Origin of the sequence: Shewanella sp. AS16, from assembly GCF_021412365.1 — a bacterium.
GTDB classification, from domain to species: Bacteria; Pseudomonadota; Gammaproteobacteria; order Enterobacterales; family Shewanellaceae; genus Shewanella; species Shewanella salipaludis.
The window spans coordinates 460,516-518,186 of sequence record NZ_JAKCLK010000003.1; the positions used below are offsets into that span (position 1 = coordinate 460,516).

Sequence of the window (57,671 nt, forward strand, 5' to 3'; positions counted from 1 at the left end):
CCTCGAGTCGACCTTCGTCGGCATGTTCTTCTTCGGCTGGGACAGGTTCACCAAGCGTCAGCATTTGGCGGTAACTTGGCTGGTGGCCTTCGGCTCCAACATGTCGGCCCTGTGGATCTTGATCGCCAACGGCTGGATGCAGAACCCTGTGGGATCTGTGTTCAACTATGAAACCATGCGGATGGAGATGACCAGTTTCGCCGAGGTGGTGTTCAACCCCGTCGCCCAGGTCAAGTTCGTCCACACTGTGGCATCGGGTTATGTCGCCGGCGCCATGTTCGTGCTGGCCATCAGCGCTTTCTACATACTCAAGAAACGTGACCTGCCGTTCGCCCGGCGCTCATTCGCGATCGCCGCCAGCTTCGGCATGGCCTCCATCCTCTCTGTGATAGTGCTGGGTGATGAGTCGGGTTATAAGATAGGCGAGGTGCAGCGGGTCAAGCTGGCGGCTATCGAAGCCGAGTGGCACACTGAGCCGGCCCCGGCGTCTTTCACCGCGGTGGGTTTCCCCAACCAAGACACGATGCACACGGATTATGCCATCAAGATCCCCTATGCCATGGGCATCATAGCCACCCGTTCCCTGGATGAGGAAGTCACGGGCCTGACAGATCTGATAGCAGATCATGAAGTGCGCATCCGCAACGGCATCCTGGCCTACAGCATGCTGGAGAAGCTGCGCGCTGGCGATGAGTCGCCCGAACTGAGACAGGCATTCGAGTGGGCCAAGGCGGATCTGGGTTATGGTTTGCTGCTCAAACGCTACACGGACAAGGTGGTGGATGCCAGCGAGGCGCAGATCAAGGCGGCCGCGCAGGACTCAATTCCCAAGGTGGCACCTATCTTCTGGAGCTTCCGGGCCATGGTGGGCAGCGGTATGATCATGCTGCTGGTGTTTGCGGCGGCCTTCTGGCAGAGCACCAGACATAAGATAGAAGAGAATAAGTGGGTGCTGAGGGCGGCACTCTACAGCCTGCCTCTGCCATGGGTGGCGATAGAGAGTGGCTGGTTTGTCGCCGAGTCCGGGCGTCAACCCTGGACCATCTCCGAAGTCCTGCCGACCTTCATGTCTGCGTCCAGCCTGACACCGGCCGATGTCTGGTTCAGCATCATCTCCATCACGGTGTTTTACAGTATTTTGTTGGTGATAGAGGTCTACTTGATGCTGAAGTTTGTCAGGCTCGGCCCCAGCAGCATGAAAACCGGGCGTTATCACTTCGAGACGCTTGAGGCCTAAACAGAGGATTTCGTTATGTTTGATTATGAACTATTGAGAATGATCTGGTGGGCCTTGATCGGCGTGCTGCTCATCGGATTTGCAGTGACAGATGGCTTCGACATGGGGGTAGGGGCCTTATTGCCCATCATAGGCAGGGACGACACAGAGCGGCGCATCATGATCAACAGCATAGCCCCCCATTGGGATGGCAATCAGGTGTGGTTGATCACCGCCGCAGGGGCGCTGTTTGCCGCCTGGCCCATGGTCTATGCCGTGTCTTTCTCGGGTTTCTATGTCGCCATGATGTTGGTGTTGTTTGCCTTGTTCCTGCGGCCCGTGGGATTCGACTACCGCTCCAAGATTGAAGATCCCAGATGGCGCAAGAGCTGGGACTGGGCCTTGTTCGTCGGTGGTCTGGTGCCTCCCTTCATCATAGGCGTCGCCTTCGGTAATCTGTTGCAGGGAGTGCCGTTCGATTTCGATGAGTTCCTGCGGGCGACTTACCATGGCGGTCTGTTGGGGCTGTTGAATCCCTTCGGCCTGCTGGCCGGTCTGGTCAGCGTCAGCATGGTGATGATGCAAGGCGCCAGTTGGTTACAGATGAAGACGGAAGGCGAGCTCAGGGTGAGGGCGGCGACAGCGGCCCAGGTCTGCGCCATCCTGTTACTGGTGTTATTTGGCCTGTCCGGTCTCTGGCTGATTAACGGCATCGACGGCTATGTGGTGACCTCTGTGATAGATCATCACGGTGCCTCCAACCCCGCCACCAAGACGGTCGCGGTCCAGGCCGGTGCCTGGCTGCTGAACTACGACAAGTACCCGCTGACCATGTTATTCCCGACATTCGGGCTCATCATGCCCTTGCTGGCATTTGCGGCGAGTCGTTTCAACCGCTCTGGCTTCGCCTTCCTGTTCAGTTCGCTGGCGATAGCGGCGGTGATCCTGACCTGTGGTGCGGCCATGTTCCCCTTCATCATGCCATCCTCACTGGCCCCTAACCTGAGCCTCACCCTGTGGGATGCGACGGCAAGCCAGATGACCCTGACTGTGATGAGCTGCGCGGCGGCGTTTTTCATTCCTCTGGTGTTGAGCTACACGGTATGGACATACTTTAAAATGTTCGGTCGCCTCAGTCGCCAGCATATCGAAGACAACAAGACCTCACTCTATTGATGGTGACCAGGAAATAAGGAAACTGATTTATGTGGTATTTCACTTGGATATTAGGGGTATTGCTGGCTTGCTCCTTCGGTATCATCAACGCCCTATGGCTGGAAAATACCGAGAATATGGACAGATCCGCCGAGGATGAGCGTTAACGCCGGCTTCCAACAAGAAAACCTCACCCTGTGAGGTTTTTTTATGCCTTGCGCTCTGTGTTGGCCGCGGCTGTCGGGCGTTTCCGCTCCGGCATTGTCAGTCCCTGGCCCCGGGTCTACTATTTAAGGAGATACAGCTCACATGGCGGCGCTCGCTGAGCGGCAGTTTGCTTGCTGGCGTGATGTGCTCTGCTAGTCTTGTGATTGAATATTATCCGTTCTGTGCCGAAGGAGGCTGACTATGTTAGGTGAAATTCATTCTTTAACCCACGAGTTCCCCGAGTATGTGGATGTCATCGCCGAGTTGAAACACAGAGACAGTGAGTTTGCCACCATGAGCAAAAGGTACAACGAGCTGGACAATAAGATCCGCGCGCTCGAGCTTACCAGTGTTCCCACCACGGATGCGCATTTCATGGAGTTGAAGATGGAGCGCTTGTCCCTCAAAGACAAACTGCATCACAGGCTGGTCAATCAAGGGGCCTGAGCAGGCACCCCATTTTTTATGGCATAAGGCTCGCTGGCTGCCGCTTTCGGCCCGGCGATGAGGCTGTTTCGTGTCTGTCATTCCCATGAGTGCCGGCTGGCGCTGTCCTTAGCCCAGGCCTTCATGCTTGGGTGTTGCCGCGTGCGGCTTTTCCTCTGCGGCTCAATATAAGAAGATTCAGTTCAACATCCATCAGCCACCTTGGTGTCCTGCGGCTGAGCCTAGTCTTTCCCCGACATTTCCCCTTTCCCCGCTGCAGCAGTTATTGGGCTCGGTTATTTTTGCAACAATATATATTGTATACAAAATAAAGTATATGTTATAAATGTTGCGGTTTTGTGATCTTGAAGCGCCGGGATGGATACGGCTGGCGGCACAGGAAAGACAAAATTGACCAATAACGACAACGGATCAAAGGGAGAGGAAAGGTGAAATTACACCCATTAGCCAAGATGACAGCGTTAGCCGGCGGCAGCATTATGTTGACCGCCGTACCCTCGATGGCACAAGCAGAGCAGCAAGATAAGGTCGAACGCATCGAGGTCACAGGTTCGCATATCAAACGAATAGACATGGAGGGGGCGAGCCCAATCACTACCATCACGGCCGCCGATCTGGAAAAGTCCGGTTTTGCGACCGTGGGCGATGCACTGCGCAGTTCCAATTTAAACGCGTTCGGCTCATGGGGCGGTGGCTCGAACAACAGCTGGGGCTCGCAGGCGACAGTGCAATTGAAAGGCGGTTCGGCATTCCACACCCTGACGCTGCTCGACGGCAAGCGCATGGCCAAGTCACCCGTGCTCGACGGCGGCGCGGCCAACATCAATACCATTCCCATGGCGGCGGTTGAGCGGATCGAGATCCTCACAGATGGGGCCTCGGCCATCTATGGCACAGATGCCATCGCCGGTGTCGTCAACATCATACTGAAGAAGGACTATGAAGGCATTCAGCTCGACGCCCGCATGGACAGGCCCACTGCCGAAGGCGGCGACTCATCCAATCTGTCTTTTACCGGCGGTCTGGATTCGGATAAGGGGCATCTGGTATTGACCCTGGAGCATTATGAATCCCAAAAGATAAAGCAGAGTGATCGCTGGTATACCCGGCCCTTCCTGTTGGAGGGCGGCGATGCCAATGACTACCAGGACTGGGTGAATATCAGCCCGACGGGACGGGTGCTCACCCAGGGCGATGCCGGCGGCTGGGTGTACTCGGCCCCGTTTTCGAATGCCGACAAGAGCTGCGCCGATGTCTATGGCGAGCAGTTCCTCGGGGTATTGAATGACAGCGACTATCCGGGTGACACCCTGTGCGCCTACGACTACAGCAGGGCGGCGGCCATTTCTGTCGGCCAGAAGCGCAACAATACCCTGATACATTACACCTATGAGTTGAGCGATGACATAGAGCTGACGGCGCGGGCTTTCTGGGCCGCGAACGAGACCATGGACGTGTCGGCACCTGTGCCCGCAGCGATCAGCATTCCCAATGGCTTGCCTGCCTATACCACGGCCGAAGGCCTGGATTTGGTCGAACTCGTTGCCGATCCGGATGCAGGCATGAATTTCCGCTTCGATACCGCGGGCAATCGCGTTGCCGAGCACCATGACAACATCTTCGACTACCTGCTGGCCCTGAATGGGACAACGGATTACCTGTCCTGGGATTTTTCGGTCAATTACAACCAATACGGCAACTTTACCTGGGGAACCGGCTATCAGCTGAAAGGTGCGACCACAGATCTCATCGGCAGCTGGGATAGCGACAGCAATAGCTTCGTGGGTTGGGATCCCAGGGATCCCCATTCACCCATGCCGCAAGGGGCGACGGCAAACTATGACAAGCGCATGAACGCGACGTATCTGGACGTCAGCGGTGGTGCCTCATTCGATCTGTTCGAGCTGCCCGGGGGGATTTCCGGCATGTACCTTGGCGCCGCCTATCGTGAAGAATCTTTGGATTCCAAGGTGACGGCTCTGGCCGAGGCGGGGCAGATCATCGGCGGCAACGGCGGCAGCGGCGGCGAGGGCGAACGCGATGTGAAGGCCGTCTATTTCGAGCTGGTGTTGCCTCTGCTGGACAAGTTGGAGCTGAATCTGGCGGGACGCTACGATGATTACTCGGATTTTGGCGGCACCTTTAATCCCCAGGTGTCGGTCAAATACAATGTGCTCGACCCCTTGCTGCTGAGGGCATCCTGGGGCAACGGCTTCAGGGCGCCGACCCTGTCGGATCTGTATCAGGGCACCTCTGAAGGTTTCGGCTACATTACCAATTACCTGAATTGTTACGCCGAAGGCGAAGACATAGATACCTGTGGCCGCCGTGACTATGCGCCTACCCGCACCGGCGGCAATGAAGCGCTGCAGCCGGAAGAGTCTGAGTCATACAACTTTGGCCTGGTGTGGGATATCACGGATCAGATCAACATCTCAGTCGATTATTGGTCGCTGGAGACCTCAAACCTCATAGAGACCCTGGACCCGGACGAAATAGTCAAGACGCAGGCCAAGCTCTGGCAGGCGGCAGACGCCCTGGGTGTGGCCCGTCCCGAGGTGGGATCTGTCTATGCCGGCGCCTCGCTCGAACAGAGAGGCAACGGCCGGATAGACAATGTCGTCAGTCGCAAGGTCAATGTGGGCTTGAGCGAGCGCGAAGGCATGGACGTGAGCATGCATGCGAGCTGGGATACTCAAGTGGGGGAGTTGAAGGCCGGCCTGAGCTGGTCCCACTATTTCAAGTACAAGAGCACCCATGTCAATTCCGGGGTGCGTATTCTGGGTGACAACATCGCCGGGCGCGAGGGCTCTCCGGACGACAGGGCTAATGTTTCGCTGGATTACCTGGTGGGCAATCATTCGCTGAGCTACTTCGGCAACTATATCAGCGCGCAAACGAGCTGGGATAGGATCGAAGGCAGCTGGGATCCGGATGCAGGTCAGACGGAGGACGAGGGGCGGTTATTTGAAATCGACTCCGTCTTCTACCATAACCTGACCTATACCTACAGCTTGCCATGGAACGACAGCCTGTCCATCGGCGTCACTAACCTGACGGACGAAGAGCCATCGTTCAAATACGACGGCACTTTCGATAGCGACTTGTATGACATACGGGGGCGCACCTACTGGGCTTCATTCCGCCAAGCATTCTGAGTCTTGCAGCAACACAGTGAAAAAGGGCGCTCTCCGAGCGCCCTTTTTTATTGATGTCAACAGGCCTCTTGTGCCTGCCGTGCCCTCTCGGGGGTTCGCTTCATCAACAATAAATACATGGTAGGGACCCAGAGCAGCGACAGCAGTGTGGTCAGCAGGGTGCCGCCGGCAATGGCGATGGCGAAGGGAGGCCAGAAGCCGCCGCCGGCGATGATCAGCGGGATGAAGCCACCGACTGTGGTGATGGTGGTCGAGCTGATGTGGCGGCCACAGGAAGACACTGTCCTGACTATGGCCTCCGGCTCCCCGAGCCTGGCCGCCGGCAGATCTTCCAACTCGGCCAAGATCACTATCGCGGCGTTGATCGCCAGCCCCATCAACCCCAGCAATCCTATGATCACTGTGAAGCCGAAGGGATAGCCGAAGACATAGACGGCCAGCAGCCCGAGTCCGGCCGATTGCAGCGCACTGAGGAGGATAATGCCCGTCAGCCTGAAGGAGTTGAAGGACAAGACCACGGTCGCCAACAGCAGGGTGACGACCAGCACCAGGCTCGACAACAGGTTGCCGACCGCCTCATTGCGCTTGGCACTCTCACCGCCGATTTCCAGGTGATAGCCGGGCGGCAAATGCAGCTGCGCCAGCTGCGGCTCTATGGCTTGCAGCACCTGCGCCGGCAACACGCCACTGGCGATATAGGCTTCGACCGTGTTGACCCTCTGGCCGTTGCGCCGGGGAATGGCACCGCGGCTGACCTGGGTTTCACTGTGTGACAGGGCGGCCAGGGGGATGCCTGAGCCCGTCGCCGACACCAGGTTGATTTCCGCCAGGCGGGTGGCCTGCTCCCTGGTGCTGTCACCGAGCCGGACCCTGACCGGCAGAGACTCTGTCTGTTCCAGCAGGCTGCCGCCGAGTATGCCTGTGGTCGACATCTGGATCTGATCCGCTATGTCTTTGAGGCTCAGGCCGCTCATCAGGCTGGCGTCTTCATTGACCTGCAGCCAGACCTTGGGGGCGCCGGCACTCAGGGTGGTGCGGCTGTGGATCACCTGGGGTATGGTGGCGAGCATCCGCCTGACCTCGTCCCCCAGGCCGCGCAGTACGTCCAGATTGGGGCCGAAGATCCTCAGCTCGACCGGGGCGTTGAAGGGTGGGCCCTGTTCCAGCTTGCGTACCAGGATCTGTGCCTCGGGGTAGGCCAGGTCCAGCGCCTGTTGCAGCTCAGGGATCAGGCGGTTGGCCGTGTGGAAGTCGCTGACCTTCACCATGGCCTGGGCATAGTTGGTCGCCCCCTGTTGCCGCTGGAGCAGGTTGTAATAGAAGGAAGGGACATTGCCGCCTATGAGCCAATCGACCTGGGTAATGCCCCGGGCTTGGCGCAGCCGCTGGTCCAGGGCGGCAACCAAGGTGCGGGTATGCTCTATGCTCACATGGGGGGCGAGATGGACTTCGACCTGGAACATGTCCCTGTCCGATGGCGGGAAAAATTGCTCCGTCATCTTGCCGGCGGCGAAGAAGCCCAGCACAGGCAGGGCGCCTATGCCGATAGCCGTCAGCAATGGCCGTTTGAGTGCGCCGCCCAGTAGGGTCTGATAATAACGGCTGAGGCGAGGCAAACTTATGCCGTCGCGGATCCAGCCGGCGCTATGGCCTTCGAGGCTGAACCTGCCGGCCAAGCCGGCGATCAGCGTATGGGAGATGACATAGGAGCCCAGCAAGGCGAAGATCACCGAGATGGCGATGCCGCCGACAAACTCGCCGGCGGCGCCCGGCATCAGCACTATGGGCGCGAAGGCCAGCATAGTGGTGATGGTCGAGCCTGCCAGTGGCAACCAGAGGTGGTGCAATGTCTGCGACACAGCCGCCAAACGGCTGGCCCCCTGTTGGCGGCGCTGGGCGATGGCGTCGACTATGACGATGGCGTTATCCACCATGATCCCCAGGGCGACCACCAGACCCGTGACCGACATCTGGTGTATCGGCAGGCCGACATACCTCATGCAGGCCAAGGTAAACAGGGCGGTCAGCGGCAGCGACAGGGCGACTATGACGGCATTTCTCAGCCCCAGGGTCAGCATCAGCACCAGCAGGATGATCACAAACCCCTGCAACAGGTTGACCAGCAGGCCGCCGAGGCGCTCCGAGGTGTAACTCTCCTGCTCGAACAGCCATTTGACCTCTATGTTGGCCGGCAGGCTATGCTCAAACTCGGCGACGGCCTGGGCGACCTGTTCCTGCCACAGATCCACCCTGGAGGTGTTGAGCATGCGGGCGGCGACCATTATGCCTTGCTGGCTGTCGATCAGCGCTATGCTGTCCGCCGGGGTCTTGGCCTGGCGCGAGATGTCGGCGACATCCCCCAGGCGCAGGATCCTGCCATCGGCATCGACTCTGAGCGGCACCTGACGGATGCGACTCAGAGAGTCGAGTTCCCCCGAGACTTCCACCAGGGCCCTGAAATCGGCATTGTTGATTTCCCCGGCGGAAATCTTGGTATCCGCGTGGCTGAGGATGCCGGCTATGGCCCCGGGGGTCAGCTTCAACTGGCTGATTTTATTGCCATCGAGCCGAACCTGGATCTCCTCCGTCGGGGCGCCATGGAGTTTGACGAAATCGGTACCCGGCAGGAGTCGCAGGCGGCTCTGCAGCTCCTTGGCATACCTGTGCAACACATGGGGTTGCAGCTGGGAGTCGCCGCGCCAAGCCAGGCCCAGGATGGCGGTGTTGGCGTAGCCTACCTGGTCGTCGAGCCGGGCGTTGCTGGCCCCCTCGGGTAACTGCGGCTTGGCATCGTTGATGAGATCCCTGGCCCTGGACCAGACGGGATCTGTCTGGGTGACATTATCTTTCAGTTCCAGCTGGATAACCGAGATCCCGGGTCTGGAGGTCGACTGCACCAGCTTCAACTCTTCCAGACGCCTGAGCTGGTTTTCCAGCACTTCTGTGACCAGGGCTTCGACCCGTTCCGCCGAAGCGCCAGGGTAGGGGGTGATGACAGAGGCGAAGCGATTGGTGATGTGGGGATCTTCGGTTCTCGGCAGGCTGGAGATGGCACCGAACCCCGCCACTATCAGCAGGGCGATGAACAGGCTGACGAGGCGGCCATTTTCGACGAAGGCTTTAATCATGGCTTACCTCGACGTCATTTCTGTGTTTAGCGCGAGATCTGTCCCGGCGGCCACGGGTTTGACCCTTTGGCCTATGACCAACTTATGCAGCCCCTGGCTGACATAGGCTTCGTCATCGGCGATGGCGCCGCGAATGAAGGCGCGATCGCCCGAGGTGTAGAGTATGTCGACATCGCGGCGCTCGAGCAGGTAATCGCCTTCAGCCGCCTTGAGCACATAGAGGTTCCACAGGCCGCGCATGCCGTCGGTCAGGGCCGCCAGCGGCACCCAGTAGCCGGGCTGGGCTATGGTTTGCTGATAATGCAGATAGGCAAGCTCACCATTGATCACCGCAGCGCCGAGCGGCAACTTGACTCTCAGCTGCACCGTGCGGCTGACGGGGTCGACTTCGGCGCTGATGCCGGCGATGCTGGCATCGAACTCCTGTTCGGCGACCGTCAGTTCGATTGCCTGGCCCTGGGTCAGTGTCTGGGCAACGGCAACGGGAACCCCTATGTAGGCCTGGGGAGCGGTTTCACCTATCAGGGTGAATACCGGGCTGCCGAGTGCGACCACTTCGCTCGGATTATGATGCCGCTTGCTGATCTTGCCATCGAAGGGGGCGAGCAGGGCAGATTTGTCCAGTTTGAGCCGGTTGACCTGCAAGGAGGCGAGCAGGCGTTGCTTACCTGCCTGCAGTCCGTTGAGTTGACGCTGGTTTTCATCCAGTGTCTGCGCCGAGACATAGCCTTGCTGTTTCAGTTGCAGGTTACGCTTCAGGGTGGTCTGCGCCAGATCCAGATCCGCCTGATTCTGCGCCAGACTGGCCTTGAGTTCCTGTTGCTCGGCCAGCAACAGGCGGGTGTCCAGGGTCGCCAGCACTTGCCCTGCCTTGACACTGTCGCCGCTGTCTACCGCCAGCTCATCGAGCTTGCCTGCCAGCTCGAAGCCTATGGCCGTGGTATTGCCCGAGCGTATGGTGCCTGTGTAGGTCTGGCTGTGTTGGTAGTATGCCACCCGGGTCAGGGTTTGAGTGCTGACCACAGGGAGCCTCGCCTGCGCCTGCGGTCTTGCCTCATCCTGGCAGGCAGCCAGCAGCCAAGTCGCCGCAACGGCCAAGGTCAATGGAAGCAGTATGCTATGTCTTGTGATCGCCATGCTGGTATTCCCCGGTTAGCGAAAGGTTGATTTTTGGTTAAACTGGACTGTCTAGTCTAGTTGTGGAGAACTGGACTGTCTAGTCCATTTTGTGCTTTAATGAGCTAAATTTTGATTCTATGATTCGGGTGGATTGAGCAGATTGAGCAGTGTAACCAACCCCAGCGCGACCCTGAGTCGCAGCGAACAGAAGCGCAGCCAGGTATTGGATGCGGCCATCGATCTCTTCTGTTGTCAGGGATTTTTTAACACCAGCATGGATGAAGTGGCCAGGCAGGCCGGGGTGTCGAAACAGACTGTCTATGCCCACTTTGGCAGCAAGGATGAGCTGTTCGTGGCCGCTATCGAGTCCAAGTGTGTGGCCCATCAGCTGACGGGCGATATTCTGACCGATGCCGCCGAGCCCGAGTCGGCGTTGATGCGCTTTGCCACCCAGTTCAGTGAGCTCATCATCAGTCCTGGGGCGATGGCGGTGTTCAAAACCTGCGTCGCCCAGGCCGACAGTCATCCCGAGTTGTCGCGGCTCTTCTATGATGCCGGTCCCAATCATGTGTTGCGGTTGCTGGCGGACTATTTGGCTCGGGTCGAAACCCATGGGCGCTACCATTTCGGCAATACCCGCCATTGCGCCGTGCGTTTATGTCTGATGACCTTCGGGGAGTTAAGGCTCAGGCTGGAGTTGGGATTGGAACATCAGGAACTGCTCGGCAGCCGGGAGCAGTATGTGCAGGAATGTGTGCAGATGTTCCTGAAGGCCTACAAGCTGCCGGAAACTAACTGAAGCAACACCCGGGCATGGCCCGGGTGCTTATGCTGAGAGCGCTTGGGTGGATAGGGCTTGGGTAGATAGTGACAGGGTGGAGAGTGCTTGGGCGGATAGCCTTTGGCTTGATTAGCCGCCCAGCATGGCCTGCTTGAGGCTCTTTTGTGCCGGCTCGTCGCCCAGCCATATCTTCAGCAGGGCGCGTCGAAAGGCGTCGCCTGCTATCGTCGCCTGCGGCGCGCCATTCTTGTAAGCCGTCACCCCCAGCTGCTTATCGGCCGCCAGGGTGAACTGATCGCCTTCCTTGATTTCATCACCGAACAGCGCCATGAAACTGGCTATCTGGGGCGCTATCTCGCCGGTGTCTTCGTGCGTCGCCTTGTCGAAGCCCTCTATGATGGCATCCTGCATCTTCTGCGAGCTTATCATCCCCGAGGTGATATTCAGGCGGATCACCGCCAGCGGGGACTCCAGTACCTGTTCTGTCTCCGTCTCGGCCCGGGGCAGATACAGGCTGCCGACATAGAGATCGATAAAGAACTTGCTGCGCACCCCGGCGCCGTTGAGCTGCAGCCTTTGCGCTCCCAAGTCCAGGGTGTCGGCCACCTCGACATCGGCAATGTTTTTTGCCATCACGCCCGTGGGCAGCAACAGCATAAGGGATAGACTCAAACCGCGGATAAGTTGACGCGAAGTGCTCATGTATGACTCCAGAGATACTCTGCCTGTTAGAGGGGAAAAGGCAGAGAAAAATAGTGAAAAAAGGCAAAACGGCCGGTGGGAATTAGCCCCGCAGCCCCAGCTTGTACTGGCCCGATTGCTCGAACATCACAGCTTGTTTATGTTTGGGGGAGATCAGCAGTGGACCGTCGTCGAAAAACAGGAAGCATTTCCAGTTACGCACGAACACATCCCAGCGGGTCTCGATGATCTGATATTTTTCATAGCAAAAATACACGGGCGCATCGTCCGGCCAGGGGATGAAGGCGGCCAGGGGCTCGGGCAGGCCGGCATCCTCGCTGTCCCAGGCACTCTGCCAATGCTCAGTCTGCTGCCAGGCGTCGACCTTGGCGGCCCAGTCGCCCTTGGTGAATTGTTCGGCGCGGCTGCTCTTGTTGCTGATCCACTGATTCCACACCCCCATGGCACTCTTTTCATCCAGCGGACGAATGGCGCACTTATCCTGGTCTGTGACAGGCAAATCCTTATGATTGAAAATCCACTTACGACGATATAGATCTAGGGGGATATAGGTATGGGTCAAGCTGCTCTCCTGAGTCGATGTCGGTACTGATGTATTTGGGCCTATAGCCTTAATGCCCGGCATTATACATGGCAACAATGCACTCAGGGAAATTCCTCCCGGACGGGACGCGAATTTTGCATCGGCACCAAGTGAGGGCGCTGCTGGAGCCGTAGGCGGTTGAGGCGCCGCTTTACCTGCATGTGGCCGCTTTACCTACATGTGCTGATGCTGATGCTGATGCCGTTGACAGGGCAGCGCAAGCGCAGTGTTCAGATGGAGGGGCGCGAGACAGATTATCGAGCGTCGCAGTCTAGCCAGTTGGAGCGTGATGCGCGGCGGCGACTCTTATTTCAAGATACAAACCACAAGTAAGCGACTGGGTCATAGCCATCTGTCGATAGGCAGAGATCCAAGCAAGAGCTTGTATCACCGCCAGCACCTATGCGCAGAGTCGAAGGTAGGTTGTTGGGGAGATTGAACAGCTCTCTGTGTAGGAAAAAAGAGAGCTGCTAAGTAAATTTCCGGTATAGGAACAAGCTGCGATGAACTAACGTCGCCTATATGGAGAGCAAGGCATATTGCAACCGCAACGAGTGATAGTCCCCCCGTATTTCTGACTGACTTTTGCTGATTTCTTCTCATATTCCTCAGCCTCGTGCAAGTAACGAAGCCCTTCTTTTCTGAAGACGTGCCCGATTAAGAAACCTATTAAAATAATCCCTAAAAACATGTAGTAGGTTGGGGTAGACATGTTTGCTAATGCTTCGTAAAGGGATATTTTCGATGTCCCATCTTCGAATACATCCTTCACAATTATTGAGGCTGGAGCGACAGTGAAGAGCAACATCAAGCCCTTGAATATTGCTACGCCGATATCGATTAGTGATCTGCCAAAGGCCTCCTTGGCTTTTGGGTTGTAGTTGTTTGGTTTCATAAGTATTCCTTTATTATCTAGGTGCTAATATTTAACCTGTAAAAGAACTGTAGCTACCATTTTTGGCTGAGTGTGCAAAATGGAATTAGGCCGAATCAAAAAACAAGAAGATTATTACTGAAGTCTAGGATTCAGTTCCTTGAAAGTTGACTAGGGAGATAAAGCAGCTCTCGGTGGATGAAAGGCGAGAGCTGTTTGATGGGGAGTACACTGAATCTTAATTGGTTACGGCTATTTAATTTAGCGCCTAAGTCCGCGAATAGCGATACATGTTCTTTACATTTTGAGCAAGAAAGCTCCCCCTAGAAGGCGAACCTCGCATTGATTCAAAGATATGTTGGGGAACATCAAAATAGTTATAAATACCTGTTGTTTTAAATTCAACGATCAGAATAGAAGACTCATCATCATAACCTACCCTAACTATTGTCGAGGATTCAGGACTTTCAAACCAATCGATCATCTATTTTCTCCATTGTTTCTTCTCGAGTAGCCACATTAGCTACTATTTCGTGTTCATAACGTGGCGATTGCTTACGCCATTGTTTTACCAAGATAGAGTAATCTGACACACTTACTTCCTGCGCCCACCCCCCGGGCCCTTCGAATAGTAGAATTCCCTGATCATTGACTTGCCTCACAACTACCTTGGGATCTACGCTATCAGGGCGTTGATCAATGGGTGGTGGTGAAATCAAAGCTCGGATTGGAAGACTTACAGCCTCTCCAACTACGATGGCCTCCCCAGTGCGCAGAACAGGTAACATCTCGAACAACCCTTTCAGGTTATCGGCTGCAGCACTTGCAATATGACCACGATCACTGTCATTTGTTAGCCGAAGCGCAAACAGTGTCCCGCATTGTGACAGAATCGTGGTGTCGATTTCTGCAGGACGCTGACTAACCAACATCATACCTACCCCGTATTTCCTCCCTTCCTTCGCAATACGCTTTACAACAGTGGAAGCGGAGCCATCATTTTCACGCGAGAGGTAGGCATGGGCCTCTTCCAGAACAATCAGAAGCGGTCGCTCTCGCCCACCTTCGGGCAAATTTCTAGCCCAAAATATTGCGTCATATAACACCCTAAGCATTGCGCCGATCAGGTCACTTAAAATGTTTGATGGAATGCCTGAAAGGTCGAGGATGGAAACTGGTTTATCTGACCCAATCCAGTCGCACAGTAGCTCATCGACATCTTTAACAACACCGCCATCAAGCGTCGGCGACCAATCACCTGGCCTAAACAAAAAAGCTAGCCTAGGATCGCGTAACTTTGAAGCCAGCGATGCAAGCTGGGCTCGTATGCCAATTGTTCCTGCACCCAGTTGCACACGCTCCTCAGCTGGGCCTGTAGTTTTGACTGTTCGGTACAGGGGAGGGCGTACAGTCATGGCATCGCCCGGCTCCTGTGGCTGACCGGCATTGTCTAGAACATATGCATGCTCTACCTCCCCAGCCGCTGCACCCGGTCTGGGAATGAGCGTGTGATGTTCCTTTCGATGAAGATCGAACCACAATTTATGGATACAGAAAGGAATCGGAGAGTCGGCGGTAACATCGTCGACCGTTACACCTGCACGAGGGTGATTCACTAGCGCTTCGCGCTTCAGAGTGACAATCGCGTCAGCAACTGCAGTGGCCTGGGCATCATTTAGGCGCCCAAATGCAAACGGCACGAACTCATCGAAGCTTAATGCCCAGAATGGGATGTTAAGTGGTTTCTGGCTCTGTACAGAATCGGCAGCTACACGAAAAACCGTTGAACGACTCGACAGTGCTTTAGCATATTCACCATGAATATCCAGCACGAGAATCCGTGCAGCAGGGTATCTCAAAGGATTAGAAAGAGCATTCAATAGTCCCGCAACAGTTGTGGACTTACCTGAGCCAGTTGTACCCACTACAGCACTATGTCTACTGACCAGGCGATTGATGTTCACTAATGCAGGTATTGCCTCTGCGCTAGCAAGATGCCCAATCGATACGTAGTCCTGTGGATCAACTGCCCCATATATTGCGGCCAAATCTGCTTGAGTCACGACATGAACACGATCATCAACGGTTGGATGTTGTGAAATTCCTCGTTCAAAACGGCCACCCCGTTGTCCTTCGCCAACCATCTGGACCTTTATCCAACGGTTTCCATAAGCACGTTTTTCATCTACCGAGTCTGGAGCTGCCCCGGCCCCTACTTGGGAAACGACACCGTATAGGTCAACAAAACCTAGAGGTATCCGCACAAAGCTGCCAACTTGGCCAATGCGATAACCCTCGCCAGCAACAAAGCCAAGGCCCGTCGCTGTATCGTCATTTAACTCAACCGTTACAGTAGAACCAAAAACATCTTGGACAACACCTATGAAGGTAGGATCACGCTTCATTGTAAGCACCAGAGTCTGAGTTTTGATTTAGCTGATGGGCAAGGAACTGACCTAGTTTTTTGAAGTCGCCCAACCCAAAATTACTTCGTACGACTTCGCCTTCGGTCACGCTGTCAACAGCCACCCCATGTAATGGATGGCTAGCCTGCGCAGCAGAATTCCAATCTCGATTCAGGGTTCCAAGAACTGCTCCATCCGCAGTTAAGATACTCAGGTTTGGCTGTCGCATGGCACAGTGAATAGCTTCAGGATATTGAGCCCTATCACCATAAAGCAGTCCAAAACACATCGCCGTCGGGTTACTACGTAAACCGTTCATGATCACTTCATTTAAATGCTGATCGGCAAACGAGTAACCGCAGCAAACCAGGACTGCCTGACCTCGCCCCAAAAAATCTCGTAGACGATCAAGCATTGCCAGATAAGGAAGGCGTCGGCTCTGGTCATATTTCAAATGTGACGGGTAGATCATCTGCCTATCCGCATCGTCACTTTTACTCTTTCGGACAACATCATGGTCAGGTGTACGCCACCAGTTTATTGATCCATGCACCTTCCAAAGTCGCGCCCAACGTGAAGGAAGCGTGTCTGACTCCATTGAAGGAAGATCAAAAAATGCCTCCCGAGCACCTACGAACCCATCGAAATATGGAACCTTGTGGGACTCTAAAGCTTGTTCCATCAACAGATCATAATTCGGCGTAAAAACCTCTACAGAATGCGCCCGGGAAATGCCGCTCACCCAAGCTGCAAGGTTGTGATATGGGGTTTCACCATCGGGAAGCGGCACACCTACAACATCTGCAGTGATTTGACAGATTCGCTTGTCTAGGGCCTGCAACTTGGGCTTGGTTAATCCATTGATTTCACCGTCTCTAACAACATCGAGTAGAGCTCTTAAATGACTAAGAATCTCTTCAATGTTGGGCGCTGCACCACCGAGTCGCGCCAGCAGTGATGCATAGTCAGCATTTAGCTCAATGTCCGTCGCGAGTGTCGTTGATACCAACGTTGTTAAACCTGCAATGTCGGGGATCAGTGGGGAAGAGTTGCCACCGCCATTGTCGACTCGGATAGACATCGGGCAGCCGGCCCCTAATAGAAATGCAATCCGCATTTTATTAGGCGCAAGGGCCTGCTGTAGAAGGGAAGACTGTCGATAAGGACAGTGGGTAAAGCCGGACATAAACGCTCATCCTTGATTATAGGATACCGATAATTCGAACTTTTTTTTCAGTAAAGTCCAAATGATATATACGGAAACTAACTACTACGCGACTCAATGTCTACTAAGTTTTTAATTCCTATTAAAAGTTTTATAACCGGGTCTGTTGGATGTGTAATGCAGTATTGGGACTCACTTCGTACAGCTAAGCGTCACTTAGTAGTTGAATCTATCTCATCTTACTGTAGTGAGAAAGCCAAACTCGCTTTCCGTACACTTATTGACAGAACTCCAAGTGAGAGCGGCTAGCGCTTTGCTGTCCCTGAGGCTGCATTGCTAGCGTCCAGTTGTGGACGCGGGTGGTGCTCTCCACGCCGAAAGAGACAATGCCCTTGAGTTGAGTTAGGGCAGCATCGCCGTAGCGGTTTGTCTTGATGGCCCCAGGTTAGTGTCGGCAAGTGGCGGGCTCTTGGCATAGTGCTTCTGCTGTAATGGCCCTGGGGATCTGTGTCGTCAACTTATCGAGTGTGACTTGTCTGCTTTCTGTTTGAGTATGGTTTGCAACAGCTTTAAGAAATCAGTCTTTTGAGCATTGGGCTATTCACCGAGAAGCGTGTCGGGTGTTTTGTTCTGTTTCTCGTCTGAAGGCCTGCGGGGCATGCTTGCCATTTTCCCTGTCGATAAACCCAAGAGAAAATGATGCGAGATCCTGGCTGTTGTCCATAGCTGGGTTAACTGGGCTGAATGGGGATTTTTGACATGTGATGAAAAATGCTCAAAAGGTCTGTGTTATGGCGGCACGTTCTATGGCGACACGCATTATAGCGGCACATTTTATCGCGGGACTTTCATGACGGTACTTTTATGATGGCGCTTTTATGACGGCACATGGGCGGCAAAGATGCCGGTACAGGAGCTTGGATTTTACTAACTGATTGAATTTACAGGGGGGGGAGAAAAAGCTGGTCTCTCCACAGGGACTCGAACCCCGATCGGCCGCTTAGGAGGCGGCTGCTCTATCCTGTTGAGCTATAGAGAGACGGGAGTGATTATACTGATTTCATCCCCAATTAAAAGCCTTATGATTTAGTTGCTTAAATCTTGAGCGCGATATCATTGATTTGTATGTTATCCGCTGCATTTTCACCCATTAGCAGGGCGGTGGCGCTCTCTTCCGTGACCTGTTCTATGGTGATGCTGGCGCGGCTCTTGCTGGCGATGGGGCGCATCTGCGCCAGCCGGTCGGGCAGGTTTTGCTGCAATACCAATTGAAACTTGTCGCCGACCTTCACCCCATGCTTGCGGCCCAGGTTGAGGACCAGCCTGCTGCCGTGTTTGGCTATCACCTGGCCGAGCAGGGGACGGCAGCCCAGGCTGTTATCCAGATCCCGGGTCGCTTGCTGCAGTACCTGGGTTATGCCATTGGCGTAAGCCGAGCGCCAGAAACGCTCGCTGTTTGGCGCCACAGTTTCCTGCAGCTCAAACTCCCAGGGGGCCGAATTACGGTATTGATTGTGCCAGATGGCTTCGCCGCTGATCCCGTGATACAGACTCAGCTCCATGCTGAATTGTCTCTGGGGATCGCTATGCCAGAGTCCCAGCAGATGGGACGCTTCGGGGTCTGTGGAGACATCGAGTATGTTGATCAGCAGCATGTATTGGCTGTCGCTGAGTTCGGCCAGCCAGCCGGGCAGACGATTGCCCGGGTTGTCGGCCAGAGCCCGTTTCATGTCCAGGCGTTCGTTGGCGTGTAAGTGACTGAAGCCGGTGCGTGAGTCCAGATCCAGGCCGGCCGCCAGCCGCCGGGATATGGCCTCACCCAAGCCGTCCAGTTGCCCATGCCTGAGTTGGGTCCTGTCGCTAATCTGCGCCTGGGGAATGAAAATGGCGGCCTTGAGATGGTCGCTCATGCATTGCTCGGCGCCGTCCTCGGTCAGGTCCAGGCGTAACTCGACCCTGATACTGTCGTTGCTTAGGTGTTCAGCGACAACTTCTATGCTGTTGGCCTGGGTGAGCCGGTTGAGGGTGAAGTTGTCTTCGACCAAATTGCCCTGGCTGACGGTTTGCACGCTGCTGAGATTGGCGCCTCTGCCCAAGGTGGCATAACTCATCGCCTGGTTGATGGCCTCTTCCCGCGCCTTGTCCACCTTGCCATCGAAGATCTTGGCCTCGCCGCTGACTTCGACCCACTGGGCCTGGAGGGGCAGGGCCAAGCCGAGCAGACTCAGAAGCAAGACTAACTTGGATTTTGCCGACTGACTCGAGAGTCGCATCTTTTGTCGTACTGTTTGTTGCATCCCGGTTTGTTGCTTCATAGCTGGCTGCATGAGTCATTGCCCTGTCTTTACGGCCTAAATTTGGGGTTGGCGCCTTGGCTACTGCGACTCTCTGCTGCAACTCAATCATAGAGTCACGTCAGTCACAGAGCAACGTCGGTCATAGCCTGGCGTCTGTCATAGATATGACGCCGCGGCGCACTTTCTGGTTCTTCACGCAAAATAAGCAATATCTATGCCTGTTTAAAAAATATTTTAGCCTGGGATGGGATAAAGTTTGTCGCCATGAGGCCGATAGAGAGCTATCGCAATGTATGTTGCTCCGTTTGCCGTCTGAGGCGCGTGAGCAACTTGATGCCCTGAGAGGCAAGAACTGAGGAAGGTACCTATGTATAAAATGGCTTTGTTGCCTCTGGTGTTGCTCATGGGTGGCTGCGCCGGGCATGACACCGCCATGGTTGCCACTCCAGGCTTGACCCAGGCCGCGCTTTTGCCGCCCCAGGGGGCGATCAATTACCTGGCCGAGCGGATAGTGAACGACTTGGTGTTGCATAATACCGGGCTGGGGCAAGATCAGCCCTTGTTGGTCACCACGCCTGTGATGGTGGATGATCTAATGCAAACCAACGCCCTGGCGCTGCAATTGCAGCAGGGATTCGTCGGCGCCTTGCAGCAGCGAGAGTTCAGTCTGGTCGATCAGAATGTGGCCCGGATGCTGAGCGTGACGCCCAAGGGGGACTTTATCCTCAGCCGCGACTGGCAGAAATTGCCTAAGGATCTGGCGGTCGAGCACCTGTTGGTGACCACCCTGAGCGCCGCCGTCAATGGCATGGTGATCAACAGCAGGATAGTGGAGCTCGGCAGCAGCAGGGTGTTGTCCAGCTCGCAGAGCTTCGTCAGCCAGGCCGAACTCCCGGACTATTTGCAGCCCGCCGAGCGTGTGGTCTCGCGCCAAGGGCTCTTGTACCTGAATGCCGCCGCGGCGCAGGGGATGGTGACTGTGACAGGAGAAGTACAATGAACAAGCTGGCCTTATTACTGGCTTTGTCCTTGGCCCAGGGACTGACGGCCTGCGCCGCACCTGACAGGTATGTGCAGTGGGAGACAGAGGCCCCCAAGAGTTTTCCCAAGCTGACCGCCATAGGTTATGCACCACTGGCGACCCAACCTGCGAAGGAGCAGTCGCAGCGGGTGTTGATGGCCATGCAGGCCTCCAAGATCGCCGCTTACCGTGAGTTGGCCGAGCAGGTCTATGGCCAGCAGCTGGCAGCCAACACCAGTGTCAGTGACTGGCTGGTTACGGATGACAACATCAAGGTGTCGGTATCCGGGCTCATTCGCGGTGCCAGGGTGGTGAAAAGCTACCCGGCCGGTGAGCATTATGTGACCGAACTCGAATTGGACTTTGCCCAGGTATGGGCCTTGTATCAACAGGGGCAGAGATCGCAGAGAGTCAAGCGAGTGACTTACTTCTAAGCTGGCTTCCAGGCAGCTAATGCAGACGGGCATAAAAAAACCACCTCGGGGTGGTTTTTTTATGCTGTGGTGCTCTTGTTGGCACAGCCGGCTCAGGCTTTCAGCTTGTTGCCTAAGCTGGAAATGGTTGAGGTTCGACCTTTATCGTTATAGGTGAGGCTGGTGGCGTTACGGCTGACTTGTAACGCTTGGGAAAAACGATTCAGGCTGGCAAGACTCAGCTCAATCAAGGCGGCATTCTGCTCATTGAGTTGCTGGCATTCGGCCAGCAAGTGTTTGGCCGAGGCAATTTTCTGGCTCAACTCGGGGACGCTGCCAAGCAGTGCCTTATCCGGATGGGCCGCGATACGTTGATCGTTCGTCGACAATTCGCCGAGGCAGTGGGATTTGCTGCTTGCCAGTGCCAGCAGGGTGTCGGCATCTTGTTCGGCCAACGCCGCTTTCTCCTTGAGGACTATGTCCTTAAGGCTTGTCAGTTGGGCAAATTGCAGTTCAACCAGTTCGAGCAGTTCAGTCATGGTTACTCTTTATTCAGTTCGCTCAGCTCGCTTTCAAACCCGGCGATATTAACGGCCAGCTTCTCGGGATCCACTTTATAGCGGCCCTCTATGATAGCCTGCTTAATTTCAGCCACTTTCTTGCTGTCGACTTCCGGCAGTGAGGCCATTTTAGTCTGCACTCCTTGCAGTTGTTGCGCCTGTGGGGTGATGACGACCGAGTCCCCCTTTGGGACTCCGCTATGCTTGGCCACCTGTGCCGTATCCGCACCTGTTGATTTGGCCTGGGTCGAACGCATCTGGGCGTTCGTTGCCGTGTTGAGTTTGTTAATATCCATTGCCATTTTTGGCTCCAGCAGCATGTATCAAGATTTCTTAACCTGGGTATCGGCGGTCGGGAATAAAACTTTAGCTTATTTTACATCCTAACTTCCACTTCGCCAATTCCGCTGACTCTGGCATCCAATTCCCTGTTCGAATGGCTGTTTTTGACCCTGATGGTGTCACCCAGATTGCCGTCCCTGAGTGCTTCGCCCAAGGTTTTGATTTCGAAGGCGTCGGAGCGGGCAAATATCGAGATGGCATCGCCCTTACAGACGAAACAGAGGTTATTCGCCAGTATGGGCGCCTCCATGGCGACCCTGTGTTTGACTCTGGTACCTACTATCTCGCTTGGCTGCGCAAATTGCTGCCCCCTGAGACTGGTTTGATCTATGTAGCGGATCTCGAGCTCATCGGCGGTTATCAGGTCACCGGCCGAGAGTATGCTTGTGGCCACCACCACAGGGAAGAGGATATCGACTCTGACCGAGACATAGACTTGCCAGGGGTAGTCCAGGTCGGGGCTGTTGCAGCCGATTTTTACGGTATTATTGCGGCTGATTTCCCTGTCGCTGGCCAACTCGACCGTCACTGCGCTGCTGCACCTTGGAGGCGCGAGACGACTGTCCAGATTCAGCGGGGTGATCTCGACTCTGGCGTTGTCCGGAGCGGTAATTTTTTTCGCTACTACGGCTTTAGTCTGCGCCATTATGGCCGATATAGTGGGAGTCACAGGCTCATCGGCTGCGAGAGCCGCCAATGGCATGAAGCAAGTGATTAACAACCAAAGTAAATTTACTTTCATAATGAAGATGCTAGCGTCGCACGCTAGAGTATACCTATACTTTCACCGGGCCCGAGCTGGATGTCGTTTATCTGCAGTCTGTCAGAAAATTGACTCAGTCTAAGGCGAATTTTATCTCTGGTGAGTAGTAAGCAATTTATATGCCTATACTCGTATGAGTGCTAGGATACTGCATAAACACAACAACAAGGCAGGGTTATGTCGAGCATTCTTGATTCAGTCAATAAACGTACCCAACTGGTTGGACAAAACCGTTTAGAGTTACTGCTTTTTAAGCTCAATGGACGGCAGCGTTTCGGCATTAACGTATTTAAAGTCAAAGAAGTATTGCAGTGCCCTAAGCTAACCAGCCTGCCAAGACTCAATAAGCACGTCTGCGGCGTGGCCAATATTCGTGGTACCACCATCTCGGTCATAGATCTCAGCGCCGCCACGGGTGGCCGTCCCATCGCCAGTACCGAAAATTGTTTCGTGATCATTTCCGAATACAACCGCAGCGTGCAGGGTTTCCTGGTGAGCTCGGTCGAGCGCATCATCAACATGAACTGGGATGCCATAATGCCACCGCCCAAGGGCGCGGGTCGTTATTCCTATTTGACGGCTGTGACCGAAATCGAGGGCGAATTGGTGGAGATCCTCGACGTGGAGAAAATCCTCGATGAAATCTCACCGGTCAAGACCCAGATCAGCCAGGAAGTGGACGAATCCCTCACCCTGGATAGAGGCCAGCACTACCATATCATGGTGATAGATGATTCGTCGGTGGCGCGCAAGCAGATCATACGTTCGCTGGAGTCCTTGAACCTGCAGATAGACACGGCCAAAGACGGCAAGGAAGCATTGGACAAGCTTAAAGCCGTCGCCACCGAGATGGATAATGTGGCCGATGAGATCCCCTTGATCATCTCGGACATTGAAATGCCTGAGATGGATGGCTATACCCTGACGGCGGAGATCCGTGACGATCCCAAACTCAAGCATATCAAGGTGGTGTTGCATACCTCCTTGAGCGGGGTCTTCAACCAGGCCATGGTGCAAAAGGTGGGTGCCAATGACTTTATTGCCAAGTTTAATCCCGACGAGTTGGCTGCCGCAGTCAATAAACATCTGAGTCTTTAACCTTTTTATACCCGGGCCTGTCCACTAGCCTGGCAACACAGATCCAAGGATGGTCGTTACTTTTTTACCCGTATGAACAGACACTGGCGTGAGTGGTGTTCATCGCAGTTAGGATATTAATGTGCCGAATAAATCACTCGCTGAAGCCGAATATAACCAGTTCAGGTTGTTTTTAGAGCAACATAGCGGCATCGTCTTGGGTGACAATAAGCAGTATCTGGTTCGCAGCCGTCTGGCGCCCCTGATGGGCAAGTATCAGTTACCCTCGCTTTCCGACGTGGTCAAGCAATCGATGAAACCCATAGAGCGTCAACTCAGGGCTGAAGTCATAGATGCCATGACCACCAACGAAACCTTATGGTTCAGGGACAGGTATCCATTCGAATTGCTGAGTTCGGCGCTGTTGCCCGAGTACAGCCGTTTGGGGCGGCCCTTGAAGATCTGGTCGGCCGCCTGCTCCTCCGGGCAGGAACCCTATTCCCTGGCCATGACTGTGCTCGAATATCAACAGCGCAGACCGGGAACCCTGCCTGCGGGCGCGAGCATTCAGGCGACGGATCTGTCACCTTCCATGCTGGAGCGTTGCAAGAATGCCGAATACGACAGCCTGGCATTGGCAAGGGGCCTGTCCGAGGAGCGCAAGCGCCAATTCTTCGATGCCACCCCGACGGGTACCATGAAGGTCAAGGATAACGTCAAGCGGCTGGTGAATTTCCGCGCCCACAACTTGCTCGAGAGTTATACCTTGCTGGGTAAGTTCGACATCATCTTTTGCCGCAATGTACTGATCTACTTCGCCCCGGAGGCAAAGGCAAAGATACTGCGGCAATTTGCTGCCGCCCTGAACCCCAGGGGGATCTTGTTCCTGGGGGCATCTGAGTCCATTGCCGGCCTGACCGATGAATTCGATATGGTGCGTTGCAACCCAGGCATCTATTACCAGAAAAAGACTTAAGCTATTCTTTTAAAAGAAAATCACCGAGATAATTCGGTGATTTTTCATTCTCTCCCGCAATATCTCTACTCGAACTTATTTGTTGGCACATGAATTGCTTTAATTCCGTCAGTGGAATTAGGAGGCAAATTTATGGCGATCAGTTTTGACAAAGCACTTGGCGTGCACCAATACACTCTGGGTGTCCGGGCCCAGCGGGCCGAAGTGCTGTCGAGCAACATAGCCAACGCCGATACTCCCCATTACAAGGCGCGTGATGTCAACTTCGCCTCGGCGATGCAAGCCGCCCAAAGCAAGCAGCATGGTCTGAGGACAGCTGTCACCAACGAAAAGCATTTCGATTTGGCCGCACTTTCTCAGCAAAATGTGCAGTATCGGGTGCCGGATCAGCCCGATACCGGCGACGGCAACACTGTCGATGTGCAACACGAGCAATCGGCTTTCATGCAAAATGCCTTGGAATACCAGATGTCTCTGGGCTTCCTCGACAGCAAGTTTTCCGGGCTGAGAAAGGCCATTAGGGGAGATTAATCATGAGTTTATTCAATATCTTCAATGTGGCAGGTTCGGGCATGTCGGCGCAATCTGTCAGGCTCAACGTGACGGCCAGTAACATTGCCAACGCCGACTCGGTATCGAGCAGCATAGACAAGACCTACCGCGCCAGACAGCCTATCTTCGAAGCCGAATTGGCCAAGGCCAGCAGTCAACAGCTGGACTCGCAAGGGGTCGCGGTCAGAGGCATAGTCGAGAGCGATAAGCCGCTGCTGAAAGAATATTCTCCCGATCATCCCATGGCCGATACCGATGGCTTTATCTACAAACCAAATGTCAATGTGATGGAAGAAATGGCCAACATGATTTCTGCCTCACGTTCGTATCAAATGAATGTCCAGGTGGCTGACGCGGCGAAATCCATGCTGCAGCAAACCCTGAGAATGGGTAAATAATATGAGTCTTTCCGGAGGTTTGCTATGAGCCTAGTCAATAACGTACTCAACACGTCCGCTCAGAATGTTCAGAGCAAGAGCGGTGTGAGCCCCAATTCCGCATCGAGCACAGGCTCGACGGGAAATCCTTTCCTGGACAGCATCAGCTTGCCGGAGGACTCGGGCGTGCCCGAGGCCAAGAGCCAACAGCTGACACAGGATGATTTCTTTTCCCTGTTGAGCCAACAGTTGTCGATGCAGGATCCTTTTAAGCCGGTCGACAACGACCAGATGATCGCCCAGATGGCCTCTTTCTCCACCGTCGACGGCATAGGCAAGCTGAACGATGAAATCGGCAACCTCAACAGTCTGACCACCTCGAGCCAGGCGCTGCAGGCATCCGGTTTGGTTGGCCGCAAGGTGTTGATCCCATCCGATGTGGGTTATAGCTCAAGCGAAGACCCCGGCATCAAGGGGGTGATAAGTACGCCCGAGCCTATGCAGGACATCAAAATAAGCGTCGAAGATGAGTCGGGTCAGTTGATCAAGACCTTCATAGTCGATGGCCGCGAAGGCGGCAACATAGACGTCAGCTGGGATGGATTGGATAAGAATGGCGTGCCGGTCAAGGAAGGCAACTATTCCCTCAAGGCCAGTGGCAGCGTCGATGGCAAGGCCCAGGATCTCGCCGTTTCGACCTACTCGCACGTTTCCAGTGTGTCATTGGGAACCGCCAGTACCGGTGCCATCCTCAATCTGAGAGGCATGGGTGGCATCAAGTTAGCCGATGTATTGGCCGTTTCAGAAACATAACTCGAATTTAATGAATAGGGCGCCCGGCGCCTAACCAAGCATTTAGTCAGAATTAGAGGTGAACTATGTCATTTAATATTGCACTGAGTGGTATCGCTGCGGCGCAGAAAGATCTCAATACCACGGCAAACAACATTGCCAACGTCAACACGGTCGGCTTCAAGGAGTCGCGGGCGGAATTTGCCGATGTCTATGCCAATTCGATCTTTTCCAACAGCAAAACCGCCGTCGGCGGGGGTGCCACCACGACTCAGGTGGCGCAGCAATTCCACCAGGGCAGCCTGCAGTTCACCAACAATGCGCTGGATATGGCCATCAGTGGCAATGGTTTCTTCGTTACCTCTTCTTCGGTCGGCACCCAGGATTATTCCTATACCCGTGCCGGTGCCTTCAAGCGTGACGCGGATAACTTCCTGGTGGACTCGGCCGGCAACTATCTGCAGACTTTTCCGGTCGACAAAGAGGGTAATTCCACCTCTGTGAGTCTGACCACCACCCAACCCGTGCAAATTCCCGATACCGCGGGCAGCCCGGTGAAAACTTCCAATGTTTCCATGACGGTCAACCTGAACTCGAGTGAGAAAACCTTGGATCCGGCCGACTTCGATCCGGGCAATGCCAAGACCTTCAACAACTCGACGGCCGTGACCGTCTATGACTCCCTCGGCGAGTCCCATGTGTTGACCACTTATTTTGTCCGTCCTCCCGGGGCCGCCAGCGGCGGCAATAGCAGCTGGGTCGCCTTCTATGCCATGGATGATAAGCCTGTCAATCTGGATGCCGGTGCGGTCGGAAGCTATGTCAAAGACACGGATACGGATACGGACGGGGACGGCATAATAGATCCAACGGGTACCGCCCAGACCACGGGTGGCTGGACCGGTGCCGTGGTGAGCTTCAACTCTGTCGGGGCTTACACAGGCAGCAACCCTGCGACCATCACCACGGAAGCGCTGGGGACAGGTGGCTCAAACGTGTTGAGCGCCGCCGCCGATGCAACCCAGCAGATCACCATTAATTTTGACAATCCGACCCAGTTCTCCGAGAAGTTCAACGCCACCGCATTGAGCCAGGACGGGGTGACGGTCGGCCGCCTGACCAATGTCGAGGTCGGCGCCGATGGTCTGGTAACTGCCAAGTACAGCAACGGCTCGACAGTGCCCTTGGCACGGGTCGCGTTGGTGCGCTTCTCCAACGAGCAGGGCTTGACCCAGGTGGGCAACACTTCCTGGAAGGCGACCCAGGCCTCGGGTGAGGCCTTGGCCGGCGAGGCCAATGGCGGCACTTTCGGCAGCATACGCTCGTCGGCATTGGAGCAGTCGAACGTCGACCTGACCACTGAGCTGGTGGATCTGATCTCGGCCCAGCGCAACTTCCAGGCCAACTCACGTACCCTGGAAATCAACAACACTCTGCAACAGACGATACTGCAGATCCGTTAATGCTTTCTATGCCATGAGAGTGTTGCCGCCTGCGGCAACACTCTGCCGCTTCCTTGCGGCAGATTTCCCCCGTCAGCCATTCCCCATGCTTTTTTCTTAGTTATCCACTCATTAGCTTGTCTACTTTTTGGCATGATGCTTGCTTTGTATTAGCCATGTAGGAAGTTTGACGGAGCAGCCAGTGGACAAATTACTTTATGTCGCCATGAGCGGGGCCAAGCAGAATATGAATGCGCTGGCCGTGCGTGGCAACAACCTAGCCAATGCCAATACTGATGGTTTCAAGTCGGACATGGCCCAGGCGCGTGCCATGCAAGCCTTCGGTGAAGGCATGCCGTCGCGGGTATTTGCCATGACTGAGTCGCCTTCGGCCAACTTCAGGGCCGGCCCCATCAAGACCACAGGCAGGGATCTGGACATAGCCGTCAAGGGCGATGGCTGGATAGCTGTGCAGGGAAAGGATGGCGCCGAAGCCTATACCCGCTCCGGCAGCCTGAGTTTCGATACGACCGGCTTGCTGCGTAACGACAGGGGCAACGCTGTGATGGGAGAAAATGGTCCCATAGTGCTGCCACTGCCGATCCAGAAGGTCGAAATTTCCCAGGATGGCATCATTTCGGTCAGGCCCCAGGGGGCGACGGCGGAAGTGATAGAAGAAGTCGGTCGCATCAAGCTCGTTAACCCGGGCAACCAGAATCTGATGCGCGGCGAGGACGGCTTATTCCGTTTGACCTCGGGTCAGGATGCGCCGGCGGATCCCCGGGTGGCGCTCGAGAGTGGGGCGGTCGAGGGCAGCAATGTCAACGCCGTCGAGGAAATGGTGTCCCTTATCGATTTACAGCGTCAGTTCGAGTTGCAGGTCAAGATGATGAAAACCGCAGAAGAGAATGATCGCGCTTCCTCTGCATTAATGCGCATTAGTTAGGAGATAGATTATGCATCCCGCCTTATGGATAAGTAAGACTGGCTTAGACGCTCAGCAGACCAATATCGCCGTGATTTCCAACAACGTCGCCAACGCCAGCACTGTGGGTTTCAAGAAGAGCCGTGCCGTGTTCGAAGACTTGCTCTATCAAACTGTGAACCAGGCCGGCGGCGTCAGCGCCTCCAATACCAAGCTGCCCAATGGCCTGAATATCGGCGCCGGTACCAAGGTGGTCGCCACCCAGAAGTCGTTTACCCAAGGCAACATGTTGACCACGGACAACTCGCTCGATCTGATGATCGAGGGACCGGGTTTCTTCGAGGTGCAGCTTCCCGATGGTACCGCGGCCTACACCCGCAACGGCCAGTTTACCCTGGACGAGAGTGGCCAGCTGGTGACCCCGGGTTCCGGCTACGTGGTGCAGCCGGCAATTACCATTCCCGACAATGCGACCAGCATTACCGTTTCCGCCGAAGGCGAAGTGTCGGTGAAAACCCCGGGTACCGCCGAGAACCAGGTGGTAGGTCAGCTGAGCATGACAGACTTCATCAATCCATCTGGCCTGGATCCCATGGGACAGAACATGTACCAGGAAACCGGCGCCAGCGGCACCCCCATTCAGGGCACGGCTTCGCTCGATGGCATGGGGGCCATACGCCAGGGCGCACTGGAGACCTCCAACGTCAATGTGACCGAAGAGCTGGTCAACCTGATCGAAGGTCAGCGGGTCTATGAGATGAACTCCAAGGTGATTTCTGCCGTGGATCAGATGCTGTCTTATGTTACCCAGAATCTGTAGGGGACGACCCATGGCTAGATACCTGCTGCTGCTTGCCGGTCTGTTGCTTACCGGCTGTAGCTCGACCCAGAACAAACCCATTGCCGACGATCCTTTCTATGCGCCTGTTTATCCTGAGGCGCCGCCAACCAAGATGGAGGTCACAGGCTCCATCTATCAGGAGAGCCAGGCATCCAGCTTGTATTCGGATATTCGCGCCCATAAGGTCGGCGACATCATCACTGTGGTGCTCAAAGAGGCGACCCAGGCGAGCAAGAGCGCCAACAACAAGATCAAGAAGGGCTCGGATCTGTCGGTGGAACCGCTCTTTGCCGGTGGCGGCAATGTCACCATCAAAGGGGTGCCGCTGGATCTGAGCTACCAAGATGCGATGAATACCAAGCGCGAGTCGGGGGCGGATCAGAGCAACAGTCTCGATGGCAGCATCTCGGCCAACGTGATGCAAGTGCTCAGCAACGGCAACCTGGTGATCCGAGGTGAGAAATGGATCAGCATCAACAATGGGGATGAGTTTATTCGGGTGACAGGCATAGTCAGATCCCAGGACATTCGCCCCGATAACACCATAGATTCTCCCCGGGTCGCCAATGCCCGCATCCAATACAGCGGCACAGGTACCTTTGCCGAAGCCCAAAAAGTGGGTTGGTTAGGTCAGTTTCTGCTGAGCGACTGGTGGCCCTTCTGAGGAGTTTGCCCATGAAAGCTAAATTCATACTCGCAGCCGGCTTATTGCTGCTGGCCCTGCCTGGCTACGCCGAGCGCATCAAGGACATAGCCAATGTCCAGGGGGTGCGCAGCAACCAATTGATAGGCTATGGCATGGTGGTCGGCCTGCCGGGCACGGGAGAGAAGACCCGCTATACGGAGCAGACCTTCACTACCATGCTGAAGAACTTCGGCGTCAATTTGCCGGACGGTTTTCGCCCCAAGATCAAGAACGTTGCCGTGGTGGCAGTTCATGCCGACATGCCGGCCTTCATCAAGCCGGGTCAAAGTCTTGACGTTACCGTCTCCAGCTTGGGTGAGGCCAAGAGCCTGCGTGGCGGCACCCTGTTGCAGACCTTCCTCAAGGGGGTCGACGGCAAGGTGTACGCCATAGCCCAGGGCAGCCTGGTGGTCAGTGGTTTCAGTGCCGAAGGCCTCGACGGCTCCAAGGTGATCCAAAATACCCCTACCGTTGGCAGGATCCCCAATGGCGCCATTGTCGAACGTCCGGTCGCCAGTTCCTTCTCCAGCGGGGATTACCTGACCTTCAACCTGCGCCGCTCCGATTTCTCCACCGCCGAGCGCATGGCGGATGCGATCAACGATCTGCTGGGCGATGGCATGGCCAGAGCCCTGGATGCCACTTCGGTCCAGGTCAGTGCCCCGAGGGATGTGTCCCAGCGGGTGTCTTTCCTGGCGACCCTGGAGAATATTCAGGTTGAACCGGCAGAAGAGTCGGCCAAGGTGATAGTCAATTCCCGTACCGGCACCATAGTGGTAGGCCAGAATGTACAGCTGCTGCCGGCGGCCGTGACCCATGGCGGTTTGACAGTGACCATAGCCGAGGCCTTGAATGTGTCTCAGCCCAATGCCCTGTCCCAGGGTGAGACTGTGGTGACCAGCAACAGCACCATAGGTGTCGAAGAAGATAAGCGCCGCATGTTCATGTTCAATCCGGGCACTACCCTGGATGAGCTGGTGCGGGCGGTCAATCTGGTCGGCGCGGCGCCTTCGGATGTGTTGGCGATCCTCGAAGCGTTAAAGATGGCAGGCGCTTTGCATGGTGAACTCATCATCATCTGAAAATTGTCGGGGAACCATGGAAAAGCTGTCAAATTCATCGCACTTTCTCGATCTGGGCGGCCTGGATTCGCTGCGCTCTCAGGCGCAGCAAGATCAGAAGGGCGCCTTGCAGAAAGTGGCCAAGCAATTCGAAGGCATTTTCGTGCAGATGTTGATGAAGAGCATGCGTGACGCCAATGCGGTGTTCGAGTCCGACAGCCCGATGAACAGCCAATACACCAAATTCTATGAACAGATGCGCGATCAACAGCTGTCGGTCGACTTGTCCGACAAGGGCGTGCTGGGTCTGGCGGACATGATGGTGCAGCAGTTGTCTCCTGAGGGGAGCAATGTCACCCCTGCCTCAGTGCTCAGAGGTGAGCTTGGGGCCAGTCCGGCGCGGCAGCAGCCTGACACGGCCGCCGCCATCCCTCCAGTTGCCACAGCGAAAACCACAGCTGAGCCTCAACCTGAACTGCTGTTTCCAAGCCGGCACCACAGGACAGAGGCGGGCCCACAAACGGCAGACGGCATATTGGCGCCCATCTTGAGTGGCAAGACCTTGCCGTCGGCAGCGGCACAAACCCAGGTGAATGCGACCTTCGACAGCCGGGATGAATTTGTCACCCGTCTCTATCCCCATGCAGAGAAAGCGGCCAAGGCCTTGGGCACCAGCCCTGAGTTGCTGTTGGCACAGTCTGCGCTGGAAACCGGCTGGGGGCAAAAGATGGTGCGCCGCAGCGACGGTGCCAGCAGCAATAACTTATTCAATATCAAGGCCGACAAAGGTTGGGACGGCGGTAAGACCAGCGTCAATACCCTGGAATTTGAACAGGGCATAGCCGTTAAACAGAAAGCAGATTTCAGAATGTACGACAACGTCGAGCAGAGCTTCAATGATTTCGTGTCTTTCATCAGCGAGGGTGACCGCTACCAGGAAGCCCGGCAAGTGGCCGCCGAACCCGCCAAGTTCATCAAGGCATTGCAGCAGGCAGGTTATGCGACAGATCCCCATTATGCCGACAAGGTACTCAAGGTGATGAAGTCCATCACTGCGCAGTTCAAGACCCTGATACCGGGAGAGACGCGATGATACAGGTCACCATATTTGTTCCCAGGAGCGCCAACTAATGTCTATCGATCTACTGAATATCGCCCGTACCGGTGTCATGGCATCCCAGTCCCAGCTGGGGCTGACGAGTAACAACATCACCAATGCCAATACCGCAGGCTATCACAGGCAGGTGGCGACCCAAGCGACCTTGGAGTCGCAGCAACTGGGAGGGCATTTTTATGGCGCAGGTACTTATGTTTCCGACGTGAAGCGCATCTATAACGACTACGCCGCCCGTGAGTTGCGCATCGGCCAGACGGGGCTGGGGGCTGCCGAAGCCAGCCACAGCAAACTGAGCGAGTTGGATCAGTTGTTTTCCGTCATTGGCAAGGCAGTGCCCCAGGGGCTGAACGATTTCTTCTCCAGCATCAATTCTCTGGCCGATCTGCCGGCGGATCTCGGGGTGCGTGGCGGTATGCTGGCCTCCGCCGGGCAGCTCGCCGACAGCCTGAATCAAATGCAGGCCCAGCTCGATGGCCAATTGACGCAGACCAATGATCAGATAGAAGGTATCACCAAGAGAGTCAATGAAATCAGCCAGGAGCTTGGCAACATCAACCGGGAGTTGATGAAGTCGAGCGGTCAGGATATGCAGCTGTTGGATCACCAGGATGCGCTCATCCAGGAGCTGAGCCAATACGCCGAAGTCAATGTCATCCCCTTGGACACAGGGGCCAAGACCATAATGCTGGGTGGCGCCATGACCTTGGTCTCGGGGGAACTCGCCATGACGGTGGGCACTAAGCAGGGGGATCCCGTACCGCGGGAGACCGAGCTCACAGGCACCATAGGCGACAAGAATGTGGCGATAGATCCCGGTAAGCTGGGTGGACAACTGCAGGCGTTGTTCGATTTTCGCGATCAAACCTTGGTGCCGGCCAGTCATGAAATGGGGCAACTGGCATTGGGCATCGCCGACGCCTTCAACAGCATGCAGGGCCAGGGCATGGATCTCAATGGCCAGGTTGGACAGAATATCTTTCGGGACATCAACGATCCTCTGATGTCCAGCGGCCGGGTCAGTGCCTATGCCACCACCCCGGCAACGGCGGCCAACCTGAGTGTCAATATCGATGACACAGGCGCCTTGACCGGCGGTGCCTACGACTTGAGCTTCGACGGTGCCAACTATCAATTGACCGATGTCGACAGCGGGGCAGTCACCAATTTGACGCTCAACGGCACTGTGCTCGAGGGCGGTGCCGGCTTCAGCATCAACCTAGACTCGGGCGTGGCTTCCCTGGCGGCGGGCAACAAGTTTGCCATACGCCCCACGGCCGGCGCGGCCGGTGGCATCGCAGTGGTGATGACAGATCCCAAGGGCATTGCCGCCGCCAGCCCCAAGATCAACGCAGATGCGGCTAACTCGGGCAATACCCAGGTTAAACTCGTCAGCATAGACAACCGCAATGCCGCCAATTTCCCGGTCACGGGCAACGAGCTGACCTTCACTCTGGATACGGTCGCCAATACCTTCACCACCCTGGCGGCCGATGGCAGCACTTCGGGGCCAACGGCCTACACGCCGCCCAACATCAGTGCCTTCGGTTTTACCTTCGAAGTGACCTCGGCGGGCGAAACTGGGCAGAGCTTCAGCTTCGATCTGTCTGCCGCCCAGGGGGATAACACCAATCTGGTGGCCATGGCCAAGCTGAGCGAAAGCAAGCTGATGAACGGCGGCGCCTCGACCCTGGCCGACGTGTTTCAGCAAACCAAGCTAGATGTGGGTAACCAGACCAAGGCGGCGGAAGTGAAGGTCGGCACCGCCAACGCCATCTATCAGCAAGCCTATGCCAGGGTCGAGAGCGAGTCCGGCGTCAACCTGGACGAAGAGGCGGCCAACTTGATGCGTTTTCAACAGGCCTATCAGGCATCCGCCAGGATCATGACCACGGCTTCCGAACTATTTGACACCTTGTTTAACTCGGTACGCTAGGAGATAAGGGATGCGCATTTCTACCGCACAGATGTTCAATCAAAATATCAGCGGCGTGCTGGAGAAACAGAGCGCCACCAATAAGCTGGTGGAGCAACTCTCGAGCGGCAAGAAGGTCGTTACCTCGGGTGACGATCCCGTGGCGGCGCTGGGGATAGATAACCTGAATCAGCAAAATGCCCTGGTCGATCAATTCGTCAAGAATTTAGATTATGCCAGCGGCCGCCTGAGTGTGACCGAGAGCAAGCTCGGCAGTGCCGAAAACCTGGCCATGTCGAGCCGGGATCTCATACTGAGGGCAGTGAACGGCAGCCTCAGTGATGCCGATCGGCAAACTCTTGCCGCTGAGATGCAGGGCAGTCTGGACGAGCTGCTGGCCATGGCCAATAGCAAGGACGAATCGGGCAATTATCTGTTTGCCGGTTTCAATACCGACACCCAGCCCTTTCAATTCGATGCCACGGGCAAGATAAGCTACAGCGGCGACAGCGGCGTGCGCAACACCATGGTGGCCTCCAATGTGGCCCTGGGGACCAATGTGGCCGGTGATGCGGCCTTCATGAACGCCCCTAACGCCATGGGTGACTACAGCGTCAATTATTTGGCCAGTCAACAGGGCGAGTTCAGCGTCAGCAGCGCCAAGATTGCCGATACAACAACTTATGTTGCTGACACATATACATTTAATTTCACAGACAATGGTGCGGGCGGGCTGGATCTTGAAGTGCTCGACTCCGCCAACAATCCTGTCGCCAACCTTGCCAATTACGATCCCAGTGCCCCTGTGAGCTTCAACGGCATAGAGGTCAAGCTGGAGGGAGCCCCAGTTGCCGGGGACAGTTTCAGCATGCAGCCACAGGCGCAAGTCAGCATTTTCGATACTTTGAACAGCGCCATAGCCCTGATAAAAGATCCCGGCAAGACAAATACGCCGGCAGGAAATTCAGAGTTGGCACAGTTGTTGAATAACTTTGACAGTGGTATGACACAGATCAGCGACGCAAGAAGTGAAGCCGGTATTAGCCTGAAGCGGGTCGAGAGTTACCAGAGTTCGCACAGTGATGAGAAGCTTGTCAATAACTCGGCACTGTCCCTGCTTGAAGACTTGGATTACGCCTCGGCGATCAGCGAGTTTGAGAAACAACAACAGGCGCTCAATGCCGTGTCGAGTGTGTTCAGTAAAGTCGGTTCGGTTTCATTGTTTGACTATATATGAGTCGCCTCCTGTAGTTGAAGGCAGGCGCCGGAACAGCAAGAACGACATTGGATGTCAGTGATAAAGACAGGTGTCCAGTGGGTTAGTGGCACTAATGAGTAAAGCAAGACGATATATTCATTTTAGCGATATGACTTAGCCAGGCTCTCAAGTCTTGGCATCAAACTAAGAAAGAGGAATTTAACATGGCTATTTCAGTAAATACTAACATCACCTCCATGAAGGCGCAGAAGAACCTTGGCGGTGCCAACAGCAACTTGCAAACTTCGATGGAGCGTCTGTCTTCGGGTCTGAGGATCAACAGCGCCAAGGATGATGCCGCCGGTCTGCAGATCTCCAACCGTATGACCAGTCAGATCAACGGCCTGGACGTGGCCATGCGCAACGCCAACGACGGTATCTCCATCGCCCAGACAGCCGAAGGCGCCATGGGTGAGTCCACCAACATACTGCAGCGTATGCGCGACCTGTCACTGCAATCGGCCAACGGTTCTAACTCGGTGGAAGACCGCGAGTCCATGAATAAAGAGCTGTCTGCTCTGCAGACCGAGCTGACCCGTATCGCAGATACCACTTCCTTCGGTGGCCAGAAATTGCTCGATGGCACCTATGGTACCCAAAAATTCCAGGTGGGTTCTAATGCCAATGAGACCATCTCTGTATCAATCGGTGACGTGTCGGCCAGTGCTATCGGTCAGAATCAGCTAACAGGTGCCGGCACTGTGTTTGGTGCCGCCGCCGCTGCAGGTTTGGCTTATGGTGTCGCTACAGGTGCGTCAGATATCGTGTTGAGTGGCCCCAGCGGTACTTCAGTTGCAACCGACGTCTCAGGTATGGATGCCAAAGCGGCTGCCGATGCACTGAATGCTTTGGGTACAGGCGTTACCGCCGAAGCCAAAGTATCGGTTGAACTGGGTGGTTTCACCGCTGCCGACACAGGTACTTTGGAAATTGGCACCAGTTCATACGATTTGAGCAAGTTTAACGGCAGCATGAAAGACCTGGCCAGCGCTATTGGCAAAGATGGTTATTCGGCGACTTATGACTCGGCCACTGACAAATTGACTGTTTCGGCAAATGATGTTGCCGGCGTGAAAGCCGTGGGGCCAGCCGGTGGTACCTTGACTATGGCCACAGTGACCAATGGTGTTGCCGGAGCTTCCGATGTTGTCGATGCCGGTGGTGTTGTAGTGAACTCGGAGCTGGCATTCTCATCGAGCGATGCCTTCACGGTAACAGGCACGACGGCTGCGATTACTACCACAGGTGGTGCATCTTCACTGGCTTCGGTAAGAGACATAGATATAGGTACGGCCGATGGCGCCCAGGATGCACTGGCGGTAATAGATTCAGCCATTGCCGGTATAGATTCACAGCGTGCCGATTTGGGTGCGGTACAGAACCGCATGAGCTTTACTATCAATAACCTGGGTAACGTTCAGAGCAACGTGGCCGACGCCCGCAGCCGTATCCAGGATGTGGATTTCGCCAAGGAAACTGCTGAAATGACCAAGCAACAGATACTGTCGCAGACCTCATCAGCCATGTTGGCCCAGGCCAACCAGTTGCCTCAGGTGGCACTGTCACTGCTGGGCTAAGCCGCATTTGGCTTGGTTGAGAGTCAATTGAGAGAGTAAGAGAGGCGCCAAGGTTATTGGCGCCTCTTTGCTATTGTTGGCGCTGTATCTAGCCCTGGTTTTATGTTTATTGGCCGTGATACTCAGCTGGATGCTGGCTGTCAGTTGGCCTGAAACTCCCCGGTTTTTTGCCGGCGAGTTCATGGAAAGCACATTTTTCAAACATTTTAAGAAAAAACATTAAAGTTAGAAAAAGTGCTGCCGTTAAAGTAACTGTAACCAATAAGACCCGCCTGGCTTAACTTAAGCAAACTGTTCAAAACAGATGACTTAAGCCAAGAAACAGGCAAGTTTTCAAGCCAGGTATAAAGAGGAAATCATCTATGGCTATTTCAGTAAACACTAACGTCACCTCCATGAATTCACAGAAGAACTTGGGCAGCGCCAACAATGGATTAAAGACGTCCATGGAGCGCCTGTCTTCGGGTCTGCGCATCAACAGCGCCAAAGATGATGCCGCCGGTCTGCAGATCTCCAACCGTATGACCAGTCAGATCAACGGTCTGGACGTGGCCATGCGCAACGCCAACGACGGTATCTCCATCGCCCAGACAGCCGAAGGCGCCATGGGTGAGTCCACCAACATCCTGCAGCGTATGCGCGACCTGTCACTGCAATCGGCCAACGGTTCAAACTCGGCAGAAGATCGTGAATCTATGCAGAAAGAGATCTCTTCGCTGCAAACCGAATTGACCCGTATCGCCGATACCACTTCTTTCGGTGGCCAGAAGTTGCTCGATGGCAGCTATGGTTCACAGAAATTCCAGGTGGGTTCCAATGCCAATGAGACCATCTCTGTATCAATCGGTGACGTGTCGGCCAGTGCTATCGGCCAGAATCAGCTAACAGGTGCCGGTACTGTGTTTGGTGCTGCCGCCGCTGCAGGTGTGGCTTATGGTGTCGCTACAGGTGCGTCAGATATCGTGTTGAGTGGCCCCAGCGGTACTTCAGTTGCAACCGACATCTCAGGTATGGATGCCAAAGCGGCTGCCGATGCACTGAATGCTTTGGGTACAGGCGTTACCGCCGAAGCCAAAGTATCGGTTGAACTGGGTGGTTTCACCGCTGCCGACACAGGTACCCTGGAAATTGGTACCAGTTCATACGATTTGAGCAAGTTTAACGGCAGCATGAAAGACCTGGCCAGCGCTATTGGCAAAGATGGTTATTCGGCGACTTATGACTCGGCCACTGACAAATTGACTGTTTCTGCAGATGATGTTGCCGGTATTAAAGCCGTGGGTCCAGCCGGTGGTACCTTGACTATGGCCACAGTGACCAATGGCGTTGCCGGAGCTTCCGATGTTGTCGATGCCGGTGGTGTTGTAGTGAACTCGGAGCTGGCATTCTCATCGAGCGATGCCTTCACGGTAACAGGCACGACGGCTGCGATTACTACCACAGGTGGTGCATCTTCACTGGCTTCGGTAAGAGACATAGATATAGGTACGGCCGATGGCGCCCAGGATGCACTGGCGGTAATAGATTCAGCCATTGCCGGTATAGATTCACAGCGTGCCGACTTGGGTGCGGTACAGAACCGTATGAACTTCACCATCAATAACCTGGGTAACGTCCAGAGCAACGTGGCCGACGCTCGCAGCCGTATTCAGGATGTGGATTTCGCCAAGGAAACAGCGCAGATGACCAAGCAACAGATCCTGTCGCAAACCTCATCAGCCATGTTGGCCCAAGCCAACCAGCTGCCTCAGGTCGCACTGTCACTGCTGTAACAGCCGCTAATGGGCATGGCTAGCTGTAATTGCCGTGTCCAATCGAATGACTGGAGTACAGCTTAGCTGATATCAGGGAAGGTTCGTTGCGGACCTTCCCTTGCTGCTTTAAGGTACCACGAGGTTTGAGTGGTTCAGGCCTGTCAGTTGGCCCCATATTTGCAGGCTGGTTTGCATGTTTGACCGGATAAACTGCAGCGGGAGTACCATTAGGGCGAACGGGTTCAGGTGAGCATGGATGAGTTGAAATGGAGTATGATGATGGACATTAACCCAGTAAATACATCTAAGGTTGCAAGCTTTACCACGGAGATGAAATCGGCCGTGGCGCCCCAGCCGGCAACAGATCCGGCAAGTAAATTGGAAGCGCGGGTAAATGCCGCCGATGAGACGGCCCAAAACAAAGATGCCGCAGAGGCAGAGCATACAGATCTCGAGCAGTTGCAGAAAATCGCCACGGATTTATCCGACATGATGTCTGTGATGCGCAAGGGCTTGGCGTTTGAGGTCGATGATACCCTGGATATTCCAGTGGTGAGCGTGATGGATATGGATTCGGGAGAGGTGATACGCCAGATCCCCAATGAAGAAGCATTGGAGTTGGCGCAAAAACTCTCGGATGTGGCCGGACTGTTGGTGAAGACAGAGGCTTGATACTCTCGCTAGCGATAGTCTTGGGTTAAGGTTTGTTTTAGATGAGTCAGAGGTGGATATGGGATTAACGGCACTAGGTGTAGGTTCTGGCATGGACATAGGTGGCATAGTCAGCGCCTTGGTGAATGCGGAAAAAGCCCCCAAAGAGGCACAGTTCAATGCCAGTGAAGGCAAGCTCAACACCCAGATTTCGGCCATAGGCGCGCTCAAGAGTGCCATGTCGGAGTTTATGGATAAGTTTAAGCCCCTGTCCGATGCCAAGACTTTCACAGGTTTCAAGAGCAAGCTTTCCAACAGCGACTTTCTCAAGGCAACTGTGGATTCCGAGGCCGTAGCCGGTAGCTACAAGCTGGTGGTCGAGCAGCTGGCCGAAAGCCAGAAGCAGGGGTCAGCGGCCGTCGCGGATGTGACTGCGCCCATCGGCAGCGGTTCACTGAATTTTGCCGTTAACGGCGAGAGCTTCGATGTTGCCGTAGCCGCCACAGACTCGCTGCAAGATATAATGAAGAGTATCAATGCCGCCGAAGACAATGTCGGGGTCACGGCCACCATCATCAATGGCGATGCCGGTGCCCAGTTGGTGTTGACATCGAACAAAACAGGTATCGCCAATACAGTGCAGGTGACAGCCACAGACGATGCGGGTACGGCGCTGAACGATACCTTCACCATGACTGAGTTACAGCCTGCCAAGGATGCCATTATCTATGTCGATGGCCTCAAGGTCACCTCTGACTCAAATGACATTGAAAATGCGATCACCGGGGTTAATTTGACCTTGACCGATGCCGACGCAGCCAAGTCAACGACCTTGACGGTCGAACCCAACAGAGATACTTCCAAGGCAGCGATCAAGGACTTTGTCACTTCATACAATGAGATGATGAAGACCATGTCCGGCATGTCGGGTTATGATCCCAAGACCAAAAAGGCAGGTGTGCTGCAGGGCGACTCAGTGATCCGCAGCATTCAGTCTCAGCTTCGAGGCGTCATGTCATCGTCTGGCAACAGCGGCAATGGTGAGATCATGCTGGCAAATCTGGGAATCAAGACCACAAGGGAAGGCTTGCTCGAGATAGATGACACCAAGCTGACCGAGGTATTGAAAACCGATGCCAGTGCGGTGGCTGATTTCTTCACTACCGAAGATACCGGTTTCGCCGCCAAGGTCAAAGGTGTCACAGATTCTTACGTGCAGGCCGGTGGTATCCTGGATAGCCGGGACGAGAGCCTGGATAAGCAGATCGCCCGTATTACCGATAGCCGTGAGAGCCTGGCGCTGAAGATGAGTGCCTATGAATCGCGCTTATTAAAGCAGTACAATGCGATGGACTTACTGGTCGGCCAGCTGAACACCCAGAGCAGCATGTTGAGTCAGCGTCTGGATTCGATGCCGGGGCTGGTGAGTAAAAACTGATCCCCTATGCCTGCAACATAGATTTGACCACCAAGAGCGCAGCTTCACCACAAGACACCAATGAAGAGAGTAGCCACCAGGTATGAGTATGCAAGATGATATCAATTCCAGCTGTAGTGGCAGAGCCCACACGCTGAAGACCTTGAACTCGCTTAACTCCGGGGTGGCCGACAATCTGGCTAAGCTGGCACTTTCTTCGGTTGAAGATGAACTGACCGATATGTTGGTATCAAATTTGCTTGAGTCTATTCAGCAACGTCAATTATTACTCGCCGAGCTGGTTGCCGATAACGATTTTATCGATAGAGACTATTTGCAACAGCAATTGTTGCTCACCCAGTCTTATGAGCAACAGGCGACTGAGGTGTTTCGACACAGGCAGTCGTTAGTCCAAGCCGGCAGTAATAATCAGCGTCATATCAAGGTTTACAAGACTATAGATGCAAATAGGTAGGTGTGTATGAGAGGATCATTAAAGTCATATCGCAAGGTGTCACTCGAGAGTGAAATTGCCGTCGCGTCGCCCCACAGGATCATTCAGATGATGCTGTCGGGTGCATTGGAGCGTTTGGCTCAGAGTCGTTATGCCATAGAGCAGAAAGACTATGCCAATAAGGGCATATTTATCGGTAAGGCGCTGGGGATCATTTCGGGCTTAAACAGCAGCTTGAACATGGAGGCCGAAGGTCAGGTCGCCAATAATCTCAGCGATTTATATGATTTTATGTTGCGCAGAATTTCCGAAGCCAACATGAATAACGATGTGCAGGCCATAGACGAAGTCAGTGATTTGGTACGCACAATCAAAGAGAGTTGGGACGCCATCCCCCAGGAGCAACATACCCTGTCTTCTCATGCAGATAACCTGTAAAACTGGGTGGGAAATGACCGGAAATGCGGCGTGCTTGGCGCGCCATTTTTGACTCGGCGACAGATATTTGACGATTCAGGCCGGCTCGCCGCAGGATCTAGACTAAAATCGATTCTATGAGCGATAAACAGCATCTGCCACTTGCTTCTGGCTGGCTGATAATACAATATTCCCCCTGGTGTTGATTGTGACACAGATTTTTACATTAAATTTGCGAAGATTTTACAGCAACTAACATAAAAAATTAATGCGAATTAATAAATATTAGAGCTTAAACGGCCTACTGAATGATGCTAACAGAACAACGAATTTTACTTGTCGGAAACCAGTCCGAGCGCCTTAACCGCTTGTGTTGCATATTAGAATTCTTGGGTGAGCAAATTGAGTGTATCTCAGTCGATAAGATTGAAACCTATACTCAGGACACTCGCTTTCGAGCCCTGATAGTGGCGACAGATGTGATATCGGTTGAGGAACTGAAAAATCTGGCCGGACGCCTTGTCTGGCAGCCTTGGCTCTTGTTGGGGGCGGTCGACGATCTTCAGCTCTCCAACATACTGGGTGTCATAGATGAGCCGCTGAACTATCCGCAACTGACAGAGTTATTGCATTTTTGCCAGGTCTACGGCCAGGTGAAACGTCCCCAGGTGCCGACCAGTGTCAATCAGACCAAGCTGTTTCGTAGCCTGGTAGGCCGCAGTGAAGGCATTTCCAATGTGCGGCATCTGATCAACCAGGTGGCGGGATCCGAGGCGACAGTGTTGGTACTGGGGCAATCCGGTACCGGCAAGGAAGTGGTTGCGCGCAACATTCATTATTTATCCCCTCGCCGTGACGGTCCCTTCATCCCTGTGAACTGCGGCGCCATTCCCCCGGAACTGCTCGAAAGCGAACTCTTCGGCCATGAGAAGGGCTCCTTTACCGGCGCCATCTCATCGCGCAAGGGACGTTTCGAACTGGCCGAGGGCGGCACCCTATTCTTGGATGAAATCGGTGACATGCCGTTGCAGATGCAGGTGAAGTTGCTGCGGGTGTTGCAGGAGAGGGTGTTCGAGCGCGTCGGTGGCTCAAAAACCATTCAGGCCAATGTGCGTGTGGTCGCCGCGACCCACAGAAACCTAGAGGCGATGATCCTGGATAATGAGTTCCGGGAAGATCTCTACTATCGCCTCAACGTCTTCCCCATAGAAATGCCGGCGCTGAGTGAGCGTCAGGACGATGTGCCTTTGCTGTTGCAGGAGCTGGTCAGTCGTGTCTATAACGAAGGCCGGGGCAAGGTGCGCTTTACCCAGAGGGCGATAGAGTCGCTCAAGGAGCACACTTGGTCGGGCAACGTGCGGGAACTCTCCAACCTGGTGGAACGTTTAACCATCCTCTATCCGGGCGGCTTGGTCGATGTCAACGATCTGCCGTTGAAATACCGCTATATCGACGTACCCGAGTACTCGGTGGATGTCAGCGAGGAGCAGCAGGAGCGGGATGCGCTGGCCTCCATCTTCAGCGACGATACCCCGATAGAGCTCCCCGAGACCCGTTTCCCGAGTGAGTTGCCACCCGAGGGGGTTAACTTGAAGGACTTGTTGGCCGAACTGGAAATCGACATGATACGCCAGGCATTGGAACAGCAGGACAATGTGGTCGCCAGGGCCGCCGAAATGCTGGGGATACGCCGTACCACCTTGGTCGAGAAGATGCGTAAATACGGCATGAGCAAAGAGTAGTCTTGTTACAACTCTTTGTTTAAAAAATAGTTATTTTCTACTTTAATGCTTGAATCCTTTTTGGCATAAATTCTGCAGTCACCCGTCATAGGCAATAATTTGACGGAGTGACTATGGTCGCCAATCGAGCAGTGTCAGCCAATCCATTAGCACCAATTGACAGCATTAGCCCCCAGTGGCAATGGATCCAGCAGCGTGAGGCAGCCAATATGTCCAATCGTATGGAGCATATACTGCAAGCCATGCCATCCGGGGTGGTGATACTCAATGGCGATGGCATAGTGACCGAAGCCAATCCTATTGCGATCGAATTGCTGGGTCGACCGCTGAGCGGTGCCCGTTGGCTGGATGTTATCCATCGCGCCTTTGCGCCTCAGGATGATGACGGCTATGAAGTCTCCTTACGCAATGGACGGCGGGTTAAGCTGGCCATCACGCCGTTGACGCCTGAGCCGGGGCAGTTGATCGTATTGACAGATCTGACCGAAACCCGTCTGCTGCAAAAAAACCTGTCTCACCTGCAACGCCTGTCGTCACTGGGCAAGATGGTTGCCACCCTGGCGCACCAGGTGCGCACGCCCTTGTCGGCGGCCTTACTCTATGCTTCCAACCTCGCCAGCCCCAAACTATCGGATGCGGCGCGCAGCAAGTTTCAACAGAAACTGGTCGACCGCTTGAATGAACTCGAACGCCAGGTTAACGACATGCTGCTGATGGCCAAGGGGCGCCAGGATGCGCTCGGTGAACCCGTCTCCCTTGGAGACTTGATAGACAAGGTGTTGGCCAACTGTGAACCCATAGCCGCCAGGCAGAATTGTCGCATCACTCACAGCGATACTTCCTCCGGGCTGTTGCTGGCCAACATCAATGCCCTCAGTTCGGCGGTAAACAACCTGGTGATCAACAGCATTGAAGCAGGTGCAACCGACATTCGTCTGCAGGCGAGCCAGAGTGACGGCGGCCTCAGCCTGCAGGTGCTGGACAATGGCAAGGGACTGGATGCCAAGATGCAGCAACAGGTGCTGGAGCCTTTCTTCACCACCAAGAGTCAGGGCACAGGGCTGGGGCTGGCGGTGGTTCAGTCCGTGGTGCGCAATCATGGCGGCCAGCTGCAACTGAGCTGTGCCCCGGGCAAGGGCTGCGCCGTGGCACTGCATTTCCCACTGCATAGGCATGGCGATGACTGCACCATGACGGAGGTCGCCCATGTCTGAAGCGAGACTCTTGCTGGTCGAGGATGACGCCAACCTGCGTGAAGCCTTACTCGATACCCTGATGTTGGCCCACTACGACTGTGTCGACGTAGGTTCGGCGGAAGAAGCCATAATGGCGCTCAAGCGCGAGAGCTTCGACCTTGTCATCAGCGATGTGCAGATGGAAGGCATAGGCGGGATCGGCTTGCTCAACTATCTGGCCGCGCATCAGCCTAAACTGCCGCTACTTTTGATGACTGCCTATGCCACCATAGGCAGTGCCGTCAGCGCCATCAAGCTGGGGGCCGTCGATTATCTTGCCAAGCCCTTTGCGCCTCAGGTGCTGCTCAACCAGGTCTCCCGTTATCTGCCGACCAAGCTGAACACGGATAAGCCTGTGGTTGCCGATGACAAGAGCCTGGCCTTGCTGGCGTTGGCGCAGCGGGTGGCGGTATCTGATGCCTCTGTGATGATCATGGGGCCCAGTGGCTCGGGCAAGGAAGTCATGGCCCGCTATATCCATAACCACAGCAAGCGTGCCGGCGAGGCATTCGTGGCCATCAACTGTGCCGCCATTCCGGAAAATATGCTGGAAGCGACCCTGTTCGGTTACGAGAAGGGGGCCTTTACCGGTGCCTATCAGGCCTGCCCGGGGAAATTCGAGCAGGCCCAGGGGGGCACCTTGCTGCTGGACGAAATCTCCGAGATGGATCTGGCGCTGCAGGCCAAGTTGCTGCGGGTATTGCAGGAGCGGGAAGTCGAACGTCTGGGGGGTCGCAAGACCATCAAGCTGGATGTGCGGGTGCTGGCCACCTCCAACCGGGATCTCAAGTCCATGGCGGCCGCCGGCAGTTTCCGTGAAGATCTCTACTATCGTATCAATGTCTTTCCACTGACCTGGCCGGCCCTATGTCAGCGCCCGGCGGATATACTGCCGTTGGCGCGTCACTTGGTGGTCAAACATGCCGAGGCCTGTCAGCTGGCGGCCATGCCGGAGTTGGATGAGAGCGCCTGCAGGCGTCTGTTGGCCCACAGGTGGCCGGGTAACGTGCGTGAGTTGGACAATGTGGTTCAACGGGCGCTGATCCTGCATCAGGGGGATGCGATCACGGCGGCCGACATCATAATAGATGCCCAGGATGTGCTGCTCGATGCCGAGGCGGATGAGGCTGTCACGCTGAAACCGGCCGAAGTCGATGGTCTGGGGGATGAATTGAAAGCCCAGGAACATGTGATCATCCTGGAAACCCTGAACCTATGCCAGGGGAGTCGCAAATTGGTCGCCGAGAAGCTGGGGATCAGTGCCAGAACCCTGAGATACAAGATGGCCAAGATGCGCGACATGGGGATCCAGTTGCCTGGATAACCGGGTCCGGGAGGCTGTCTTTGGGAAGATGGCCTCCGGCGCCTAAGCTTGGATGCTTAAACTGCAGCGCTTGAATACCGGTGCTTAAACTGCAGGGCTTGAATATCGGTGCTTAAATTTTCGACAGGTAAATGTTTAATCTCGGCGCAATTCCTGCCTGTTTTCCCGCCTCTCAGCAGCATAATCTAACATTGGCAAACATTTTGCATTATTAGCCTATCATCAGTGGTTATCGTCAATAATTCGACGAATGGGGCTCAATATGCAAATAGGCGCAAATTCATTACTTCAGGAAATGCAGTCACTTAAGGGTGAGATTTCCCCTTCTTTTGCTATTCAACCCAACATCAGCCAACAGGTCAACAACACCAGCGGCAGCGACTTCGGTCAACTGCTGTCGCAGGCGGTCGGCAATGTCAGCGAGCTGCAGAGTACTTCGGCTAATTTGGCGACCCGCCTGGATATGGGTGACACCAGCGTGACTCTGTCGGATACTGTCATCGCCCGGGAGAAGGCCGGGGTGGCGTTCGAGGCCACGGTACAAGTTCGGAATAAACTTGTTGAAGCCTACAAAGAAATTATGAGCATGCCTGTTTAGGCCATGAATAAACCAGATTGCAGGAAGGCGCAGTGAGCACAGAAATTATGGTAGGGTCGGGACTGACAACCGACGATGGAGTTCAGCAGGAGCATAAGTCCGGTGTCATGGGAAGCCTGGGTGGCGTCGATATGATGCGCCAGGTCACCATGATCCTCGCCCTGGCTATCTGCCTGGCGTTGGCCGTGTTCGTCATGCTATGGGCACAGGAACCCGAATATCGTCCGCTGGGCAAGATGGAAACCCAGGAGATGATGCAGGTACTGGATGTGCTCGACAAAAATAAGATCGACTATCAAATCAATGTCGATGTGGTGAGTGTGCCTGAAGACCAATATCAGGCGGTGAAGATGATGCTCAGCCGCGCCGGTATCGACGGGGCGGCGCAAACCGATGATTATCTGAGCCAGGACAGTGGCTTCGGTGTCAGTCAGCGGATGGAGCAGGCCAGGCTCAAACATAGCCAGGAGCAGAACCTCGCCCGTGCCATCGAAGAGCTCAAGAGTGTCAGCCGTGCCAAGGTGATCCTGGCATTGCCCAAGGAAAATGTGTTCGCCCGCAATGTCTCCAAGCCCAGCGCCACAGTCGTCATCAGCACCCGCCGTGGCGGTTTGGGCCAGGAAGAAGTCGATGCCATAGTCGACATAGTCGCTTCCGCGGTTCAGGGGCTGGAGCCGACCCGGGTGACGGTAACAGATTCCAGTGGCCGCCTGCTCAATTCCGGCAGCCAGGATGGGGCCTCGGCCCGCGCCCGTCGCGAGCTGGAGCTGGTGCAGCAGAAAGAAGCCGAATATCGCAACAAGATAGAATCTATCCTGGTGCCCATCCTGGGCCCAGAGAATTTCACTTCGCAAGTCGATGTCAGCATGGATTTCACCTCTGTCGAACAAACGGCCAAGCGTTTCAATCCGGATTTACCGTCGCTGCGCAGCGAAATGACAGTCGAGAATAACAGTTCGGCCGGCACCAGTGGCGGCATTCCCGGCGCCTTGTCCAACCAGCCGCCGATGGAATCTGATATCCCCCAGCAAGCCACAGGGGCGGCCGCAACCCAGGTAGCATCGGGCAACTCCCACAAAGAGGCCACCCGTAACTTCGAGCTGGATACCACCATAAGTCATACCCGTCAGCAGGTGGGGGTGGTGCGCCGCGTCAGTGTGTCGGTTGCCATAGACTTCAAACCCGGTGCCGTAGGCGAGAATGGTCAGGTGACCCGGGTGGCGCGCACCGAGCAGGAGCTGAGCAATATCCGCCGCCTGTTGGAAGGCGCTGTCGGTTTCAGTGGCCAGCGTGGTGACATGCTGGAGGTGGTTACCGTGCCCTTCATGGATCAGTTGGTGGAAGAGATGCCGGCTCCGGAATTGTGGGAGCAACCCTGGTTCTGGCGGGCGGTGAAACTGGCCTTGGGCGCCTTGGTTATCCTAACCCTGATCATATTCGTGGTGCGTCCCATGCTGAAGCGGCTCATCTATCCGGACAGCATCAATATGCCGGACGATCCGCGAATGGGCCATGAGCTTGCTGAAATCGAAGATCAATACGCGGCCGATACCTTGGGCATGTTGAATACCAAGGAAGCCGAGTACAGTTATGCCGACGATGGTTCGATACTGATCCCTAATCTGCGCAAAGATGATGATATGATTAAGGCCATTCGCGCTCTGGTGGCGAATGAGCCTGAATTATCGACACAAGTCGTGAAAACCTGGTTACAAGACAATGGCTGAAATAAAAGAAGAAGCAGTTAAAGGCTCGGGCTTTAACATAGACAACATGACTGGGATTGAGAAGACCGCCATCTTACTGCTGAGCCTGAGCGAAGCGGATGCGGCGTCGATCCTGAAACACCTCGAGCCCAAGCAAGTGCAGAAGGTCGGCATGGCGATGGCGGCGATGGAGGACTTCGGTCAGGAAAAAGTCATAGGGGTACATAAACTCTTCCTGGATGATATCCAGAAGTATTCCTCCATCGGCTTCAACAGCGAAGAATTCGTGCGTAAGGCATTGACCGCGGCGCTCGGCGAAGACAAGGCCGGCAACCTCATAGAACAGATCATCATGGGCAGCGGTGCCAAGGGACTGGATTCCTTGAAGTGGATGGATGCGCGTCAGGTGGCGACCATAATCCAGAATGAGCACCCGCAGATCCAAACCATAGTGCTTTCATATCTGGAACCGGATCAGGCGGCAGAAATTTTCGGCCAGTTCCCGGAGAATACCCGTTTGGATCTCATGATGCGTATCGCCAATCTGGAAGAAGTCCAGCCGGCGGCGTTGCAAGAGCTCAACGACATCATGGAGAAACAGTTTGCCGGCCAGGGCGGGGCCCAGGCGGCCAAGATGGGTGGTTTGAAGGCGGCGGCCAGCATAATGAACTACCTGGATACCGGGGTCGAGAGCCAACTGATGGAGACCATGCGCGAGTCCGACGAAGAGATGGCGCAGCAGATCCAGGATCTTATGTTTGTCTTTGAAAATCTTATCGATGTCGACGATCGGGGCATTCAGGCATTGCTGCGTGAAGTGCAGCAGGATATTCTGATGAAGGCGCTCAAAGGGGCCGACGATCAGCTCAAGGAAAAATTGCTCGGGAATATGTCCAAACGGGCTGCAGAATTGCTTAGGGACGATCTTGATGCCATGGGACCTATCCGCATCAGCGAAGTCGAAATTGCCCAGAAAGAGATACTTTCCATCGCCCGTCGCCTCAGCGACAGCGGTGAGATTATGTTGGGCGGTGGCGGCGGAGACGAGTTCCTCTAAAAGACGTTAAGGGGCAGCAGATGACACCAGATACAGAACATGAATTCAGCCATTGGCAACTGCCGGATATCACCTCGGAGCAGACCGATGAACCGTCAAATTTATTCGGTAAATTTGGCAAGGCCCATGTGAGGGAGGCCCAGTCCGAGACTGTCCTGCCGCCGACCATGGCCGAAATCGAAGCCATACGAGTCCAGGCAGAGCAGGAAGGTTTCGCCGAAGGCAAGCAAGAGGGCCATAGCGCCGGGCTGGAGCAGGGCCGACTCGAAGGCCTGGAACAAGGGCATGCCCAGGGATTGGAGCAGGGGCAACAACAAGGTTTCGAGGCAGGCATGGCCGAAGCCAAAGTCATGTTGGCGCGTTTCGATAGCCTATTGACGCAATTCGAGCAGCCCCTGGCGGTTCTCGATGCCGACATAGAAGCCGAATTGATGTCTCTTTCTATGTCCTTGGCCAGGGCCGTCATAGGTCATGAACTTAAAACCCATCCGGAACACATACTGGCAGCCTTGCGCCAGGGCATAGATGCGCTGCCGATTAAGGAACAGTCGGTGTCGCTGCGGCTGCATCCGGACGATGCGGCCCTGGTCAACGATGTCTATTCCCAGGCCCAGCTCGAGCGCAACAAGTGGCAAATAGATGAAGATCCCAGTTTGCAACCGGGCGATTGCATCCTCGACAGCCGGCGCTCCCTGGTGGATATGCGCCTGGAGAGTCGCATAGATACGGTATTCGAGCCGCTGCGTCAGCAGCGTGCCCATCTGCAACAGGAAATACAGCAGCATAAAGAGGCGCAGGCCAATAGTGCTGCCCAGGCGACGGCTTCCCTGACGGCAGACGCCGGCGATAGCCAGGCCGCCATGCAGGATGCCGAGGCTGATGTTCCCGATGCCAACGATCCGAAAACCAATGCTCCGCAAGCCAATGATGCGCAAGCAATAGCTCAGGCTTCCGCTCAACCCCCTCAGGCAACAGGTAACGGCCAAGATGCAAAATCGAACTCACAGGCTGCTGCGTAAGGTTAAACTGCACACTGACAAGGTGCCGCCGTTTCGCCCCGTCGCCAGCGGTCAGTTGGTGCGCGTGGTCGGTCTGACCCTGGAAGCCAGCGGCTGCCGGGCCCCGGTCGGCAGCCTATGCGCCATAGAAACCATGGTGGGTGAATTGATCGCCGAAGTCATAGGCTTCGACGATCAGTTGTTGTACCTGATGCCGATTGAGGAACTCAGGGGCGTGTTGCCGGGTGCCAGGGTGAGCCCGCTGGGGGAGCAAGCCGGATTGAAAGTCGGACTGTCACTGCTCGGACGGGTATTGGACGGCAATGGGGTCCCCCTGGATGGTCAGGGCCCCTTGCAGACGGATCAATACGCGCCCAGACATAGCCCGGCGATCAACCCCCTGTCCAGGCGGGCTATCAGTGAGCCGCTCGACGTCGGGGTGCGCGCCATCAACGCCATGCTGACCGTGGGCAAGGGCCAACGCATGGGGCTGTTTGCCGGCTCGGGCGTGGGCAAGAGCGTACTCTTGGGCATGATGACCCGGGGCACCACGGCCGACATCATAGTGGTCGGTCTGGTGGGTGAACGCGGCCGCGAAGTCAAAGAATTTATCGAAGAAATCCTAGGTGAGCAGGGCAGGGCCCGCTCTGTGGTCATCGCCGCTCCGGCCGATACCTCGCCGCTGATGCGCCTGCGGGCCTGTGAAACGTCGACCCGGATTGCCGAATATTTCCGCGATCTGGGTTATAACGTCCTGCTGCTGATGGACAGCCTGACCCGTTACGCCCAGGCCCAGCGGGAAATCGCCCTGGCGGTGGGTGAGCCGCCGGCAACCAAAGGCTATCCGCCTTCCGTGTTTGCCAAGTTGCCGCGTTTGGTGGAACGTGCCGGCAACGGTGGTCCGGGACAGGGATCGATAACGGCCTTCTACACGGTACTGACCGAAGGCGACGATCAGCAAGATCCCATAGCCGATGCGTCGCGGGCGATCCTCGATGGCCACATAGTCCTGTCGCGGGCGCTGGCCGACTCGGGTCATTATCCGGCGATCGACATAGAAGCCTCTATCAGCCGGGTCGCCCCCATGGTGATCCCCAATGAGCACCTGGAGGCGATGCGCAAGGTGAAACAAACCTACTCCCTGTATCAACAGAATAAAGACCTTATTTCCATAGGTGCCTATGCCCAGGGCAGCGATGCCCGCATAGACAATGCCATTCGGTTGCAACCTGCGATGAATGCCTTCCTGCGTCAGACCATGCGCGACGCCCACAGGTTCGATGAGTGTCAGCTGATGCTGGGGCAACTCGCCGCCCAGTGCAAGGTATAGACGGCCCATGGCGAGACATGCCCTGATCAGAATGCAAGCTCATCCGTGGCAAGCCACAGCCACCCAAAGGACATAGGGATACAGCTTCATGGCCAAAGATCCTTTATTGACAGTGCTCAAACTCGCCAGCGATGCCGAGGAACAGGCAGGATTGCAGTTGAAAGCCGCGCAGCTTGACTTGCAGAAGCGCCAGGGGCAGCTGACGGCACTGAATAATTACCGTCTCGACTATATGAAGCAGATGGATAGCCAGCTGGGACAGAAGATCAGTGCCAGTAATTACCACCAATTTCACCAATTTATCCGCCAGATAGATGAAGCCATAGTACAACAGCATAAGCAGGTGAATGAGGCCACGACCCAGACCCAATATCGGCAGCAACATTGGCTGGAGAAACAGCAGAAGCGTAAGGCGGTGGAATTGTTGCTGGCGAACAAGGCCGACAAGGCCCTGATGCTCGAAGCCAAGCGGGAGCAGAAGATGAGCGACGAATTTGCCTCGCAGCAGTTTTATCGCAACCGCAGAAGTTAAACCGCCCGATCCATGAGTGTTGGCATTTTTATTGCTTTAGTTTACCCAAGCATTGTGAATAGAGAGCGGTAATTTGACGCTCGCATTCGGACGACATAGGGTCGGCAAAGGGCCACTTCGGGGAATTTCATGCAACAAACGACAAATATCTTGCTTGCCGGCTCGGCAAAAGTGACTCAGTCGCAGGTCAAAAATTCGCAACAACCCAGTGATGCCGAAGCCTTTTCTACCGCCTTGGCGCAAGCCGGCGGCCAGACTGATGCGTCGACTCACGAGTCCGGGAAGTCTGTCCTTGCCAGGGCTGAGGCCACAGGCCCAATGCAGTCACAAGAGAAGCAGGCCTCAGCCAAACCCGAGTCGGATGAGGAAGACAGCCAAAATGACGACGATATCCAGTTTATTTTCGCCCAGATCAATCTCGCCAAGGAACTGAAACAGCCATCCCAGACTGCCGCTGACGGCGAGAACTTGCCGCTCTCCCCTGGCGATTATGCCGATGCGGCATCGGCGCTGACGCCCGAACTCAGCCAAGGGAGCCTGGCTGTTGCCTGTGGCTCTGCAGATGTTGGCGCAGATGCTGATGTCGATGCCGGGACCGAAATGGATGCGGAGGTGGCCGGGGAAGCGTCTGTGCCAGCACTCGATGGCGGCTCTGTCGCAGAGTCACAAGCCCAGTCCGGCATGGCAGATGCCGCCGAACTGCCCATAGAAGCCTTGGGCGCGAGTCCAGAGGCGGGCCAGGGCACTGACGCAGATGCAGCGCAAATTACGCCACAAAGCGCGCAGCAAATTCCGCAAGCAGCTTCCGGGGCAAGCTCAGCCTCAGAGTCCAGCCAGGAGCCGACATCTGCCGGGCCTGGCGCTGGGCTTAGTGCCGGGCTTAGTGCCGGACTGAGTTCCGGGCTGAGTGCCGGGTCTGGCGCTGGGCCTAACGCTGAGCCGAGTGCCGGCGCAGTGGCAACACCCGGGGTGGCCGATGCCGGGGATGAGCTCGCGAGTCCCCAAGGGCTGAATCCTGACCCTATGTCAGCCCCGGCGACATCGACCAGAGCCGCAGGGACCACAACGACCGCCGCGAGTCCTGGCCTCGAAGCCGTTGGCGCCGCCAAGGGCGATGCGGCGCTGGCGATGCAGGAGGCGCCACTCGGCAGTGCCGATAAACTGACGGCGATTCAGACTTCGGATAGCGCCGCTCAGCTTAAGGAGGCCAACCTGTCCGTCGGTTTGCTGACCGACGCCGGTGAGGCGCCGGATGTCGATGGCCAGAACGCTAACCCTGTGGATGCCAAGGGGTTGCAGTTGCAGCACTTGTCGGCCCAAGGGGCCCTGAACCGCAGCGAGCTGGCGCAGATGCACTTGTCTGTGCGCCACGGCGGCGAGCAGGCACCTCAGATGCAGGAGATGATCCAGCGCTTCTCTCCGGTGATGAAACAGCAGTTGATCGCCATGGTCAGTCAGGGCATACAACAGGCTGAGATCCGCCTGGATCCCCCCGAACTCGGGGCCATGATGGTGAAGATCCAGGTGCAGGGCGATCAGACCCAGGTGCAGTTCCATGTGGTGCAGCATCAGACCCGGGATCTGGTCGAGCAAGCCATTCCCAGACTGAGGGAGTTGTTGTCTGAGCAGGGTATGCAACTGACCGACAGCCAGGTATCCCAGGGCCATGGCCAGCAGGAAAGGCGCGGCTCAGATGGTGGCGGTGCGGGCACTGGCCAGGGGCTGGATGAAATTTCAGCAGAAGAGACAGTGTTGAGCCTAAATCAGGCAACAAGTTCGGCTTCGGGTATAGATTATTACGCATAAGCGGGTAACCTATAGGGTCGGCGTCATGCCCAGGGGCGGCCCTATAGCAAGTGAAGCCTTTAGAAGCATGACCGAAATTAACTCATGGGTGAATGGAACAGCTAATGGCTGAAGAAGAATCTTTAGAACTTGAAAATACGCAGGACTCTCAGCGCAAGCGCAAACTCATGCTGTTTGCCGGGCTTGGCCTGGTACTGCTGCTTCTCTTGGGCATAGGCCTGTGGCTGCTGCTCGGTGGCGACGATGCCGAATCGACAGCAGCCGAGGATGCCGGCCAGGAGATAGCCGCAGAAGTCGTCGACCCTGGAGAGGCATTCTATGTCGCCATGCCCAGGCCGTTTCTCTTCAACCTTCCCGGGGCCGACAGGGCCAGATTGGTGGAAATCAAGGTGCAGTTGATGGTGCGGGGCGGCAACGACGATGTTCTGGTCAAGAAACACATTCCTCTGGTCGAAGATGCGCTGCTGACCACCTTCAGCAGCGCCGATGTGCAGAAGTTGAGCACCTTGGTGGGCAAGGACGAGTTGCGCCAACTGGCGCTGTTGAATGTACAGAATACCCTGCAACCTGTGACGGGTCGCAAGGTGGTCGAGAAAGTGCTGTTCACAGGCTTTGTGATGCAATGAGTGGAAAGCAGATGAATCCAGGAAAAGAGGCTGAGGCGATATTGTGAGTGATCTATTAAGCCAAGACGAAATTGATGCGCTGTTGCACGGCGTTGACGATGTCGATGACGACGACATAGAGCTCGATGATAGCGATGCCCGTTCCTATGACTTCTCTTCCCAGGACAGGATCGTGCGTGGGCGCATGCCGACCCTGGAAATCGTCAACGAAAGGTTCGCCCGTCACCTGAGGATCAGCATGTTTAACATGATGCGCCGGGCGGCGGAGGTGTCGATCAACGGGGTGCAGATGCTCAAGTTCGGCGAGTATGTCCATACCCTGTTCGTCCCTACCAGTCTCAACATGGTGCGTTTCAGTCCGCTCAAGGGCACGGCCTTGATCACCATGGAAGCCAGGCTGGTATTCATCCTGGTGGACAATTTCTTCGGCGGTGACGGGCGTTTTCACGCCAAGATTGAAGGCCGGGAATTTACCCCGACCGAGCGGCGTATCGTTCAGCTGTTACTGAAGATCATTTTTGAAGATTATAAGGAAGCCTGGGCTCCCGTGATGGATGTCGAGTTCGATTATCTCGACTCGGAAGTCAATCCGGCCATGGCCAACATAGTCAGCCCGACGGAAGTGGTAGTGATCAACTCGTTCCACATAGAAGTCGATGGCGGCGGTGGTGACTTCCATATCACCATGCCCTATTCGATGATAGAGCCTATTCGCGAGTTGCTCGATGCCGGGGTACAGAGTGACAAACAAGACACAGACATGCGCTGGTCCCAGGCGCTGCGTGACGAGATCATGGACGTCAATGTGGGTTTCGACGCCAACGTGGTCGAGCAGGAAGTGACGCTGAAGGATGTGATGAATTTCAAGGCGGGGGATATCATACCCATAGAATTGCCCGAATACATCATGATGAAAATTGAAGACTTGCCCACCTACAGATGTAAAATGGGCAAGTCCAGAGACAATCTGGCGTTAAAGATCTGTGAGAAGATACCCCGTCCGGAAACAGTCAAAACTGAGCTGCAGCTTGTGACCCGCAAAGGGAAATCCAGAGATATTTCAGAATTATAAGGTAATAGTGTATGAGTACAGAAGATACGGGTGACGATTGGGCTGCAGCCATGGCGGAGCAGGCGCTGGAAGAGGCCAATGCCATAGGATTGGATGAACTGGTCGATGACTCCAAGCCGATAACGGAAGAGCAGGCGGCCAAGCTGGACACCATCTTGGATATCCCTGTGACCATCTCCATGGAAGTGGGCCGCAGTTTTATCAGCATACGCAACTTGTTGCAGCTCAATCAGGGCTCTGTGGTCGAACTCGACAGGGTTGCCGGCGAGCCGCTGGATGTGATGGTCAATGGTACCCTGATTGCCCACGGGGAAGTCGTGGTGGTGAACGACAAGTTCGGTATCCGTTTGACCGACGTGATCAGCCAGACGGAGCGGATCAAGAAATTGCGCTGACTTAGCTCCTGGCCGGCAAGTCATTGCCGCGGCCGGGATCCAGGTGCGTTGGGAGCCACCCGCCAAGCGTGGCTGAAATAATAATAAGGACATCCTGGCCGAGTTTCCGCCAGGAACCCATCATCGGGACAGTTTAATGCTCACTCCTGTCATCCTAAGCCTGGCGGCGACGAATTCAGCCGCCGAACATGAGCCATCACAGGTCGCTACCCTGGCCAGCATGCTGGGTGGACTCATCCTGGTCCTGCTGCTGATCTTTGCCCTGGCTTATCTGGTCAGACGCTTTAATCTGGTGCCCGCCAGCCAAGGGGTATTGAAAACCCTGGCGGCAACTTCCCTCGGCACCAAAGAAAAACTCGTGTTGGTCGAGGTCGGGGGTCAGCAGTATTTACTCGGGGTGACGGCGCAGCAAGTCAATCTGATAGACAAGCTGGAAACCGGTGTCGCCATAGAGTCGGATTCATTTGCGACCAGGTTAAGACAAGCGAAGTCAAAATTATGATGAAATGGACACGGACCCTGGCGGTCCTGGGCTTGATGCTGATGGCCCCGGCCGGGTTGGCCGCCGAGGGTATCTTGCCCGCCGTCACTGTGACGACCGGGGCCGACGGCTCGACCCAGTACTCTGTCACCATGCAGATATTGCTGATGATGACGGCGTTGAGCTTTTTGCCGGCGATGCTCATCATGCTGACCTCCTTCACCCGCATCATAGTGGTGCTCTCGATTCTCAGGCAGGCGTTGGGCCTGCAACAGACCCCTTCGAATCAGGTGTTGATCGGCATGAGTCTGTTCATGACCTTCTTCATCATGGCGCCGGTGTTTGACAAGATTTACGAACAGGGGGTCAAACCCTATGTCGACGAGACCTTGACGCTGCAACAGGCGTTCGACAACGGCAAGGAGCCGCTGAAGCATTTCATGTTGTCCCAGCTGCGCTTGACGGATCTGCAGACCTTCATCGAAATTTCAGGCTACCAGGACATCAAATCGCCGGAACAGGCCCCCATGACTGTGGTGATCCCGGCATTCATTACCAGCGAGCTGAAGACGGCCTTCCAGATAGGTTTCATGTTGTTCGTGCCCTTTCTGGTGCTGGATCTGGTGGTTGCCAGTATCCTGATGGCCATGGGGATGATGATGTTGTCGCCCATGATAGTTTCCTTGCCCTTCAAGATCATGTTGTTCGTGCTGGTGGATGGTTGGGGCCTGGTGATGGGTACCTTGGCCAACAGTTTCGGCCTCTAGCCAAGGTTAATGTGTTGATTGAGCCGAGATGAGCCCAGAATTCCAGTTAGCGATACCGGCAAGGCGCCGGCCACCGGCTTTGGTCGCGAGTGAGCTGCTGATGTTTTTTTTGACGGAGCCAAGATGAGCCCAGAATCCCTGATAGATATATTTCGTGAGGCCCTGTCTGTCATCGTCTTGATCGTCTCGGCCGTGGTCCTGCCGGGTCTCGCCATAGGCCTGGTGGTGGCGGTATTTCAGGCGGCGACCTCGATCAACGAACAGACCCTGAGTTTTCTGCCCAGGCTCCTGGTGACACTGTTCGCCTTGATGTTCCTGGGCCACTGGTTGGTGCAGACGCTGATGGAGTTTTTCATCGAGATGGTGAACCGTATTCCCCAG

Annotated in this window: 55 protein-coding genes and 1 tRNA gene (2 of these 56 only partly in view); 43 read left to right on the forward strand and 13 right to left on the reverse strand. The window is 55.2% G+C overall.

The window, feature by feature from the left end; genetic code table 11:
- The 5 genes from LZP73_RS10580 to LZP73_RS10600 form a co-directional block, all read left to right on the forward strand.
- Positions 1-1,237: the 3' portion of a cytochrome ubiquinol oxidase subunit I gene (locus LZP73_RS10580; RefSeq protein ID WP_234234908.1), read on the forward strand. Its footprint begins 320 nt before the window's first position; only the last 1,237 of its 1,557 coding nucleotides appear in the window; its start codon lies off the left edge, out of view; it ends in the stop codon at positions 1,235-1,237.
- Positions 1,238-1,252: 15 nt separating this feature from the next.
- Positions 1,253-2,392, forward strand: coding sequence for a cytochrome d ubiquinol oxidase subunit II (gene cydB, locus LZP73_RS10585; RefSeq protein ID WP_234234910.1), 1,140 nt, complete (start codon positions 1,253-1,255; stop codon positions 2,390-2,392).
- 29 nt (positions 2,393-2,421) lie between these two features.
- Positions 2,422-2,538 carry a cytochrome bd-I oxidase subunit CydX gene (gene cydX / locus LZP73_RS10590; protein WP_234234912.1) on the forward strand — a complete coding sequence of 39 codons (117 nt, stop codon included), beginning with the start codon at positions 2,422-2,424 and terminating at the stop codon, positions 2,536-2,538.
- Positions 2,539-2,779: 241 nt separating this feature from the next.
- Positions 2,780-3,025: a YdcH family protein gene (locus LZP73_RS10595; protein WP_234234914.1), complete on the forward strand. Its 246-nt coding sequence runs from the start codon at positions 2,780-2,782 to the stop codon at positions 3,023-3,025.
- Positions 3,026-3,453: 428 nt separating this feature from the next.
- Complete coding sequence (locus tag LZP73_RS10600; RefSeq protein WP_234234916.1) at positions 3,454-6,183, forward strand: TonB-dependent receptor domain-containing protein; 2,730 nt, start codon at positions 3,454-3,456, stop codon at positions 6,181-6,183.
- A gap of 56 nt (positions 6,184-6,239) precedes the next feature.
- Here the strand turns inward: LZP73_RS10600 and LZP73_RS10605 are convergent, their stop codons facing one another.
- Positions 6,240-9,311 (reverse strand): efflux RND transporter permease subunit, encoded by a 3,072-nt coding sequence (locus LZP73_RS10605; protein ID WP_234234918.1) that lies wholly within the window; start codon positions 9,309-9,311, stop codon positions 6,240-6,242.
- Positions 9,312-9,314: 3 nt separating this feature from the next.
- On the reverse strand, positions 9,315-10,448 hold the full coding sequence (locus LZP73_RS10610; RefSeq protein WP_234234920.1) for an efflux RND transporter periplasmic adaptor subunit: 1,134 nt from the start codon (positions 10,446-10,448) through the stop codon (positions 9,315-9,317).
- A gap of 142 nt (positions 10,449-10,590) precedes the next feature.
- On the opposite strand from LZP73_RS10610, the gene LZP73_RS10615 reads away from it, so the two are divergent.
- On the forward strand, positions 10,591-11,229 hold the full coding sequence (locus tag LZP73_RS10615) for a TetR/AcrR family transcriptional regulator (protein ID WP_234234922.1): 639 nt from the start codon (positions 10,591-10,593) through the stop codon (positions 11,227-11,229).
- A gap of 111 nt (positions 11,230-11,340) precedes the next feature.
- Here LZP73_RS10615 and LZP73_RS10620 read toward each other — a convergent pair whose 3' ends face one another.
- From LZP73_RS10620 to LZP73_RS10655, 8 genes are all read right to left on the reverse strand, one after another.
- Positions 11,341-11,913: a chalcone isomerase family protein gene (locus tag LZP73_RS10620; RefSeq protein WP_234234924.1), complete on the reverse strand. Its 573-nt coding sequence runs from the start codon at positions 11,911-11,913 to the stop codon at positions 11,341-11,343.
- A gap of 82 nt (positions 11,914-11,995) precedes the next feature.
- A complete protein-coding gene (locus LZP73_RS10625) occupies positions 11,996-12,475 on the reverse strand; it encodes a DUF2947 domain-containing protein (RefSeq protein ID WP_169564377.1) in 480 nt (159 codons plus the stop codon).
- 529 nt (positions 12,476-13,004) lie between these two features.
- The gene (locus LZP73_RS10630; protein ID WP_234234926.1) at positions 13,005-13,391 is read right to left on the reverse strand and encodes a hypothetical protein; all 387 of its coding nucleotides are present in this window, start codon (positions 13,389-13,391) and stop codon (positions 13,005-13,007) included.
- Positions 13,392-13,638: 247 nt separating this feature from the next.
- Positions 13,639-13,854 (reverse strand): KTSC domain-containing protein, encoded by a 216-nt coding sequence (locus tag LZP73_RS10635; RefSeq protein ID WP_234234927.1) that lies wholly within the window; start codon positions 13,852-13,854, stop codon positions 13,639-13,641.
- On the reverse strand, positions 13,838-15,775 hold the full coding sequence (locus LZP73_RS10640; protein WP_234234929.1) for an ATP-binding protein: 1,938 nt from the start codon (positions 15,773-15,775) through the stop codon (positions 13,838-13,840). The genes LZP73_RS10635 and LZP73_RS10640 overlap by 17 nt, the downstream gene beginning before the upstream one ends.
- Positions 15,765-16,961 (reverse strand): SIR2 family protein, encoded by a 1,197-nt coding sequence (locus LZP73_RS10645; RefSeq protein ID WP_234234932.1) that lies wholly within the window; start codon positions 16,959-16,961, stop codon positions 15,765-15,767. The genes LZP73_RS10640 and LZP73_RS10645 overlap by 11 nt, the downstream gene beginning before the upstream one ends.
- A gap of 942 nt (positions 16,962-17,903) precedes the next feature.
- A tRNA-Arg gene (locus LZP73_RS10650) sits at positions 17,904-17,979 on the reverse strand.
- A gap of 55 nt (positions 17,980-18,034) precedes the next feature.
- Entirely contained in the window at positions 18,035-19,213 is a 1,179-nt protein-coding gene (locus tag LZP73_RS10655; protein ID WP_234235262.1) for a flagellar assembly protein FlgT, read from the reverse strand.
- Between the two features lie 391 nt (positions 19,214-19,604).
- Between LZP73_RS10655 and LZP73_RS10660 the strand changes: the two genes are divergently transcribed.
- Both LZP73_RS10660 and LZP73_RS10665 read left to right on the forward strand, forming a co-directional pair.
- Positions 19,605-20,237, forward strand: coding sequence for a FlgO family outer membrane protein (locus LZP73_RS10660; protein ID WP_234234933.1), 633 nt, complete (start codon positions 19,605-19,607; stop codon positions 20,235-20,237).
- Positions 20,234-20,692, forward strand: a complete 459-nt coding sequence (locus LZP73_RS10665) for an LPP20 family lipoprotein (RefSeq protein ID WP_234234935.1) — start codon at positions 20,234-20,236, stop codon at positions 20,690-20,692. Before LZP73_RS10660 ends, LZP73_RS10665 begins: the two co-directional genes overlap by 4 nt.
- Positions 20,693-20,784: 92 nt before the next feature.
- Here LZP73_RS10665 and LZP73_RS10670 read toward each other — a convergent pair whose 3' ends face one another.
- The 3 genes from LZP73_RS10670 to flgA all read right to left on the reverse strand — a co-directional run bounded on the left by LZP73_RS10670 (position 20,785) and on the right by flgA (position 22,315).
- Positions 20,785-21,210 (reverse strand): flagella synthesis protein FlgN, encoded by a 426-nt coding sequence (locus tag LZP73_RS10670; protein WP_234234937.1) that lies wholly within the window; start codon positions 21,208-21,210, stop codon positions 20,785-20,787.
- Positions 21,211-21,212: 2 nt separating this feature from the next.
- Entirely contained in the window at positions 21,213-21,533 is a 321-nt protein-coding gene (gene flgM, locus LZP73_RS10675) for a flagellar biosynthesis anti-sigma factor FlgM (protein WP_234234939.1), read from the reverse strand.
- A gap of 74 nt (positions 21,534-21,607) precedes the next feature.
- On the reverse strand, positions 21,608-22,315 hold the full coding sequence (flgA, locus tag LZP73_RS10680) for a flagellar basal body P-ring formation chaperone FlgA (protein ID WP_234234941.1): 708 nt from the start codon (positions 22,313-22,315) through the stop codon (positions 21,608-21,610).
- A 198-nt stretch (positions 22,316-22,513) separates the two neighbouring features.
- Here flgA and LZP73_RS10685 point away from each other — a divergent pair, with 198 nt between their 5' ends.
- The 35 genes from LZP73_RS10685 to fliQ all read left to right on the forward strand — a co-directional run.
- Positions 22,514-23,434 (forward strand): chemotaxis protein CheV, encoded by a 921-nt coding sequence (locus LZP73_RS10685; RefSeq protein WP_169564231.1) that lies wholly within the window; start codon positions 22,514-22,516, stop codon positions 23,432-23,434.
- Positions 23,435-23,549: 115 nt separating this feature from the next.
- Positions 23,550-24,389 carry a CheR family methyltransferase gene (locus LZP73_RS10690; protein WP_169564380.1) on the forward strand — a complete coding sequence of 280 codons (840 nt, stop codon included), beginning with the start codon at positions 23,550-23,552 and terminating at the stop codon, positions 24,387-24,389.
- 132 nt (positions 24,390-24,521) lie between these two features.
- On the forward strand, positions 24,522-24,920 hold the full coding sequence (gene flgB, locus LZP73_RS10695) for a flagellar basal body rod protein FlgB (protein WP_234234943.1): 399 nt from the start codon (positions 24,522-24,524) through the stop codon (positions 24,918-24,920).
- 2 nt (positions 24,921-24,922) lie between these two features.
- Complete coding sequence (gene flgC, locus LZP73_RS10700; RefSeq protein WP_169564233.1) at positions 24,923-25,339, forward strand: flagellar basal body rod protein FlgC; 417 nt, start codon at positions 24,923-24,925, stop codon at positions 25,337-25,339.
- A 24-nt stretch (positions 25,340-25,363) separates the two neighbouring features.
- A complete protein-coding gene (gene flgD, locus LZP73_RS10705) occupies positions 25,364-26,131 on the forward strand; it encodes a flagellar hook assembly protein FlgD (RefSeq protein WP_234234945.1) in 768 nt (255 codons plus the stop codon).
- Between the two features lie 65 nt (positions 26,132-26,196).
- Entirely contained in the window at positions 26,197-27,573 is a 1,377-nt protein-coding gene (flgE, locus tag LZP73_RS10710) for a flagellar hook protein FlgE (RefSeq protein WP_234234947.1), read from the forward strand.
- Between the two features lie 181 nt (positions 27,574-27,754).
- On the forward strand, positions 27,755-28,498 hold the full coding sequence (gene flgF, locus LZP73_RS10715; RefSeq protein WP_234234949.1) for a flagellar basal-body rod protein FlgF: 744 nt from the start codon (positions 27,755-27,757) through the stop codon (positions 28,496-28,498).
- Between the two features lie 10 nt (positions 28,499-28,508).
- Positions 28,509-29,297 (forward strand): flagellar basal-body rod protein FlgG, encoded by a 789-nt coding sequence (flgG, locus tag LZP73_RS10720; RefSeq protein ID WP_234234952.1) that lies wholly within the window; start codon positions 28,509-28,511, stop codon positions 29,295-29,297.
- 10 nt (positions 29,298-29,307) lie between these two features.
- Positions 29,308-29,982, forward strand: coding sequence for a flagellar basal body L-ring protein FlgH (gene flgH / locus LZP73_RS10725; protein WP_234234953.1), 675 nt, complete (start codon positions 29,308-29,310; stop codon positions 29,980-29,982).
- A gap of 11 nt (positions 29,983-29,993) precedes the next feature.
- A complete protein-coding gene (locus LZP73_RS10730) occupies positions 29,994-31,085 on the forward strand; it encodes a flagellar basal body P-ring protein FlgI (RefSeq protein ID WP_234234955.1) in 1,092 nt (363 codons plus the stop codon).
- A 16-nt stretch (positions 31,086-31,101) separates the two neighbouring features.
- Positions 31,102-32,157 carry a flagellar assembly peptidoglycan hydrolase FlgJ gene (gene flgJ, locus LZP73_RS10735; RefSeq protein ID WP_234234957.1) on the forward strand — a complete coding sequence of 352 codons (1,056 nt, stop codon included), beginning with the start codon at positions 31,102-31,104 and terminating at the stop codon, positions 32,155-32,157.
- A 37-nt stretch (positions 32,158-32,194) separates the two neighbouring features.
- On the forward strand, positions 32,195-34,114 hold the full coding sequence (gene flgK / locus LZP73_RS10740) for a flagellar hook-associated protein FlgK (RefSeq protein ID WP_234234959.1): 1,920 nt from the start codon (positions 32,195-32,197) through the stop codon (positions 34,112-34,114).
- Between the two features lie 10 nt (positions 34,115-34,124).
- The gene (gene flgL, locus LZP73_RS10745; protein WP_234234961.1) at positions 34,125-35,330 is read left to right on the forward strand and encodes a flagellar hook-associated protein FlgL; all 1,206 of its coding nucleotides are present in this window, start codon (positions 34,125-34,127) and stop codon (positions 35,328-35,330) included.
- 185 nt (positions 35,331-35,515) lie between these two features.
- Entirely contained in the window at positions 35,516-36,928 is a 1,413-nt protein-coding gene (locus tag LZP73_RS10750) for a flagellin (protein WP_234234963.1), read from the forward strand.
- 362 nt (positions 36,929-37,290) lie between these two features.
- Positions 37,291-38,700: a flagellin gene (locus tag LZP73_RS10755; RefSeq protein WP_234234965.1), complete on the forward strand. Its 1,410-nt coding sequence runs from the start codon at positions 37,291-37,293 to the stop codon at positions 38,698-38,700.
- Positions 38,701-39,012: 312 nt separating this feature from the next.
- Positions 39,013-39,354, forward strand: coding sequence for a flagellar protein FlaG (locus LZP73_RS10760; RefSeq protein ID WP_234234967.1), 342 nt, complete (start codon positions 39,013-39,015; stop codon positions 39,352-39,354).
- Between the two features lie 58 nt (positions 39,355-39,412).
- Positions 39,413-40,771 (forward strand): flagellar filament capping protein FliD, encoded by a 1,359-nt coding sequence (gene fliD, locus LZP73_RS10765; protein WP_234235263.1) that lies wholly within the window; start codon positions 39,413-39,415, stop codon positions 40,769-40,771.
- A gap of 88 nt (positions 40,772-40,859) precedes the next feature.
- Positions 40,860-41,225: a flagella biosynthesis chaperone for FliD, FliT gene (locus tag LZP73_RS10770; RefSeq protein WP_234234969.1), complete on the forward strand. Its 366-nt coding sequence runs from the start codon at positions 40,860-40,862 to the stop codon at positions 41,223-41,225.
- A 6-nt stretch (positions 41,226-41,231) separates the two neighbouring features.
- Entirely contained in the window at positions 41,232-41,642 is a 411-nt protein-coding gene (fliS, locus tag LZP73_RS10775; protein ID WP_234234972.1) for a flagellar export chaperone FliS, read from the forward strand.
- Positions 41,643-41,929: 287 nt separating this feature from the next.
- The gene (locus LZP73_RS10780; RefSeq protein ID WP_169564247.1) at positions 41,930-43,363 is read left to right on the forward strand and encodes a sigma-54 dependent transcriptional regulator; all 1,434 of its coding nucleotides are present in this window, start codon (positions 41,930-41,932) and stop codon (positions 43,361-43,363) included.
- Positions 43,364-43,494: 131 nt separating this feature from the next.
- The gene (locus LZP73_RS10785; protein WP_234235264.1) at positions 43,495-44,577 is read left to right on the forward strand and encodes a sensor histidine kinase; all 1,083 of its coding nucleotides are present in this window, start codon (positions 43,495-43,497) and stop codon (positions 44,575-44,577) included.
- Positions 44,570-45,922, forward strand: coding sequence for a sigma-54-dependent transcriptional regulator (locus LZP73_RS10790; protein ID WP_234234974.1), 1,353 nt, complete (start codon positions 44,570-44,572; stop codon positions 45,920-45,922). The genes LZP73_RS10785 and LZP73_RS10790 overlap by 8 nt, the downstream gene beginning before the upstream one ends.
- A 262-nt stretch (positions 45,923-46,184) precedes the next feature.
- A complete protein-coding gene (gene fliE / locus LZP73_RS10795) occupies positions 46,185-46,520 on the forward strand; it encodes a flagellar hook-basal body complex protein FliE (RefSeq protein ID WP_234234976.1) in 336 nt (111 codons plus the stop codon).
- A 47-nt stretch (positions 46,521-46,567) separates the two neighbouring features.
- Positions 46,568-48,247, forward strand: a complete 1,680-nt coding sequence (gene fliF / locus LZP73_RS10800) for a flagellar basal-body MS-ring/collar protein FliF (RefSeq protein ID WP_267960161.1) — start codon at positions 46,568-46,570, stop codon at positions 48,245-48,247.
- The gene (gene fliG, locus LZP73_RS10805; protein WP_234234978.1) at positions 48,240-49,283 is read left to right on the forward strand and encodes a flagellar motor switch protein FliG; all 1,044 of its coding nucleotides are present in this window, start codon (positions 48,240-48,242) and stop codon (positions 49,281-49,283) included. The genes fliF and fliG overlap by 8 nt, the downstream gene beginning before the upstream one ends.
- A 20-nt stretch (positions 49,284-49,303) precedes the next feature.
- Positions 49,304-50,302, forward strand: coding sequence for a flagellar assembly protein FliH (fliH, locus tag LZP73_RS10810; protein WP_234234980.1), 999 nt, complete (start codon positions 49,304-49,306; stop codon positions 50,300-50,302).
- A complete protein-coding gene (gene fliI, locus LZP73_RS10815) occupies positions 50,271-51,611 on the forward strand; it encodes a flagellar protein export ATPase FliI (RefSeq protein ID WP_234234982.1) in 1,341 nt (446 codons plus the stop codon). Before fliH ends, fliI begins: the two co-directional genes overlap by 32 nt.
- Before the next feature lie 88 nt (positions 51,612-51,699).
- On the forward strand, positions 51,700-52,143 hold the full coding sequence (fliJ, locus tag LZP73_RS10820) for a flagellar export protein FliJ (protein ID WP_169564253.1): 444 nt from the start codon (positions 51,700-51,702) through the stop codon (positions 52,141-52,143).
- Between the two features lie 129 nt (positions 52,144-52,272).
- A complete protein-coding gene (locus LZP73_RS10825; RefSeq protein ID WP_234234985.1) occupies positions 52,273-53,949 on the forward strand; it encodes a flagellar hook-length control protein FliK in 1,677 nt (558 codons plus the stop codon).
- 104 nt (positions 53,950-54,053) lie between these two features.
- Positions 54,054-54,575: a flagellar basal body-associated protein FliL gene (fliL, locus tag LZP73_RS10830; protein WP_234234987.1), complete on the forward strand. Its 522-nt coding sequence runs from the start codon at positions 54,054-54,056 to the stop codon at positions 54,573-54,575.
- A 43-nt stretch (positions 54,576-54,618) separates the two neighbouring features.
- Complete coding sequence (gene fliM / locus LZP73_RS10835) at positions 54,619-55,647, forward strand: flagellar motor switch protein FliM (RefSeq protein ID WP_169564256.1); 1,029 nt, start codon at positions 54,619-54,621, stop codon at positions 55,645-55,647.
- Positions 55,648-55,658: 11 nt separating this feature from the next.
- Positions 55,659-56,042: a flagellar motor switch protein FliN gene (fliN, locus tag LZP73_RS10840; protein ID WP_169564257.1), complete on the forward strand. Its 384-nt coding sequence runs from the start codon at positions 55,659-55,661 to the stop codon at positions 56,040-56,042.
- A 136-nt stretch (positions 56,043-56,178) separates the two neighbouring features.
- A complete protein-coding gene (gene fliO, locus LZP73_RS10845; protein ID WP_234234989.1) occupies positions 56,179-56,544 on the forward strand; it encodes a flagellar biosynthetic protein FliO in 366 nt (121 codons plus the stop codon).
- On the forward strand, positions 56,544-57,290 hold the full coding sequence (gene fliP / locus LZP73_RS10850) for a flagellar type III secretion system pore protein FliP (protein WP_234235266.1): 747 nt from the start codon (positions 56,544-56,546) through the stop codon (positions 57,288-57,290). Before fliO ends, fliP begins: the two co-directional genes overlap by 1 nt.
- A 123-nt stretch (positions 57,291-57,413) precedes the next feature.
- Positions 57,414-57,671 carry the 5' portion of a flagellar biosynthesis protein FliQ gene (gene fliQ, locus LZP73_RS10855; protein ID WP_169564259.1) on the forward strand. The gene runs 12 nt beyond the window's last position, so the window shows 258 of its 270 coding nt (coding positions 1-258); its start codon is at positions 57,414-57,416; the stop codon falls past the right edge of the window.

What these genes read in the sequence shown, in the direction of transcription:
- flgE (WP_234234947.1), top strand. Translation starts at nt 26,197, where the DNA reads ATGTCATTTAATATTGCACTGAGTGGTATCGCTGCGGCGCAGAAAGAT.
- LZP73_RS10665 (WP_234234935.1), top strand. Translation starts at nt 20,234, where the DNA reads ATGAACAAGCTGGCCTTATTACTGGCTTTGTCCTTGGCCCAGGGACTG.
- LZP73_RS10685 (WP_169564231.1), top strand. Translation starts at nt 22,514, where the DNA reads ATGTCGAGCATTCTTGATTCAGTCAATAAACGTACCCAACTGGTTGGA.
- flgK (WP_234234959.1), top strand. Translation starts at nt 32,195, where the DNA reads ATGTCTATCGATCTACTGAATATCGCCCGTACCGGTGTCATGGCATCC.
- flgA (WP_234234941.1), bottom strand. Translation starts at nt 22,315, where the DNA reads ATGAAAGTAAATTTACTTTGGTTGTTAATCACTTGCTTCATGCCATTG.
- LZP73_RS10635 (WP_234234927.1), bottom strand. Translation starts at nt 13,854, where the DNA reads ATGATCGATTGGTTTGAAAGTCCTGAATCCTCGACAATAGTTAGGGTA.
- cydB (WP_234234910.1), top strand. Translation starts at nt 1,253, where the DNA reads ATGTTTGATTATGAACTATTGAGAATGATCTGGTGGGCCTTGATCGGC.
- LZP73_RS10755 (WP_234234965.1), top strand. Translation starts at nt 37,291, where the DNA reads ATGGCTATTTCAGTAAACACTAACGTCACCTCCATGAATTCACAGAAG.
- LZP73_RS10750 (WP_234234963.1), top strand. Translation starts at nt 35,516, where the DNA reads ATGGCTATTTCAGTAAATACTAACATCACCTCCATGAAGGCGCAGAAG.
- flgD (WP_234234945.1), top strand. Translation starts at nt 25,364, where the DNA reads ATGAGCCTAGTCAATAACGTACTCAACACGTCCGCTCAGAATGTTCAG.
- flgC (WP_169564233.1), top strand. Translation starts at nt 24,923, where the DNA reads ATGAGTTTATTCAATATCTTCAATGTGGCAGGTTCGGGCATGTCGGCG.
- LZP73_RS10760 (WP_234234967.1), top strand. Translation starts at nt 39,013, where the DNA reads ATGAAATCGGCCGTGGCGCCCCAGCCGGCAACAGATCCGGCAAGTAAA.
- fliS (WP_234234972.1), top strand. Translation starts at nt 41,232, where the DNA reads ATGAGAGGATCATTAAAGTCATATCGCAAGGTGTCACTCGAGAGTGAA.
- flgG (WP_234234952.1), top strand. Translation starts at nt 28,509, where the DNA reads ATGCATCCCGCCTTATGGATAAGTAAGACTGGCTTAGACGCTCAGCAG.
- fliO (WP_234234989.1), top strand. Translation starts at nt 56,179, where the DNA reads ATGCTCACTCCTGTCATCCTAAGCCTGGCGGCGACGAATTCAGCCGCC.
- fliJ (WP_169564253.1), top strand. Translation starts at nt 51,700, where the DNA reads ATGGCCAAAGATCCTTTATTGACAGTGCTCAAACTCGCCAGCGATGCC.
- fliI (WP_234234982.1), top strand. Translation starts at nt 50,271, where the DNA reads ATGCAAAATCGAACTCACAGGCTGCTGCGTAAGGTTAAACTGCACACT.
- LZP73_RS10770 (WP_234234969.1), top strand. Translation starts at nt 40,860, where the DNA reads ATGCAAGATGATATCAATTCCAGCTGTAGTGGCAGAGCCCACACGCTG.
- cydX (WP_234234912.1), top strand. Translation starts at nt 2,422, where the DNA reads ATGTGGTATTTCACTTGGATATTAGGGGTATTGCTGGCTTGCTCCTTC.
- LZP73_RS10620 (WP_234234924.1), bottom strand. Translation starts at nt 11,913, where the DNA reads ATGAGCACTTCGCGTCAACTTATCCGCGGTTTGAGTCTATCCCTTATG.
- fliH (WP_234234980.1), top strand. Translation starts at nt 49,304, where the DNA reads ATGACACCAGATACAGAACATGAATTCAGCCATTGGCAACTGCCGGAT.
- flgL (WP_234234961.1), top strand. Translation starts at nt 34,125, where the DNA reads ATGCGCATTTCTACCGCACAGATGTTCAATCAAAATATCAGCGGCGTG.
- LZP73_RS10825 (WP_234234985.1), top strand. Translation starts at nt 52,273, where the DNA reads ATGCAACAAACGACAAATATCTTGCTTGCCGGCTCGGCAAAAGTGACT.
- LZP73_RS10605 (WP_234234918.1), bottom strand. Translation starts at nt 9,311, where the DNA reads ATGATTAAAGCCTTCGTCGAAAATGGCCGCCTCGTCAGCCTGTTCATC.
- LZP73_RS10595 (WP_234234914.1), top strand. Translation starts at nt 2,780, where the DNA reads ATGTTAGGTGAAATTCATTCTTTAACCCACGAGTTCCCCGAGTATGTG.
- LZP73_RS10660 (WP_234234933.1), top strand. Translation starts at nt 19,605, where the DNA reads ATGTATAAAATGGCTTTGTTGCCTCTGGTGTTGCTCATGGGTGGCTGC.
- fliG (WP_234234978.1), top strand. Translation starts at nt 48,240, where the DNA reads ATGGCTGAAATAAAAGAAGAAGCAGTTAAAGGCTCGGGCTTTAACATA.
- LZP73_RS10640 (WP_234234929.1), bottom strand. Translation starts at nt 15,775, where the DNA reads ATGAAGCGTGATCCTACCTTCATAGGTGTTGTCCAAGATGTTTTTGGT.
- LZP73_RS10670 (WP_234234937.1), bottom strand. Translation starts at nt 21,210, where the DNA reads ATGACTGAACTGCTCGAACTGGTTGAACTGCAATTTGCCCAACTGACA.
- flgH (WP_234234953.1), top strand. Translation starts at nt 29,308, where the DNA reads ATGGCTAGATACCTGCTGCTGCTTGCCGGTCTGTTGCTTACCGGCTGT.
- LZP73_RS10780 (WP_169564247.1), top strand. Translation starts at nt 41,930, where the DNA reads ATGATGCTAACAGAACAACGAATTTTACTTGTCGGAAACCAGTCCGAG.
- flgJ (WP_234234957.1), top strand. Translation starts at nt 31,102, where the DNA reads ATGGAAAAGCTGTCAAATTCATCGCACTTTCTCGATCTGGGCGGCCTG.
- fliN (WP_169564257.1), top strand. Translation starts at nt 55,659, where the DNA reads ATGAGTACAGAAGATACGGGTGACGATTGGGCTGCAGCCATGGCGGAG.
- fliL (WP_234234987.1), top strand. Translation starts at nt 54,054, where the DNA reads ATGGCTGAAGAAGAATCTTTAGAACTTGAAAATACGCAGGACTCTCAG.
- flgB (WP_234234943.1), top strand. Translation starts at nt 24,522, where the DNA reads ATGGCGATCAGTTTTGACAAAGCACTTGGCGTGCACCAATACACTCTG.
- LZP73_RS10630 (WP_234234926.1), bottom strand. Translation starts at nt 13,391, where the DNA reads ATGAAACCAAACAACTACAACCCAAAAGCCAAGGAGGCCTTTGGCAGA.
- LZP73_RS10645 (WP_234234932.1), bottom strand. Translation starts at nt 16,961, where the DNA reads ATGTCCGGCTTTACCCACTGTCCTTATCGACAGTCTTCCCTTCTACAG.
- LZP73_RS10730 (WP_234234955.1), top strand. Translation starts at nt 29,994, where the DNA reads ATGAAAGCTAAATTCATACTCGCAGCCGGCTTATTGCTGCTGGCCCTG.
- fliE (WP_234234976.1), top strand. Translation starts at nt 46,185, where the DNA reads ATGCAAATAGGCGCAAATTCATTACTTCAGGAAATGCAGTCACTTAAG.
- LZP73_RS10610 (WP_234234920.1), bottom strand. Translation starts at nt 10,448, where the DNA reads ATGGCGATCACAAGACATAGCATACTGCTTCCATTGACCTTGGCCGTT.
- fliD (WP_234235263.1), top strand. Translation starts at nt 39,413, where the DNA reads ATGGGATTAACGGCACTAGGTGTAGGTTCTGGCATGGACATAGGTGGC.
- fliF (WP_267960161.1), top strand. Translation starts at nt 46,568, where the DNA reads ATGGTAGGGTCGGGACTGACAACCGACGATGGAGTTCAGCAGGAGCAT.
- flgM (WP_234234939.1), bottom strand. Translation starts at nt 21,533, where the DNA reads ATGGCAATGGATATTAACAAACTCAACACGGCAACGAACGCCCAGATG.
- fliP (WP_234235266.1), top strand. Translation starts at nt 56,544, where the DNA reads ATGAAATGGACACGGACCCTGGCGGTCCTGGGCTTGATGCTGATGGCC.
- LZP73_RS10655 (WP_234235262.1), bottom strand. Translation starts at nt 19,213, where the DNA reads ATGCGACTCTCGAGTCAGTCGGCAAAATCCAAGTTAGTCTTGCTTCTG.
- LZP73_RS10790 (WP_234234974.1), top strand. Translation starts at nt 44,570, where the DNA reads ATGTCTGAAGCGAGACTCTTGCTGGTCGAGGATGACGCCAACCTGCGT.